The organism is Lysinibacillus sp. G1-3, from assembly GCF_056322905.1.
Map to the genome: position 1 here is coordinate 57,672 of NZ_JBWHYQ010000002.1, position 57,671 is coordinate 115,342.

General features: G+C 35.5%; 53 protein-coding genes, 2 pseudogenes and 1 riboswitch (1 of these 56 only partly in view). Of the genes and pseudogenes, 39 read left to right on the plus strand and 16 right to left on the minus strand.

The window, feature by feature from the left end; genetic code table 11:
- Positions 1-495 carry the 3' portion of a GNAT family N-acetyltransferase gene (locus tag ACVYAD_RS02310; RefSeq protein ID WP_476424322.1) on the plus strand. It extends 48 nt beyond the left edge of the window, so 495 of the gene's 543 nt are visible here — the last part of the coding sequence; the start codon falls outside the window, past its left edge; it ends in the stop codon at positions 493-495.
- A 250-nt stretch (positions 496-745) separates the two neighbouring features.
- Positions 746-1,282 (plus strand): CcdC family protein, encoded by a 537-nt coding sequence (locus tag ACVYAD_RS02315; RefSeq protein ID WP_476424323.1) that lies wholly within the window; start codon positions 746-748, stop codon positions 1,280-1,282.
- A 71-nt stretch (positions 1,283-1,353) separates the two neighbouring features.
- Here the strand turns inward: ACVYAD_RS02315 and ACVYAD_RS02320 are convergent, their stop codons facing one another.
- Positions 1,354-1,974, minus strand: a complete 621-nt coding sequence (locus ACVYAD_RS02320; RefSeq protein ID WP_079562237.1) for a LysE family translocator — start codon at positions 1,972-1,974, stop codon at positions 1,354-1,356.
- Positions 1,975-2,711: 737 nt separating this feature from the next.
- On the opposite strand from ACVYAD_RS02320, the gene fabZ reads away from it, so the two are divergent.
- The 9 genes from fabZ (at position 2,712) to ACVYAD_RS02365 (ending at position 9,909) form a co-directional block, all read left to right on the plus strand.
- Complete coding sequence (gene fabZ / locus ACVYAD_RS02325) at positions 2,712-3,137, plus strand: 3-hydroxyacyl-ACP dehydratase FabZ (protein WP_386828335.1); 426 nt, start codon at positions 2,712-2,714, stop codon at positions 3,135-3,137.
- A 533-nt stretch (positions 3,138-3,670) separates the two neighbouring features.
- Positions 3,671-4,432: a glycosyltransferase gene (locus ACVYAD_RS02330; protein ID WP_476424325.1), complete on the plus strand. Its 762-nt coding sequence runs from the start codon at positions 3,671-3,673 to the stop codon at positions 4,430-4,432.
- Positions 4,433-4,641: 209 nt separating this feature from the next.
- A complete protein-coding gene (gene vanR / locus ACVYAD_RS02335) occupies positions 4,642-5,337 on the plus strand; it encodes a VanR-ABDEGLN family response regulator transcription factor (protein WP_476424327.1) in 696 nt (231 codons plus the stop codon).
- A 25-nt stretch (positions 5,338-5,362) separates the two neighbouring features.
- Positions 5,363-6,454 carry a vancomycin resistance histidine kinase VanS gene (gene vanS, locus ACVYAD_RS02340; protein ID WP_432760113.1) on the plus strand — a complete coding sequence of 364 codons (1,092 nt, stop codon included), beginning with the start codon at positions 5,363-5,365 and terminating at the stop codon, positions 6,452-6,454.
- Positions 6,455-6,542: 88 nt separating this feature from the next.
- On the plus strand, positions 6,543-7,463 hold the full coding sequence (locus ACVYAD_RS02345) for a D-alanyl-D-alanine carboxypeptidase family protein (RefSeq protein WP_476424329.1): 921 nt from the start codon (positions 6,543-6,545) through the stop codon (positions 7,461-7,463).
- Positions 7,464-7,638: 175 nt separating this feature from the next.
- Positions 7,639-8,112 carry a hydroxymyristoyl-ACP dehydratase gene (locus ACVYAD_RS02350; RefSeq protein ID WP_386828339.1) on the plus strand — a complete coding sequence of 158 codons (474 nt, stop codon included), beginning with the start codon at positions 7,639-7,641 and terminating at the stop codon, positions 8,110-8,112.
- An 11-nt stretch (positions 8,113-8,123) separates the two neighbouring features.
- Positions 8,124-8,597: a DinB family protein gene (locus tag ACVYAD_RS02355; RefSeq protein ID WP_476424330.1), complete on the plus strand. Its 474-nt coding sequence runs from the start codon at positions 8,124-8,126 to the stop codon at positions 8,595-8,597.
- A 32-nt stretch (positions 8,598-8,629) separates the two neighbouring features.
- Entirely contained in the window at positions 8,630-9,100 is a 471-nt protein-coding gene (locus ACVYAD_RS02360; RefSeq protein ID WP_476424332.1) for a hypothetical protein, read from the plus strand.
- Positions 9,101-9,177: 77 nt separating this feature from the next.
- Positions 9,178-9,909 carry a polysaccharide deacetylase family protein gene (locus ACVYAD_RS02365; protein ID WP_476424584.1) on the plus strand — a complete coding sequence of 244 codons (732 nt, stop codon included), beginning with the start codon at positions 9,178-9,180 and terminating at the stop codon, positions 9,907-9,909.
- A 26-nt stretch (positions 9,910-9,935) separates the two neighbouring features.
- Here the strand turns inward: ACVYAD_RS02365 and ACVYAD_RS02370 are convergent, their stop codons facing one another.
- Entirely contained in the window at positions 9,936-10,190 is a 255-nt protein-coding gene (locus tag ACVYAD_RS02370) for a translation initiation factor 2 (protein WP_349657827.1), read from the minus strand.
- Positions 10,191-10,395: 205 nt separating this feature from the next.
- Between ACVYAD_RS02370 and ACVYAD_RS02375 the strand changes: the two genes are divergently transcribed.
- The 4 genes from ACVYAD_RS02375 (at position 10,396) to ACVYAD_RS02390 (ending at position 15,047) form a co-directional block, all read left to right on the plus strand.
- Complete coding sequence (locus ACVYAD_RS02375; RefSeq protein WP_476424334.1) at positions 10,396-11,157, plus strand: GNAT family N-acetyltransferase; 762 nt, start codon at positions 10,396-10,398, stop codon at positions 11,155-11,157.
- Between the two features lie 364 nt (positions 11,158-11,521).
- Entirely contained in the window at positions 11,522-13,024 is a 1,503-nt protein-coding gene (locus ACVYAD_RS02380) for a lmo1851 family serine protease (RefSeq protein WP_476424336.1), read from the plus strand.
- A gap of 82 nt (positions 13,025-13,106) precedes the next feature.
- Positions 13,107-14,009 (plus strand): CobW family GTP-binding protein, encoded by a 903-nt coding sequence (locus ACVYAD_RS02385; protein ID WP_476424586.1) that lies wholly within the window; start codon positions 13,107-13,109, stop codon positions 14,007-14,009.
- A gap of 348 nt (positions 14,010-14,357) precedes the next feature.
- On the plus strand, positions 14,358-15,047 hold the full coding sequence (locus ACVYAD_RS02390) for a CAP domain-containing protein (protein ID WP_349657831.1): 690 nt from the start codon (positions 14,358-14,360) through the stop codon (positions 15,045-15,047).
- Between the two features lie 301 nt (positions 15,048-15,348).
- On the opposite strand, the gene ACVYAD_RS02395 is transcribed toward ACVYAD_RS02390, so the two are convergent.
- Positions 15,349-16,719 (minus strand): MATE family efflux transporter, encoded by a 1,371-nt coding sequence (locus ACVYAD_RS02395; protein ID WP_476424339.1) that lies wholly within the window; start codon positions 16,717-16,719, stop codon positions 15,349-15,351.
- Positions 16,720-17,324: 605 nt separating this feature from the next.
- Between ACVYAD_RS02395 and ACVYAD_RS02400 the strand changes: the two genes are divergently transcribed.
- Entirely contained in the window at positions 17,325-18,401 is a 1,077-nt protein-coding gene (locus ACVYAD_RS02400; protein ID WP_476424340.1) for an undecaprenyldiphospho-muramoylpentapeptide beta-N-acetylglucosaminyltransferase, read from the plus strand.
- Between the two features lie 224 nt (positions 18,402-18,625).
- Here the strand turns inward: ACVYAD_RS02400 and ACVYAD_RS02405 are convergent, their stop codons facing one another.
- The gene (locus tag ACVYAD_RS02405) at positions 18,626-19,174 is read right to left on the minus strand and encodes a GNAT family N-acetyltransferase (protein ID WP_386828348.1); all 549 of its coding nucleotides are present in this window, start codon (positions 19,172-19,174) and stop codon (positions 18,626-18,628) included.
- A 542-nt stretch (positions 19,175-19,716) separates the two neighbouring features.
- On the opposite strand from ACVYAD_RS02405, the gene ACVYAD_RS02410 reads away from it, so the two are divergent.
- The 10 genes from ACVYAD_RS02410 (at position 19,717) to ACVYAD_RS02455 (ending at position 33,566) form a co-directional block, all read left to right on the plus strand.
- A complete protein-coding gene (locus ACVYAD_RS02410) occupies positions 19,717-21,732 on the plus strand; it encodes a diguanylate cyclase domain-containing protein (RefSeq protein WP_476424342.1) in 2,016 nt (671 codons plus the stop codon).
- 296 nt (positions 21,733-22,028) lie between these two features.
- Positions 22,029-22,703 (plus strand): response regulator transcription factor, encoded by a 675-nt coding sequence (locus tag ACVYAD_RS02415; RefSeq protein ID WP_386828350.1) that lies wholly within the window; start codon positions 22,029-22,031, stop codon positions 22,701-22,703.
- Entirely contained in the window at positions 22,700-24,085 is a 1,386-nt protein-coding gene (locus tag ACVYAD_RS02420) for a HAMP domain-containing sensor histidine kinase (RefSeq protein WP_476424344.1), read from the plus strand. The genes ACVYAD_RS02415 and ACVYAD_RS02420 overlap by 4 nt, the downstream gene beginning before the upstream one ends.
- A 232-nt stretch (positions 24,086-24,317) precedes the next feature.
- Positions 24,318-27,140, plus strand: a complete 2,823-nt coding sequence (locus ACVYAD_RS02425; protein WP_476424346.1) for a 2-oxoglutarate dehydrogenase E1 component — start codon at positions 24,318-24,320, stop codon at positions 27,138-27,140.
- A gap of 94 nt (positions 27,141-27,234) precedes the next feature.
- Positions 27,235-28,476 (plus strand): 2-oxoglutarate dehydrogenase complex dihydrolipoyllysine-residue succinyltransferase, encoded by a 1,242-nt coding sequence (gene odhB / locus ACVYAD_RS02430; protein ID WP_386828353.1) that lies wholly within the window; start codon positions 27,235-27,237, stop codon positions 28,474-28,476.
- 670 nt (positions 28,477-29,146) lie between these two features.
- A riboswitch (Lysine riboswitch) is annotated at positions 29,147-29,331 on the plus strand.
- Positions 29,332-29,447: 116 nt separating this feature from the next.
- Entirely contained in the window at positions 29,448-30,314 is an 867-nt protein-coding gene (locus tag ACVYAD_RS02435) for a transporter substrate-binding domain-containing protein (protein WP_476424348.1), read from the plus strand.
- A 180-nt stretch (positions 30,315-30,494) separates the two neighbouring features.
- Positions 30,495-31,220: an amino acid ABC transporter permease gene (locus ACVYAD_RS02440; RefSeq protein ID WP_476424350.1), complete on the plus strand. Its 726-nt coding sequence runs from the start codon at positions 30,495-30,497 to the stop codon at positions 31,218-31,220.
- Positions 31,221-31,231: 11 nt separating this feature from the next.
- On the plus strand, positions 31,232-31,963 hold the full coding sequence (locus tag ACVYAD_RS02445) for an amino acid ABC transporter ATP-binding protein (RefSeq protein WP_476424352.1): 732 nt from the start codon (positions 31,232-31,234) through the stop codon (positions 31,961-31,963).
- Positions 31,964-32,473: 510 nt separating this feature from the next.
- The gene (locus ACVYAD_RS02450) at positions 32,474-32,665 is read left to right on the plus strand and encodes a hypothetical protein (protein ID WP_476424353.1); all 192 of its coding nucleotides are present in this window, start codon (positions 32,474-32,476) and stop codon (positions 32,663-32,665) included.
- A 703-nt stretch (positions 32,666-33,368) separates the two neighbouring features.
- The gene (locus tag ACVYAD_RS02455) at positions 33,369-33,566 is read left to right on the plus strand and encodes a DUF6501 family protein (RefSeq protein WP_079562258.1); all 198 of its coding nucleotides are present in this window, start codon (positions 33,369-33,371) and stop codon (positions 33,564-33,566) included.
- 118 nt (positions 33,567-33,684) lie between these two features.
- Here the strand turns inward: ACVYAD_RS02455 and ACVYAD_RS02460 are convergent, their stop codons facing one another.
- Positions 33,685-34,749 (minus strand): toxic anion resistance protein, encoded by a 1,065-nt coding sequence (locus tag ACVYAD_RS02460; RefSeq protein ID WP_476424355.1) that lies wholly within the window; start codon positions 34,747-34,749, stop codon positions 33,685-33,687.
- Positions 34,746-35,396: a 5-bromo-4-chloroindolyl phosphate hydrolysis family protein gene (locus ACVYAD_RS02465; protein WP_349657846.1), complete on the minus strand. Its 651-nt coding sequence runs from the start codon at positions 35,394-35,396 to the stop codon at positions 34,746-34,748. The genes ACVYAD_RS02460 and ACVYAD_RS02465 overlap by 4 nt, the downstream gene beginning before the upstream one ends.
- Before the next feature lie 620 nt (positions 35,397-36,016).
- Between ACVYAD_RS02465 and ACVYAD_RS02470 the strand changes: the two genes are divergently transcribed.
- From ACVYAD_RS02470 to ACVYAD_RS02485, 4 genes are all read left to right on the plus strand, one after another.
- Positions 36,017-36,919 carry an ABC transporter substrate-binding protein gene (locus ACVYAD_RS02470; protein ID WP_476424587.1) on the plus strand — a complete coding sequence of 301 codons (903 nt, stop codon included), beginning with the start codon at positions 36,017-36,019 and terminating at the stop codon, positions 36,917-36,919.
- Between the two features lie 82 nt (positions 36,920-37,001).
- Positions 37,002-38,009 (plus strand): FecCD family ABC transporter permease, encoded by a 1,008-nt coding sequence (locus ACVYAD_RS02475; protein WP_476424589.1) that lies wholly within the window; start codon positions 37,002-37,004, stop codon positions 38,007-38,009.
- Positions 38,006-38,989, plus strand: coding sequence for a FecCD family ABC transporter permease (locus ACVYAD_RS02480; protein ID WP_476424358.1), 984 nt, complete (start codon positions 38,006-38,008; stop codon positions 38,987-38,989). The genes ACVYAD_RS02475 and ACVYAD_RS02480 overlap by 4 nt, the downstream gene beginning before the upstream one ends.
- Before the next feature lie 17 nt (positions 38,990-39,006).
- A complete protein-coding gene (locus tag ACVYAD_RS02485; RefSeq protein WP_476424360.1) occupies positions 39,007-39,789 on the plus strand; it encodes an ABC transporter ATP-binding protein in 783 nt (260 codons plus the stop codon).
- Between the two features lie 109 nt (positions 39,790-39,898).
- Here the strand turns inward: ACVYAD_RS02485 and ACVYAD_RS02490 are convergent, their stop codons facing one another.
- Complete coding sequence (locus ACVYAD_RS02490; protein WP_476424362.1) at positions 39,899-40,231, minus strand: DUF3139 domain-containing protein; 333 nt, start codon at positions 40,229-40,231, stop codon at positions 39,899-39,901.
- A 231-nt stretch (positions 40,232-40,462) separates the two neighbouring features.
- On the opposite strand from ACVYAD_RS02490, the gene ACVYAD_RS02495 reads away from it, so the two are divergent.
- Positions 40,463-40,726 (plus strand): hypothetical protein, encoded by a 264-nt coding sequence (locus ACVYAD_RS02495; protein WP_476424364.1) that lies wholly within the window; start codon positions 40,463-40,465, stop codon positions 40,724-40,726.
- A gap of 420 nt (positions 40,727-41,146) precedes the next feature.
- Here the strand turns inward: ACVYAD_RS02495 and ACVYAD_RS02500 are convergent, their stop codons facing one another.
- Positions 41,147-41,263 carry a YjcZ family sporulation protein gene (locus ACVYAD_RS02500; protein ID WP_349657852.1) on the minus strand — a complete coding sequence of 39 codons (117 nt, stop codon included), beginning with the start codon at positions 41,261-41,263 and terminating at the stop codon, positions 41,147-41,149.
- Positions 41,264-41,983: 720 nt separating this feature from the next.
- On the opposite strand from ACVYAD_RS02500, the pseudogene ACVYAD_RS02505 reads away from it, so the two are divergent.
- Positions 41,984-42,649 (plus strand): annotated as a pseudogene (locus ACVYAD_RS02505) (MBL fold metallo-hydrolase).
- Positions 42,650-42,721: 72 nt separating this feature from the next.
- Entirely contained in the window at positions 42,722-43,429 is a 708-nt protein-coding gene (locus tag ACVYAD_RS02510; RefSeq protein ID WP_476424366.1) for a DNA alkylation repair protein, read from the plus strand.
- Between the two features lie 637 nt (positions 43,430-44,066).
- On the opposite strand, the gene ACVYAD_RS02515 is transcribed toward ACVYAD_RS02510, so the two are convergent.
- The 3 genes from ACVYAD_RS02515 to ACVYAD_RS02525 all read right to left on the minus strand — a co-directional run bounded on the left by ACVYAD_RS02515 (position 44,067) and on the right by ACVYAD_RS02525 (position 47,295).
- The gene (locus tag ACVYAD_RS02515) at positions 44,067-44,774 is read right to left on the minus strand and encodes a hypothetical protein (protein WP_476424368.1); all 708 of its coding nucleotides are present in this window, start codon (positions 44,772-44,774) and stop codon (positions 44,067-44,069) included.
- 470 nt (positions 44,775-45,244) lie between these two features.
- The gene (locus ACVYAD_RS02520; protein ID WP_197140733.1) at positions 45,245-45,526 is read right to left on the minus strand and encodes an acylphosphatase; all 282 of its coding nucleotides are present in this window, start codon (positions 45,524-45,526) and stop codon (positions 45,245-45,247) included.
- A 41-nt stretch (positions 45,527-45,567) separates the two neighbouring features.
- On the minus strand, positions 45,568-47,295 hold the full coding sequence (locus ACVYAD_RS02525) for a methyl-accepting chemotaxis protein (RefSeq protein WP_476424370.1): 1,728 nt from the start codon (positions 47,293-47,295) through the stop codon (positions 45,568-45,570).
- 127 nt (positions 47,296-47,422) lie between these two features.
- On the opposite strand from ACVYAD_RS02525, the gene ACVYAD_RS02530 reads away from it, so the two are divergent.
- Both ACVYAD_RS02530 and ACVYAD_RS02535 read left to right on the plus strand, forming a co-directional pair.
- Complete coding sequence (locus ACVYAD_RS02530; RefSeq protein WP_349657857.1) at positions 47,423-47,704, plus strand: DUF1033 family protein; 282 nt, start codon at positions 47,423-47,425, stop codon at positions 47,702-47,704.
- A gap of 224 nt (positions 47,705-47,928) precedes the next feature.
- Complete coding sequence (locus ACVYAD_RS02535; RefSeq protein ID WP_049665398.1) at positions 47,929-48,129, plus strand: cold-shock protein; 201 nt, start codon at positions 47,929-47,931, stop codon at positions 48,127-48,129.
- 423 nt (positions 48,130-48,552) lie between these two features.
- Here ACVYAD_RS02535 and ACVYAD_RS02540 read toward each other — a convergent pair whose 3' ends face one another.
- The gene (locus ACVYAD_RS02540; protein ID WP_476424373.1) at positions 48,553-48,918 is read right to left on the minus strand and encodes a winged helix-turn-helix transcriptional regulator; all 366 of its coding nucleotides are present in this window, start codon (positions 48,916-48,918) and stop codon (positions 48,553-48,555) included.
- A gap of 143 nt (positions 48,919-49,061) precedes the next feature.
- On the opposite strand from ACVYAD_RS02540, the gene ACVYAD_RS02545 reads away from it, so the two are divergent.
- Positions 49,062-49,937 carry an SDR family oxidoreductase gene (locus ACVYAD_RS02545; RefSeq protein ID WP_476424374.1) on the plus strand — a complete coding sequence of 292 codons (876 nt, stop codon included), beginning with the start codon at positions 49,062-49,064 and terminating at the stop codon, positions 49,935-49,937.
- 169 nt (positions 49,938-50,106) lie between these two features.
- Here the strand turns inward: ACVYAD_RS02545 and ACVYAD_RS02550 are convergent, their stop codons facing one another.
- Positions 50,107-50,916, minus strand: a complete 810-nt coding sequence (locus ACVYAD_RS02550; RefSeq protein ID WP_476424375.1) for a S1C family serine protease — start codon at positions 50,914-50,916, stop codon at positions 50,107-50,109.
- A 462-nt stretch (positions 50,917-51,378) separates the two neighbouring features.
- Between ACVYAD_RS02550 and ACVYAD_RS02555 the strand changes: the two genes are divergently transcribed.
- Positions 51,379-51,852, plus strand: a complete 474-nt coding sequence (locus ACVYAD_RS02555) for a DinB family protein (RefSeq protein ID WP_476424377.1) — start codon at positions 51,379-51,381, stop codon at positions 51,850-51,852.
- 144 nt (positions 51,853-51,996) lie between these two features.
- On the opposite strand, the gene ACVYAD_RS02560 is transcribed toward ACVYAD_RS02555, so the two are convergent.
- A complete protein-coding gene (locus ACVYAD_RS02560) occupies positions 51,997-52,602 on the minus strand; it encodes a TetR/AcrR family transcriptional regulator (protein ID WP_476424379.1) in 606 nt (201 codons plus the stop codon).
- Between the two features lie 364 nt (positions 52,603-52,966).
- On the opposite strand from ACVYAD_RS02560, the pseudogene ACVYAD_RS02565 reads away from it, so the two are divergent.
- Positions 52,967-53,092: pseudogene (locus tag ACVYAD_RS02565) on the plus strand (hypothetical protein); the annotation flags it as partial.
- Between the two features lie 92 nt (positions 53,093-53,184).
- Entirely contained in the window at positions 53,185-54,477 is a 1,293-nt protein-coding gene (locus ACVYAD_RS02570; protein WP_476424380.1) for an MFS transporter, read from the plus strand.
- Positions 54,478-54,571: 94 nt separating this feature from the next.
- Here ACVYAD_RS02570 and ACVYAD_RS02575 read toward each other — a convergent pair whose 3' ends face one another.
- Together ACVYAD_RS02575 and ACVYAD_RS02580 are read right to left on the minus strand one after the other, a co-directional pair.
- Entirely contained in the window at positions 54,572-56,176 is a 1,605-nt protein-coding gene (locus ACVYAD_RS02575) for an ABC-F family ATP-binding cassette domain-containing protein (RefSeq protein ID WP_197140750.1), read from the minus strand.
- A 272-nt stretch (positions 56,177-56,448) separates the two neighbouring features.
- A complete protein-coding gene (locus tag ACVYAD_RS02580; RefSeq protein ID WP_476424381.1) occupies positions 56,449-57,531 on the minus strand; it encodes a serine hydrolase domain-containing protein in 1,083 nt (360 codons plus the stop codon).
- Between the last annotated feature and the right edge of the window lie 140 nt (positions 57,532-57,671).

The following is a 57,671-nucleotide window of genomic DNA, read 5'->3' on the forward strand; positions in this document are numbered from 1 at the left end:
AAAATTATTTATCAATACAGCTCCAATAATTATTATGATGTTTCCTTTAAAGAACGAGAAAATGGCTGGACAGTTGATTTTACGTTAAAACATTTCGACATGCCATTTCACAAGTATTTGGAAGGAGAAATTTTTGAGGATCATATAGAGGATATTGAATGCTATATTGTTGAGTTTAATGGAGAAGAAGCGGGAATTGTTAGTTTTAATCATGAGAAGTGGCATCATGTGTTAAGAATTAATGATATTCATATTGATCATGCCTATCAACAGCAAGGCATTGGTAGTAAGCTCATGGCTTTGGTCAAAAAGCGTGCAGCAGAAGTTGGGGTGAGGGCAATCGTTTTAGAAACACAAACGTCTAATTTTCCTGCTATACAGTTTTACAGAAAACATGGATTTCATCTAATTGGATGTGACTTAATAAGTTACTCCAATAAAGATATTGATAAAAGGGAAGTAAGAATTGAAATGGGACTTGTACTTGAATCGTAATTATCGAAAAAAGGAATGTAAAGTGTGGTACATCCACCATTAGCCATCGTGAAATGAAATACTAAAAACTGTTTGTACCCGTGTTTACATCGTTCATGTCATGCAATTTCCACTTTAAAGAAGGCTGTTTTTGAAAAGATTGTTGCTATTCAAGAACGGGCAGTTTAATTGCATAAGGAAAAATGTGGTTTTTGTTTGAATTTATGCAATAATAAATAAATCAATCAAAACATAATTCAGGGAGGTTTTTATGCAAACTGCACTACCAGCTACTTCTATGTTTCTAATTATTGGATTGTTCATTTTAGTTCGTAGAATCCGTTCTATGTACAAACCAACCAAAGGGAGAGGAACGCGAATAATTCTCCCTCTTCTATTTTTAACACCAGGATTTTCATTTTTTCTAAACGCGTCTGGGAACGTCACATACCTTCAATTATCTATAGCAATATTTTTAGGGGTAGGTTTTTCTATTCCTCTTATTTTATGGTCAGATTATGAATTACGAAATGATGGTTTAATTTATGCTAAGAAAAGTCCTGCTTTTATAATCACTTTCTCCATTATGATTGCTTTACGTTATTTTTTTCGACAACATATTTCAACTATCGAACCAGCTACACTCAATATGCTAATTTTCTTGCTTGTTATTTGTTATTTAATTCCTTGGAGAATAGCTTGCTATATAAAGTATAAAAATGTTCTTAAATTAAAAATACAGTCAGTTTGTAGAACGTCGTATATCTCTAACCCTCCAAACAAAAAGTATAAGTTTAACAATCTTTGAGAAAACAGCCTTAAAGAAATAAAAAAAAGAGAACACGTTTATAATCGTGTTCCCCCTAAGAAACCATATTATTATCTACTTTGAGTTTGCAGTGCTAATTTAACGCCTAGTCCTATATAAACGAAACCAACAGCCTTTTCAAGCCAACGCGAACCATTGTTTGTTGTTTTCGTAAAGATTTTTTCACCAATAAAGCTTGTAATAATAGCTAACAAAATAGTATACAAAGCGCTCATCACAACAAAAGTAATGCCTAAAATCAATAATTGTACAGTGATGGACTGGCCATTATGTTGAACAAACTGTGGTAAAAACGCTAAGAAAAATAGTGCAGTTTTTGGATTTAAAATCTCCGCTAAAAAACCTTGTCGGAACGAAGTACTTGCCGGACTTTGTTCAACAGTTGGTTTTTCTATTTTTTGTGGTTTTGTTAGTAGCATTTGAATACCTAAATAAACAAGGTATGCAACACCAATATATTTCACTACTTCAAACGCAGTGGCAGATTTCATTAAAATGGCAGATAACCCTAAGACAGCTGCTAACGTATGGACTAAGTCACCTAATCCAATGCCTAATGCAGTGAAAATACCGTTCTTTTTACCACCTTTCAGCGTTTGCGTAATGGTAATGATAACAGCAGGTCCAGGAATTAAAAATAAGAGAAGAACTATTGCAATAAAAGATAACATGTCAACCCATCCTATTCTAATAAACTAAACATTCAAGTAAGACAATAATAAGATTAACTTAATGAATGCAAAAAATATTATATGCTATCTTCTATATAACTGTCGATAATGAAATACTAAAATAGGAGTGAACTAACTATTTATAAAAATCAGAAAATATTATAGTGAAATATATTTTGAATTATAGTGAAGTGATTGTATGTTTTGAGGCAAGTAATACTTAAATTTCTAAACGAGATCCGTTGTTAGTGCCAAAAAGATAACTACCATTATTTTGATTGACAAATCTAATTAGCATCAGTCTTTGCATATTATATGAATGAAATTTTTTAACTGAAGGCTCTATTCCAATATGGCGGAACATCTGTGGGTCATTCGCAGACATCGACACACGTAGGGGCAAGGTTAATCCTCAATACGGATTGCTGATTGAAGTAATAGCAGATGTTATAGCTATTTCAGATGGTGTATTTTATAATTCTGGTCCATTCCAGAAAAACTATCGGATGGATTTAAAGAGTGCCGTGCATATTAAAGGTAAATATTGGTAAAACTTCCCATATCAAAATGTCCCAGCCCATATTTGGCCACTCAATAAGGAAAACTACTAATTTAAAATAGTACAGTCACATCTATATTAGGATGTGGCTTTTATTTTGAAATTCAAACAAAAAAATAGTACCAACTACTAATAATTAATGCTAGAATTAGGTGATAAAATTATTGGAGGTTTTTTGATGCTAGATATTCAACAAATACAAGAGGTTTTACTACATCGTTATCCTTTTTTGTTAGTGGATAGAGTATTAGAATTAGAAGAGGGGAAGAGAGCAGTAGCCATTAAAAACGTCACGATAAATGAAGAGTTCTTTAATGGACATTTTCCTAATTACCCAGTAATGCCAGGTGTATTAATTGTTGAAGCATTAGCGCAAGTGAGCGCAATTATTATGCTTACAAAAGAAGGGAACCAAGGAAGACTTGGATTACTGGCAGGTATTGATAACTGTCGCTTTAAAAAACAAGTGAAACCTGGTGATCAACTGCGTCTTGAAGTGGAAATTACACGCTTAAAGGGTGCCATTGGTAAAGGACGCGGAGTTGCAACAGTAGACGGTGAAATAGCTTGTGAAACAGAGCTTATTTTCGCATTCGGAAACTAAGTCAATTCGATTAAAAAGTGCTGCAATAATCATTGCAGTGCTTTTTTTGTGTGCTATGTCAAAAGGGTATTTAAAATTATATTGAATAATATAGTAAATGAATGACTTTTAAATGCAGGTGATTACATGAACTATCCATTAGCTCTTTTTATAGCATTTGTAGCATGCAATTGATCATCCTCACAAATATACCTGTAATTAATCTCAAGCAGATCAAAAAAGAGAAGCTCTAGTAGCTAGCACAACAACCAACTATCCAACAATTAGTTTTTTAATACTAACAAGCCAAAGTCACTGACCGAGGTAGTCCGCCTTTCTTTAGAAATAAGCCTAAGCGGCGCGATTTAACAATGTCAGAAACAAGGTCTGCAAAGTTCTTTTGAGTTGATCATCACATGTAGTATCTAAAAAGGAATTTAATTCATCCAGCTACAAAAAGACATAAAAATCCAAAAATAAAATATTTAAGGGGAAAGGATAATTGTATACTTAAATTAAAATAATGAGAACTAATTATGAAGGAGAGATTTTATATGTCGGTAAGTACACGATTTATTAAAGATGTTCCTGATGAAAATGTGAAATTTTCTGTTATCATACCTGCTCATAATGAAGAAAAATATATCGGTGCGTGTTTAGAGTCTATTGCAAAGTCTGCACAACCTTATAAAGATCAAATTGAAGTTATCGTAGTGCTAAATCGTTGTACGGATAAAACGAAAGAAATTGCACAGTCCTACAATTGCGTGACATTGGAAAATAACGATAAAAACTTATCCAAAATTAGAAATGCTGGGGCTACGTTAGCAAAAGGTGAAATTCTGATTACAATTGATGCTGATACTCGGATGACAGAACACTTATTATCTGAAGTTGAAAAGCATTTAGCATCTAATCAATACATTGGAGGAGGCGTGAATGGTAATTTTGAAAGAATGTCCTTAGGTATCGTTGTTTCTAGCATGGTGCTAATTGTTCCTTTACTTTTCAAGTACGGAGTTATCTCTGTGGGAATCTTTTGGTGCTATAAAAAAGACTTTCAGGAAGTAAACGGTTTTAATGAGAATATGCTAATGGCAGAGGATGCTGATTTTGCTAAGCGTTTAAAAGTATGGGGCAAGAAGAACGGGAAAAAATACGGAACAATTAAAAATGGGATGATAACTTCTTGTAGACGATTTGACTATCATGGCGACTGGATGTTACTGAAACGTCCAGATATAGTTTTTGCTTATCTCAAAGGTACGAATAAAAAGGCTGCAAATGAAGCCTATTATGATGATCAAGCAAGATAATGATACCTCCTTAATGTGTAATTTCGGCATGAAAATTTTTTAGATCACTTCGTTGTAAACGAGTGGTCTTTTTATGTGTAATTCTTTAGATTTTCTTAAATATTAAGACTTTGCATGACAGAAAGTTTAACGGAATGATATGATGTTGGATGATTTAAATCATTGTTTTAAACAAAGATGAAGTTATTTGAATAAAGGTGGTTATGAGCATGGATATAAATATTCTTGTAGTTGATGATGAAAAGGAAATTGCTGATTTAATTGAGCTTTATTTAAAAAATGAAAATTTTAATGTTTATAAATTTTACGATGCTCATGAAGCGTTAGCGTGTATACACTCGATCAAATTGGATCTTGCTATTCTTGATGTAATGATGCCTGAAATCGATGGTTTTGAAATTTGCCGAAGAATTCGGGAACAATTTCATTTTCCGGTGATTATGTTAACAGCGAAGGAAGAAGAAATAGATAAAATAACGGGGCTTACATTAGGGGCTGATGACTACATAACTAAACCATTTCGTCCATTGGAGGTTATTGCAAGGGTTAAGGCTCAAATTCGCAGATTTACAAAGTACAATCATCAGGAATCATTACAAAATGACTCGACTATTGATTTTTCAGGCTTAATTTTAGAGCAAAAGACTCGAAAATGTATGTTAAATGAAAAACAACTATCTCTTACTCCTACAGAGTTCTCCATATTGTGGTTTTTATGTGTAAATCGAGGACGAGTCATTTCATCAGAAGAATTATTTCAAGAAGTATGGGGGGAGAAATATTATAGTAGTAACAATACGGTAATGGTTCACATTAGGCATTTACGAGAAAAGATGAATGATTCCGCAGAGAACCCTAAATTCATAAAAACTGTCTGGGGAGTGGGGTATACCATTGAAAAATGACTTTGGAAAACTAAAAAGAACTATCATGCTTCAAATTTTGTTGATTTTAGTAATCACATTGTTGGTAGGCTATTTCATAAGCTATGTATTTATTGATGGTGTCTTACAAGCTCCTTTCGCTGATTGGTTTATTCGATTTTGTGAAAACGTGCTGCAGCTTGACTATTTTTCGGCACAGAGAGCCTATGGGATATTATTTCGACAAAATAAATCTCTTTGGTTAGCGATAGGCTTAATTATTTTGCTATTAGTAATTTTTTATTTTGCACTTTCTCGGTTTACGAAGTATTTTAACCAAATTGCCATAGGTGTTAATATGCTTTCGGAGGAATCAAATCAGGAAATAAGTCTTCCTTCTGAGTTAGATTTTATGGAGAAAAAATTAAATGATGCTAAAAATAAATTAGAAAAACGGGCAAAGGATGCACAGGAGGCTGAGCAGCGCAAAAATGATCTTGTAGTTTACTTAGCACATGATATTAAAACACCGCTGACATCTATGATTGGATACTTAAGTCTGTTGGATGAGGCAAAGGACATGCCTGTAGACCAAAAAGAAAAGTATGTGAAGATTTCATTAGAAAAATCATATAGGCTAGAGCAGTTGATTAATGAATTTTTTGAAATCACTAGATTTAACTTACAGTCCATTATTTTAGATAAAGAATCCATTAATTTAAATTACATGTTAATGCAATTGGCAGATGAATTTTATCCCTTATTGGCCCCTAAAGGACAGCAAGCAATTGTGAATATCGAGGGAGAAATGAAGGTTTTTGCGGATGCTAATAAATTAGCTAGGGTATTTAATAATATTTTAAAAAATGCCATAGCATATAGCGATGACAACAGTATAATTCATATTAGCGCACACCATCAAAATGACCAAACATTTATTTCATTTACAAATAAGGGGAAAACAATTCCACCAGAAAAATTAATGATGATTTTTGAAAAATTTTATCGTTTAGATTCTTCCAGATCGACTCAATCAGGTGGGGCGGGGCTTGGTCTTGCAATTGCTAATGAAATAGTCCATGCTCATGGAGGAACGATATCAGCTTCAAGTAATGATGAAAAAACAGTTTTCACCGTAATGCTTCCAACACTTTCTTAAGAAATCTTAAGAATTCTATAATAGATTATTAAAAAAGAGCTCCTTCTTTTATGTTTCAATAGAGGCATAGAGAGAAGGAGTTGTTTTTATGTTTAAAAGAAACAGATTTTATAGCCTAATATTAATGATTTTTGTTATTCTGGTGTACATGTTTGTAAACGAATTCCAAGATTCAAAGCCAGAAATAATTGATAATCTTCAGCTGGAAATACCAAAGAAAAGTGAAATAAATCTTGATGTAAATTTACATAGCTCAAATGCTATTTTAGTGAACTTAGACACAAATAAGATATTATTGGACAAAGGTAGTGATGAAATTATTTACCCTGCTTCTTTGACGAAGATCATGACAGTTCTAGTTGCAATTGAAAATATCTCGAATTTACAGGAAAAGATTTTGCTTCCTAGAAAAATATTTAAGGGTTTGTATGAAGAAAATGCTTCGATGGCTGGCTTTCTTCCTAATGAGGAGGTAACAGCAGAGGATTTACTTTATGGTTCAATGCTATCTTCTGGTGCAGATGCTTCTAATGGTTTAGCCAATTACATTGCTGGGTCGGAGAGTAAATTTGTAAAGTTAATGAACGAAAAAGCTAAACAGCTAGGGATGATAAACACACATTTTATGAATGCAACAGGACTCCATCATCCCGATCATTATACGAGTGTGAAGGATATTTCGATACTTTTACAATATGCTTTAACCAATAACACCTTTCGGGATATCTATACCGCAGAAAGATACTCCATAAAGTCAACGAATCTTCATCCAGAGGGAATGACGGTATCGAGTCGGATGTTTAAAAATATGGATGCTAATGAAAAGATGAGAGGTGAAATAATTGGCGGCAAAACTGGCTATACAGAACAAGCAGGCTTATGTTTAGCAAGTCTAGCGACAATTAATGGCGAAGAGTATATTCTAGTAACTGTAGGTGCGGAGGGTGACTCACGAACAGAGCAGTTCAATATTACAGATGCATTAGCTGTCTATCGACAACTAAACTAATTAAGACTGTATAAATGTTAATCAGAATACTATAAAATTTTGTCGAAAATAACATACAACCTTTCCGTCCTTTCATATACTTTAATTATCTGAAAGATTTGGGTGACTATAAACATGTTTTCTATTTTAAATAAGGTCATTAAATCTGGTAAACCAGTATGAGAGGATGAGGGGTTTGAAGCATCCCGGCACAAATGTTTTTGAAAATAAAGAGGAACTATTCATACCTAAAAAAGCATTAGATAAAGATTTTTGTGATCGATTAGTGAAAAAAATCCATAAAAATATTCTAAATGAAAATATAGCAAACGATGTTTATATGTCATATTTCGTGATTTTTGATCAAAAGTATACATTGAAAGAAATTCAATATTTACTAGATGTTTTGAAATTGCAAGCAAATGAAATTATTAGATCAAAGCCGATTTTTATTACATTATGTGGTGTGCTATTATCGTTAATTACAATCATTGCCTCTGCCATAAATACAAAGTTGATGATTGGAATCTCATTTGTCCAAATAGTTGCTCTCGCAGTATTAAGCTTTAACGTAGCAGTATTGTTTATTTCTTATAAAATAGAAAAAGAATATAAAAGGATATACGAAGTCATTAAATTAATCGATTATTATTTAAGCTTTTATAAGTAGGAGTGGGAATTATGCAAAATTTTATTGATCCATTAACTTGTTGGATAAATAATGTGCCGATAGAGTTCCGGCAAATGTCTGAATTAGAGATTTCACAGCGACCAGCGCCTCAAAAATGGTCGAAAAAAGAGGTGTTAGGCCATTTATGTGACTCTGCTATCAATAATCTGCAAAGGTTCATTAAAATACAATACGAAGAGGAACCATTTGTACTAACTCCATATAATCAAGTTGAATGGGTAAAAATCCAAGGGTATCAAGAGTTACCGATTGATGAAATATTGGATTTATGGGTGAGCTTAAATAAAAAAATAATAAATGTAATTAAAAATATCCCTAATGAAAAGCTTGGCCTTCAATGTAATATTGGAAGTAATGAACTCATGACCTTACAGTGGCTTATCCAAGACTACTTAGAACATATGGAACATCATATAAAAAAACAGATTTTAACTTCTTTTAGCGCGTTTCCAAACACTCACTGAAAAAGAGGGACTCAGTCTAAGAACGCCACACCTTGTGGCAATTTACCTGTGCGAAAGCGAAGCGACAGCAACATAGTTTTACTTGTGCGAAAGCGAAGCGACAGCAACATAGTTTTACTTGTGCGAAAGCGAAGCGACAGCAACACGGTTTTACCTGTGCGAAAGCGAAGCGACAGCAACATAGTTTTACTTGTGCGAAAGCGAAGCGACAGCAACATAGTTTTACTTGTGCGAAAGCGAAGCGACAGCAACATAGTTTTACTTGTGCGAAAGCGAAGCGACAGCAACATAGTTTTACCTGTGCGAAAGCGAAGCGACAGCAACAACAACGGTTTCGCACTGAGACAAAAACACATTGCTGGCTACGTTACCACTACACTTTCGCACAAAGCTTTTTAACAATTTGCCGTAATCGATTGGCGAAAAATGTATTTAACAATCCTAAAAATGAACTTCTAACTTCAATCAGTTTTAGCTTCAAATATACACCAACAAAAAATTAAAAAAGAGCATTTTTTTTATCATTCCTCAAATAATAAGTCTAAATATTTTTAGTTGAGGAAGTGAAGATTTGAAAAAAATGTGGTTTTTAATACCTGTTTGTCTTTTAACGGTCTCCTTTTTTTATCTAAAAGTTGGCGCAGCAACATATGAAAACAAAGGAAGAAAGTATTATGAAGAAGCAGGACAAATTGTTTGGGAGATCAAAACAGACGAAAAAATTGTTGCTCTAACCTTTGATGATGGGCCACATCGAAAGTACACATCTGAGATTTTAGACTTATTATCAAAATACAATGCGAAAGCAACTTTTTTTATTGTTGGCCAAAATGCACAAAAAAATCCTGAGGTGATAGCAAGAATGTATAAGGAAGGCCATGAACTAGCTAACCATACATTTACGCATCCCTTAAGGACGAATGTCCCGAATTTACTTAAGGAGATAAAACAAACAGATGACACTATTCAGAACATCACTGGAACTAAACCTACTTTGTTCCGACCTGTTGAAGGCCAGTATTCAGATGCAATGATTGAAGCGATTGCAAAAGAAGGATATAAAGTGGTGATGTGGTCATGGCATTTAGATACATTAGATTGGAAAAGTCCAGGAACGAATAGAATTGTGAATACTGTGTTAAATGGTGTTAAAGAAGGTAATATCATTCTTTTTCATGATGGAGGCGGCAATCGCCATCAAACTGTAAAAGCGATGGAAAAAATATTAGCTGAACTTGAAAATCAAGGATATCGATTTGTCACAGTTTCTGAATTACTCGATGAGCAAAGTAAAAAAAGCACAAACAAATAAGTATCCGTAATGATTGAAGCATTATGTTATTTTAAAATTTTTTTAATTTGCTGTAACTCAGAAATTAAATAATCGATTTGTTCTTTCATGTTTGCACTTTGTTTTGCCTGATCATTTGAATTGTCATTTTTGGAATTTTGTAATGCTTCTAAGGCAAGACCTGCTGCAACTGCCTGTATGCCATCACCTAATGTAGAAATAGAGGCTCCGATATAGGTGAGCTTAGCAGCAAAAATATCCAGTGAATCAGTAGATTGATTTTTAAATGTATTCTTATTCAATATTAAACCCTCCTTAAATAGTTCAAATCATTTCTCATTTATCATTTGTATGAAATATCGACAATGAGTAGTCCTATGACATATTAAAATTCTTCCTTTTGTCGAAATCAGGCTAAAAAATAAATTAGCCTGATTTTATGTTCCTATGCGTACTTTAAACACTTTAATAGGGTATAATTACCATAATTGTTAGGGGTGATTGGCATTGGGCAAGGTTGAATTGGTGGAAATTAATGCTGAGCTTTTAGAAGGAATTGGGAGCTATTGTCTTAGAAGCAAGAAAAAATCAAATGGCTATATAAATAAGAATAAATGGCTGAATAATCGATTTGAAGAAGGCTTGAAATATGTTCAAGTAACCGCCAATAAAAAACAAGTAGGGTTTATTGAATATACAGAAGCAGAAAATTCATCTAGAGTGGTTCATGCTGATGGTTATTTAGTCATCCATTGTTTATGGGTAAGTGAAGTTGGAAAAGGATACGGTGCTCGATTAATTAATAAATGTTTAGAAGATGCAAAAAAACTTGCAAAAAAAGGTGTTGTTGTTATTACGAATTCAACAACGTCTTGGGCGCCAAGTAAAGAAATTTTTTTGAAAAACAATTTTCAACTTATTGATACGGCACCATATGATTTTGAATTACTTGTTTACCCTTTGAGCAGTGAAGGTGAACAACCATATTTTCCGAATGATTGGGAGGAACGATTAAAAAAATTTAACAATTTGACGATTTTACGTTCATTCCAATGTCCATATGTCGAAATTGCAACAGAAAATATTATAGCTGGTGCAAATACATTGAATATACCAGTGGAACTAATTGATCTCAAAGGTAGAGCAGCGCTGATGGAACTGGCGCCAACCCCGTATGGTATTTTTTCAGTCATTTATAAAGGCCAGCTTCTTACTTTTCATAGGTTAACAATACATTCGGTGATAAAAAGATTAAGAGAACTTACGTAATAACAACAACGCAAATGATAGGAACATGTATAAGTGGACATGTATTTTCTAATATTCTATGAGGATTTTAGTTGACTGCTTCGAAGAAATGAGTAAAATAGAAAATCAGTACCATTATATACCTACAACTTAGCAGATAACTGGAGACATCTTTACTTTTACAAAGGCTACAAACAATATGACCTACATAGAATAAAGAGCTTATAATAAAGTGATTAGAAATGATGGATTTTAGGAAGATTGTTGTGGGACAAGATTTGTCATGAAATTTTGACAGTCTTTTTCTTTTCGTCTTCTCTATAACCTGTTAAGATGGTAATAGTGTGACAACAAGTTAGTGTATATGAGAGTGGTGACAATCAAGATGGATGAACAGAAAAAAGATAGTGTAGAACAGCAGCCAGAACAAACATCCCCTGCTGAAATAAAGCCAGCAGTACGTTTTGTACAAATGAAACCGTTTAAATTTATCATGTTGATGTTCTTTACAATCCTTATTACTGCAGGCTTAACGATCTTTGCGTTAACATTCGGTGAAAAGAAAGTAGTTGAAGTGAAAGTACCGAGTGGGCGTGCAGAATTCACAAAATTATATGAAGCCTATGATTTACTTAAAAATAAGTATTACAAAGATATCGATGATGTAAAAGTGGTCGACGGCGCTATTAACGGTATGTTCGACGCATTAGATGATCCGTATTCTGATTTTATGGTGAAGGACGAAGCAGAACAATTTCAGTCTGGACTGTCTTCTAGTTTCCAAGGAATTGGGGCGGAAATTCAAGAACGTAACGGTTATATTACTGTTGTGTCACCTATTAAAAACTCACCAGCTGAAAAAGCGGGGTTATTACCACAAGATATTATCTTAACTGTGGATGGAAAAAGTGTGCAAGGATTTACTGCTTCTGAAGCGGTAGCGCGTATTCGCGGCGAAAAGGGAACGCCTGTAAAATTAACCGTGAAACGTGGAACAAATGCTGAGCCTATTAATATGACGATTGTCCGTGACGAAATTCCGGTTGAAACGGTTTACGGTGAAATGCTTGAAGGGGACATTGCCCATATTCAAATCACGTCATTTAGTGAAAATACTGCAAAAGAATTTGAGAAGATTCTTGCGGATTACGAAGGTAAAGCAAAAGGCATCGTATTAGATTTACGTCAAAATCCTGGCGGCTACCTAGATGCTGCGGTAGAGATATCGAATTTATTCGTTCCAGAAGGTAAAGCGATCGTACAAGTGCAACAAAAAGATGAGGAGCCGAAAATTACAACAGCTGTTTCTGGTAAAAAATACGATATTCCAGTGACAGTACTTGTCGATAGCGGCAGTGCTTCTGCTTCTGAAATTTTAGCTGGTGCATTAAAAGAATCTGTTGGTGCTAAAATTGTTGGAGAAACATCGTTTGGTAAAGGTACAGTGCAAAATGTCGCACCATTAAAAGATGGCTCTAACCTTAAATTCACAACAGGAAAATGGTTAACACCAAATGGTAACTGGATTAACGAAAAAGGCATAGCTCCAGATGTAAAAGTGTCATACCCACCTTATGCATCATTACCATACTTAGATCCAACTATGGAAATGAAAATGGGTGTGCAATCTAACTCTGTAAAAGCGGCACAAGAGATGCTAGAAGTTCTAGGATATGAGCCTGGAAATGCAGACGGTATTTTTGAACAAAATACAGAAAGTGCAGTGAAAAAACTGCAAGCTGCAAATGGTTTTGAAGAAACTGGTGTTTTAACTGGCGATACAACGTATGCTTTAATGGATGCGTTACGCGCTAAAATAAAAGCAGAAGATCCTCAATTGTTAAAAGCAAAAGAACTTCTAACTGGTACACCAGCAAAAACTGAGTAAACTACAAACTAACAAAGTAGCTGTCGCAGTAGGCGTCTCTAATGGCCTCTAGCGACAGCTTTTTTAATAGGAGGAAAAAATGGTGAAGGACGTATATTTATTTAGTGGTTTTTTAGGTAGTGGAAAAACATCCATGTTAACTGATGTTATTCGACAACTTAAGGAAAAGAATTTAAAGCCAGCTGTCATTATGAATGAGCTTGGAAAGCTACCATTTGACTCACAGGCTGTGGAAAAGGATATTCCGTTAAAGGAAATGCTAGAGGGTTGTATTTGCTGCTCTGGTGCCGAAAAAACAGAGGCTCAAATTCAATCTCTTCTATTAGATAGTGACTTTGATGTCCTGATCATTGAAACAACAGGTGCAGCACATCCTGTGGAAGCATTAGACGCTGTTTACTCACCATTATTTGCAGAAAAGCTAAATGTCAAAGGCATTGTCACAGTTGCTGATTCAAAGCTGTGGTTGAACCGAGAAACATTAACTCCACAAGTGCGCTCTTTATTTATGGAACAAATCCGTCACGCACATTTATTACTGGCCAATAAAACGGATCTACTAACAGAAGCTGAGCAGGCACAAGTTGTTTATGAGCTACAAGGCTTTAATCCACATGCCTTTATTTTGCAAACTACAAACGGACGCGTGCCATTACGTTTATTAGAAGATTTAAAGGCAACAGTACAGGTGGATAAAGAAGATATTGTGAAAGCTCCTATAGCATCGATGCATCTAGGCTCACGATTAGTTGAATTTAAAGACGTTAACTTTACACAAGAACAATTTGAGGATTGGGTACGTACATTGCCTGAAACTGTGTATCGAATGAAAGGATACGTACCAATTGAAGGTGTAAAAAATCCTATGCTGTTTCAATATGCATATGGAATGGTCCAATGGCTTCCAGAGTATGTAAAAATGCCTGCAAAACTCGTGATCATTGGTGAAGATGTAAGTAGATTAAACGTCATTGGTATTGAGTAAACGCTAAAGCTAGTTAAAATAGACATCCTAAAGCTGCCAAATTCTACTTGTCAGATGAAAGTTTTGTTCGTTTCGTCTTTCTCAAAGTAGATATTTTGGCAGTTTTTTTGTGTGAATGCGCACAAAAATATATTTGAATATTGAAAATACTTAATAGTTTTTAAGAAGTGTCAACCCTATTTAAAACGTAAGTATTTCATAGGCTGGTGAAAGCTGCTAAAAATTAAAGCCAATAACCCTCTATTTAACGCGAATCTATTTCTTGGATGGTGTTGCTAGAAGATGCTGGTAAGAAATTTATTAAAATCGTACTTTACGATTGTTTGCATAGAAGGAGGAATTGCAAAAATGAAAAAAACACTAACTGCAATTTGTGCAACATTTTTATTAGCAGCTCCAATTCAAATGGCTTCCGCTGCAGAAAATACTACAGAGGGGAACACAACTACAGACTGTAATAAAGTTGTTTATTCTTATAAATGGTCAAATCAGTGGTCAAATCAAAAATGGGTAGTTAAACAACCACAAACACAAGCACCATCAAAAGAAGTACAAGTACCAGAAAATAATCAAACAACAAATAACAATACACAAACGACTCAAAAAGATAATACAACTACTACACCATCTCAAACAAAACCATCAACATCTACTTCAGATGTGAATGCTTTTGAACAAGAGGTTGTAAAATTAACGAATGCTGAACGTACAAAAGCTGGTTTAGCACCATTTAAAACAGATGATAAATTGATGGCAGCTGCTCGTGAAAAATCACAAGATATGCAATCTAAAAAATATTTTTCACATACAAGCCCAACATTTGGTTCACCTTTTGATCGTATGAAAGCTTTAGGTATTACGTATAAGAGTGCAGGAGAAAATATTGCACAAGGTCAACGTACACCTCAAGAAGTAGTACAAGCTTGGATGGATTCTCCGGGTCACCGTGCGAATATTTTAAATGAGAAATTTACGCATATTGGTGTTGGCTATGTGAAATCAGGTAACTACTGGACTCAACAATTTATCCAAAAATAATCGTATAAATTGAATAGCTACATTGAATAATAGGATGTCCACTAAGTTGTAAAAAGCTTAGTGGACATTTTTTTAATGCGAAAATGCAAGGTTCTTTGGCAAAACGAGGGTTGATTTCCTTTCCGGCTGGGCGCTTTTCTGGAAGCTTCGGGGTAACAGATGATTTTTCCGCGAAAGGGAAGCGTGAGGAATTGTATTAGGAGATAGAGAATTATTAATAATACATACATAGAATAGGGAATATGGGTGGCTCTCATAGGTTTGTTACTTCTAAAAGAAAAAAAGCAAACTAGAGCGAAGTCTAGTTTGCTATTGTTGTTTTGGTCGTATTTGAAAATTTTTTTTGAACAAGTAATAAACGTATTAATAAAGTAATCGCACCAGTAGTCAGACCTGCTACTAGTCCAATCCAGTAACCAAACGGCCCGAAGTCTGTATGAGTGGCCAGTACATAACCGACAGGTAAGCCGATCACCCAATACGAAATGATGGCCATAATAAAGGTTACTGTAACATCCTTGTACCCTCTTAAAGCTCCTTGTACAGGCGCTTGGATAGCATCAGATAGCTGGAAAATAGCTGCGAATATTAAAAAATGAACGGCGTACTCTAGCACTTTTCCATCAGTTGTATACATATTTGCAACGGGTTCGCGAAGGATAAAAAGAATACAAGCTGAAACAAAGCTAAATAAAATCGCGGTCCCGACACACAAATAGCTATAGAGTCTAGCATCGCGCATACGTCCAGCACCAATTTCAAACCCTACAAATATCGTTACACCCATCGAAATGCTGAGCGGTACCATATACAACAAACTAGTGAAATTTAATGCTATTTGATGAGCTGCAATGATTTCTGTACTGAAGCTACTCATCATCATAGTAACAGCAGAAAAAATACTCGTTTCTGCAAACAAGGATATTCCAATTGGTACGCCAATGATTAAAATTTCCTTCCAACGAAGCCATTCTAATTTGGGCCAGTCATTAAATAGGTGGAAACGTTCAAAAGGCTTGCGTTTAGCAATAATCCAAACTGTAATCAAGAAAACAAGCCAGTATGTAATCGCTGTTGCAACACCGGCGCCAACTCCGCCAAGCTCAGGTGCACCAAATTTGCCGAAAATGAAAATATAATTCAACGCAATATTAATAGGTGTTGTAAGTAATGTAATAATCATTGTAACGCGAGTTTGTCCAAGCGCATCGATAAAACAGCGCATGACAAAAAATAAAAATAGTGGTATAAGTCCAGCACACATCGATTGAATATAAGATTTAGCAATAGAATGTACAGAGGCTTCTAAATCCATCTTGCCAAGAATCCAATCTATACCGACTATTAATAAAATAAAAATAAGTGCTGCAAGAACGATGGCTACATAGATACCTTGTTGAACAGCTCTTTTAGCTACAAACACATTTTTAGCTCCAACAAGCTGTGAGACAATAGGTGTGATCGCAAGGAGAATTCCAGATAGCCCTATGTAAATAGGCATCCAAATAGAGGAGCCGATTGACACTCCAGCTAGATCGGTGGTACCGTACCGACTTGACATTAAAATATCGAAGAAAGAAATAAGATAAATAGCTACTTGCGATACTAAAATAGGTACGATAATTTTTAAGATTAATGCATATTTTTCTTTTAACGTAGTTGTTTGATTCATAGTGAATAATCTTCCTTTATTATCATAATTAAATTAGTATAGCATACTAAAATAGAGGAAAGATGAAAAAATCAATTAAGCCTCGGCATAATTGCATCAGACTGAGTTCCGTTCTTTCAGCAAGTGATTGGACACCAGCTGAAAGAAGTTTAAAGCTTCATCTGTATCTTTTCGTTCGCATATAGTAAAATAAAAGACTGTATACAAAAGTATTATGGTTACAATGGCTTTTACCTTCTTTCAGCGAAAGTCACCACCTATATAGGTGACGAGATGAATACGAGTTTAAGTTACGTTTTAGTGCGTGTCCAAACATCCACTGAAAGAAGGAACTCAGTCTAAAAACGCCACGTCCTGTGGCAACGACTGAGTGACCAACATCGTGTTGGCCCAAAGCCTCCGGCGGATGTCTCGGAATCGGAAAGGAGTTCTTTGTCAACACAAAGCCGATTTCGGACGCATTGTTTATCTGTGCGAAAGCGAAGCGACAGCAACAAATGTTTTCTGTGCGAAAGCGAAGCGACAGCAACAAATGTTTTCTGTGCGAAAGCAAAGCGACAGCAACAATTATGCCGGCGCATAATTGATGGAATAGGAGAATTAATGTGAATCAACAATCAATCATTTTAACCGGTGGAGGGACAGCTGGTCACGTATCGCTCAATCAAGCGATACTCCCATCTTTACAAGAACTAGGTTATGATGTCCATTATATTGGCTCAGACCAAGGTATTGAGAAAGAATTAATAGGCGAGGCGTTTCCTAATGTTCCGTTTTACGGTATTTCAAGTGGGAAATTGCGCCGTTATTTCTCGATGAAAAATTTTACTGATCCATTTAAAGTGCTTGCTGGAATGATGCAGGCTTTTCGTATAATTAAAAAAGTGAAACCACAAGTCATTTTTTCTAAGGGCGGATTTGTTTCTGTACCTGTTGTCATGGCTGCGAAATTTGCTGGTGTTCCAGTAGTCATTCATGAATCAGATGTTACACCTGGCTTAGCCAATAAAATTGCGCTACCATTTGCATCACACATCTTTACTATTTTTGAGGAAACATTACAGCATCTGCCGAAAGAAAAGGCAACGTGCACAGGCTCCATTATTCGCGAAGAGTTATTTATGGGAGATCGAGCGAAAGGGTTATCTCTTTGTGGCTTTACGACATTAAAACCTGTTCTTCTTGTGATGGGAGGCAGTCTAGGGTCAGTTGTCTTGAATGATGCACTTCGTCAAAATTTACCAGAGCTTGTGAAGCAGTTTCAAATCATTCATTTGTGCGGTAAAGGGAATTACGATGAATCATTTGAATCAATGTCTGGGTACAAACAGTTTGAGTATGTGACAACGGAATTACCGAATCTATTACACGCTGCAGACTTTATCGTCTCACGTGCTGGCTCCAATTCGATTTTTGAATTTTTAGCACTGCACAAGCCGATGTTGCTAGTGCCGTTATCTGCACAAAAAAGTCGTGGTGACCAAATATTAAATGCAAACTTATTTAAAAGACAGGGCTATGCAGAAGTGTTACAAGAGGAAGAGTTAACAAAGGAATCATTTAAAAAATCAGTTCATGTGTTAACAGAGCGCAAAGCAGAAATGGTTTCAACGATGGAAAAAACACAAAGACCGAAAACCCCTGAAGAAATGGCAAAATTGATTTTACAATATAAAAAGTAGTTTTTCGTTATCACAGTGTTTAACTAAAACACAATTACAGTAATAAAATGAAACAAAGCTAAAAAATAAGCTATGTGTCTGTCATGAAGACGGAGCACATAGCTTATTTTTATCCGGGATGAACGGGGAGTAATTAATCTTTATCGAAAGGAAAGACTGGTAAAGACAAATAATCAGCGAGGGCTGAAGTAAACCCACGCTGATTATAGTTTCGCATTATGAAATTACATCGCTTGTTCTTCGCCTTCTGCCATTTGATTGGCAGTTGTAAGATAGAACAAGTCTTTTGGAATTTTAAATAAATCAAATTGCGCCTCGCCTCTGTTAACTTGTGCTAATAATGTTGGGTGACTTTCATTTGCGCTCACAACATAAGGTAGCTTTAAGGCTGCACGCTGAGATTTTATATTTTCAACTCGAATACGGAGAAATACCGTATGGAAATTATAATCAAAAAATAGTTCATTCAAAAAAAGCATTTTTGCTTTTTGGTTATAACCTAAACCTTGATAAGGGAGTCCAATCCACGTTCCTAAAAAGCCTGCACCATCCTCCACATCATGAATGCTAATGGTGCCGATCGGTTGACCCCAATCATCAGTAATTGTCCTTGAAATAGCGAGTCCCTTCACTTCTTCTTCAATCAGTTGTTTTGTCATAAACCAATATTCATCAGCGGATGTGGCTTTTTGACGGACAAAAGGGAATACAGAAGGGTGTGATAATAGCTCATAAAGCTCTGTACATTCATGTAGGTCTCGATGTTTAAGCATACGAAACGCCTCCTTTACTAGGGTAGTTAAAACAATTCCTTTAAAACATAAAGAAGAAAACTAAAATTCGTACTGGAATTAAAACCCAAAGAACTAGACGTTCAAACTATGATAACCATAATCTCCCGCTGTCTTACTGATTTTTCGACCATACCGAAAAAAGGCTAGTTTTTTTAATATAATATAACAATCACACTGCTTTATGCAATCATTTTCCTCGCTAAAACAAAAAATAAGTTTCTGTGTCAGAATATTCCGAAAAATAGGCAATCGGGTAGATAGTTAAAAACTGTTAATGTATAATTTTGTATAGTATTAAGTCTATAATATCAATTTTTGAATAAAATAGTGTTTCTTTAGGATTATATTATTTCTTCAAAAGAGGTAAAATATCAAAAATTACCCTATAAAGGATATAAATTTTCCAATTCGAGAAGGGTAGTTCTTTTAAATTATGTTATAATAGTAGTATTGATTTTTTTGTATGAACAAAAACTATATGAAAATTCTATATTACTATTAACGACTTATGGGGTGACAGCATGAAATATCTTTTAAGCGAAGTCTTATTTAATGAATTATTTATTGGCAAAGATTTTGTCTTTTTAATGAAAAAAGTGGGAGACGATTATCAATATATTCGCTTAAATCAAGCAGCTAGAGCTTTCTTTCCACAAGAGGCGATTGGGAAAATGCTTTCTTCCCTTACCCAAAGTCGTAATTTCACTACAATTCAAGAAAATTACAATCGAGCGATTGCAATGCATAGTCAAGTGGATTATGTGGATTATGCCTATTATAAATCAGAGGTTCGTAAATATGAGACATCTGTTCGTCCGCTTAAACATAATAAAGAAGACTATATTTTAGCTATAACTAAAGAGATTCTCTATGATCGTAGCATCGAAGATAAGTTTTTATTTCTGCGCTCTATGTTTGATCACGCCTTCTTTTCAACGGTCATCTTATCAGCTGAAGGGACTATTTATGAAGTGAATTCCAGCTTTACAGAAGACTTTGAATTAGATACTGAAACAGTTAAACAGCAGTTATTCATTGATTTACCAATTGTTCCTAAAGATGAAGTGGAAAATATACAGAACTATTTACAAAAAGCAGCTATGGGCAAAAATATTGGCGAAAAACTCATTAAGCTTCATACACTAGATAAAAAAGAGCGCAAGTATTTAGTATCACTATCCCCAGTTATGCAGGGGGATAACTCTTTTGCTATTTTTCTTATCATGCAGGATTTCACACAATTCACCGAACAAAAGGCAGAGTTACGCACAAAATCTCATGGTTTTGAGGTGTTTAAGGCCGCTCTCAATTCTGCAGCTTCCATTGCTGTTCTAGATAAAAATGCAAAAATATTAGAAGTAAATGATTTGTTTTTAAATGCAACAGGCTACATTGCAGAAGAGCTAATAGGTCAATCTTCTTTAGAATTAATCGAGCCTCGTAACGATACTAAAGAGTTAGTACAATTACTTAGGAAGGGGAGTGTTTGGAGAGGGGAGCTATGCTATCGTACAAAATTCCATGCTGATTGTTGGGTAGAGACAACTGTAGTTCCATTGAAAAATGAATTTGGCGAGACAGAACAATATTTATCCATTAACTATAATATTACGGACAAGAAAAGAATGTTAACGGAATTGAAAAATATTGAACGCACATTCCGTCTAATTACAGAAAATACAAATGATTTAATTGTCATTACAAACGAAGACGGTATCATTATTTATGCCTCGCCCTCTTATGAGTTGTATTTAGGCTACGAAAATGCAGAATTACAAGGTCAGTTTTACAATGATATTGTAGATGAACAAAGTAAGAAGGCTTGGCAAACGTTTCTAAATAATTTTTCGGGTCAAACGGAAAAACAATTTGAGCTTCTACTAAAGGCGAAGGACGGTACGCCTGTTTGGACTGAAGGAAACGTAACTGTTGTTCATGATCCAAAGCGCGAAAAAGTTTCGCAAATTATGATGGTATCTCGTGAGATTACTCATCGTAAGGAACGAGAGAATGATCTATTATATTTAGCCTATCATGATACATTAACACAATTACCAAATCGCCGTTTTTTAAGCAAGGAGTTCCCAAAAATATTGGCAGAAGCAAAAGAACATAATGAGTGTTTAGCTATGCTCTATATCGATGGGGATGATTTTAAGACTGTAAATGATCAGCATGGCCATGACACGGGAGATGATTTTATCCGAAAGTTTGGTCAAGTTTTAATTACTGCGGTACGTAACCACGATTTAGTGATTCGAATGGGTGGCGATGAATTCGTTGTCGTCTTAACAGGCTTAACTCGGGATGGTGAGACGAGGGATACTCAAATGATGGATATTATTAATCGAATCCGTAATGAACTAAAAAAAGGTTGGACGATTGAAAAACATTACTTTTCTCCAACAGCCTCCATTGGTATCGCTTATTATCCGGATCACGGTCAAACATTAAATGGATTGCTAGAATTAGCAGATCAAGCTTTATATAAAGCGAAGGAAATCGGAAAAAATAATCACTATATTACTGACATTTAATCTACTATGCCTCGGCATAATTGTAGCTGCCGCTTTGCTTTCGCTACAGAAAACATCTGTAGCTGCCGCTTTGCTTTCGCTAAAGATAAAAAATGTATCCGAAATCTGTTTTGTGCTTGCGCAAAAAAACTCCTTTCCGCATTTGTGACATCGCGAAGGGCTTTAAATTTATTTAGAAATTAAAAAAAGTCTGTATTACAAGTAGTTGCTTGTGGTACAGGCTTTTTGTTTGATGGTATGCTATAACCGTATTAAGGAAAAAACCTTATCGTTAATTTGGAATAGAAGGTGATGAAATGCCTAAAAAAATACTTTTGGTGGAAGATGAGAAGCATATCGCTCGTTTTGTAGAGCTAGAATTAAAGCATGAAGGCTATGATGTAATGGTAGCTTTTGATGGACGTGAAGGACTTGCGCTAGCTGCATCTGAAAATTTTGATGTGCTGTTATTAGATGTGATGCTTCCAGGGATCAATGGAATTGAAATTTGTCGTCGGATACGTTCGCAATCACAGGTACCCATTATATTGCTAACGGCACGAGATGCTGTGATGGATCGTGTAGCTGGCTTGGATGCTGGAGCAGATGACTACATAGTAAAACCATTTGCTATTGAAGAACTATTAGCTAGAATTCGTACTATTTTACGTCGAGTGACACCGGATGAAAAAATGGGGGAATCTTTACATTTTCGAGATATCGAAATGGATATCGCGGCCTATGAAGTTTTTGTACAAGGGAATAAGCTTGATTTAACGAAAACAGAATATGATCTACTAAAACTATTAATAGAACATAAAAACAAAGTATGTACACGAGAGCTAATTTTAACCTCTGTTTGGGGGTATGATACGGATATAGAGACAAATGTCGTAGATGTATATATTCGGCATTTGCGAACAAAACTACCGGGTGATACGAATGCTTATATTGAAACCGTTCGTGGGGTTGGATATGTGATGCGCGAATGAAAAAATGGAAAGATTATTTAGTCAAGCAGTCATTACAAAGAAAATGGATGCTAACTTCTAGTGCTGTTATATTTTTTAGCTATACTATTATATGTATTGTCGTATATATTTCACTTCATACATGGCTATCAAATGACGAGGTAAGTAAAATCAAACGAACAAGCGATGATTTGGTGTATTTTTTAGAGTCACAAGGACCCAATCTTACCATTCAGGAAATTCAGCAAAATAAAGGTCTTATAGATTCTATTGCTGATCGTAATCAAACGATTAGAATATTTAATTCATATGGTGTTCCGATTTTTGGTATTAATGATACTTTTGAGGCTGCACCTCTTACCTTAATGGGGGAAATAATTGAAATGACAATTGATAAAAAAGATGTCATTGTCATTAATGAACCGATTCAACTTGGTTTCTTTCAAGGATATATTCAGGTGATCCATCCTTTATCAAAGTTCCAGTCTTTGATGCATTATTTATTGACGACAATGTTAATAGCGGGCATAGGAGCATTGTTGTTATCAGCTTCTATTGGTTTTTATCTTGCCAATTATTTGATGAAACCATTACGGGCGTTACGATCATCGATGAAAACCGTTATGGATAAAGGATTTAATGAACCGATTCAATTAACTTACACGTCTCATGATGAGATAGGTGATTTATTGAAAATGTACAATGCGATGATGAATGAATTGCAAATATCATTTGCGCAGCAGCAACAATTTGTTGCAGATGCCTCTCACGAATTGCGAACGCCTATTCAGGCAATTGAAGGGCATCTATCCCTTTTGAAAAGATGGGGAAAGGATGATCCGGAAATTTTAGAGGAATCTATTGATACTTCGCTAACGGAAATTGCACGAATGCGAAAAATGATCGAAGAATTACTAGAACTTGCTCGTCGTGAGGAAAAAGATAGCGATAGTGAGGCTGATGCAGTAGCTGTTATAGAAGCGGTTATAGAAGAGACGAGACTCCTTCATCCAGAAGCTCGAATAACGCTGTCGAAAGAAGAAGAAATAGGTCGGATATTTATAACAGAAAATGCACTTAGCCAAATTGTTCGCAATATAATAGAGAATGCTATTCGTTATTGTGAAATAGTTCCTGACATTCAAATTTCACTTGCTGTTTCCGAGAAGGAAGTATTGTTTAGGGTGGAAGATAATGGGATTGGTATAGCGGAAGAAAATATTCCATTTATTTTTGATCGCTTTTATCGGGTCGACGAGGCAAGAAATCGTCGAATCGGAGGAACAGGCTTAGGGCTTAGTATTACAAAAATGTTACTTGAAAAATACAATGGCTCTATAGAAGTCAAGAGTAGAAAAAATGTTGGAACCGTTTTCTTGATGAAATTCCCGCTAAAATATTGAGAAAAATAGACGCTTTATTTAATTATTCTAGCCTTTGGGAAAAAAATTGCTTAATTTGCTAAAAAGAGTTGTATTTTTTGTGAAGAGTAGTAAGATTGAGATGGAAAAAACGTTCTTTAAATTATGGGTATGTTGTGTTAAACATCCTTTTAAAGAGCGGAAAAATATTATATAATTAATTGTAATTTAATTAATGGAACTGCCGAAAGGCAAAATTTGGAGGTCATTTTTCATGTCGAACAACGTTACAACTGTAAGTTCTCCATGGTCAGCTTTCTCTGGTCCTAACCTAGGATATGTGATGGAGCAATACGACTTATTCTTACAGTCTCCTGAAGAAGTAGAACCGGAGTTAGTATTATTATTCCAACAATTTGGTGCACCAGTAGTAGTAGAAGGTGAAGTAGCTGTAGCTAGTAATGCAGCAGCTCCTGCTGGCGATTACAAGAAAGTGTTAGCAGCTGTGAAATTAGCAGATGCAATCCGTACAAACGGTCATTTAGCGGCAGATATTTATCCTTTGAAAAACCGTGAACTACAAACAGCTCAAATTGAAGAAAGCGCGTTCAACTTAAGCGCTGCAGATTTAGCTGAAATTCCTGCAGCTGTCTTCTTCAAAGATGTGCCAGCAAACGTGAAAAATGGTAAGGATGCAATCGATTACTTAAAATCTGTTTATACAGATAAAGTGGCATTTGAATATAATCACGTAGTAGCAACAGAAGAACGTGATTGGATTCAAGCACAAATTGAAACAGGTTCATTTAAACAACCATTAGCTTCTGATGAGAAAAAAGCTTTATTAGACCGTTTAACTCGTGTTGAAAACTTCGAGAAGTTTATTCATAAAACTTTTGTAGGTCAAAAGCGTTTCTCTGGTGAAGGTTTAGATACTCAAATCATCCTATTCGATGAAATTTTGAAAACAGCTGAAACAAATAGTGTTGAAAATGTACGTATTGGTATGGCCCACCGTGGTCGTTTAAATGTGTTAACACACATTTTAAATAAACCATACGACATGATGTTCTCTGATTTTGCACATGTTTCTAATGAATTATTTATGCCAAAAGACGGTAACCTTGAAATTACTAAAGGCTGGACTGGTGATGTAAAATACCACATGGGTGCTTCTTACAACCGTGAATCTGGTATGAATGTTAAACTTGCTTACAACCCTTCTCACTTAGAAGTAGGAAATCCGGTTGTTTTAGGTACTGCACGTGCTGCACAAGATGACACTTCTAAACCAGGGCAAGCTATTCATAACCGCACAAAAGGATTAGGAATTCTTGTGCATGGTGATGCTGCGTTCCCAGGTCAAGGGATCGTAACAGAAGTATTAAACTTTGCAAAAACTGAAGGGTTCACTACTGGTGGTACAATCCACATCATTGCTAACAACATGATTGGATTTACAACTGAATTACATGACTCTCGTTCATCTGTTTACTCTTCTGACCCTGCAAAAGGTTACGAAGTACCGGTTGTGCATGTAAATGCAGATAGCCCTGAATCTGTAGTTCTAGTTGGTCGTTTCGCAGCTAGCTACCGTCAAAAATTCGGTAAAGATATTATCGTTGACCTTATGGGTTACCGCCGTCATGGTCACAATGAAACGGATGACCCAACTGTAACAAACCCTGAAACGTATAAATTAGTTTCTAAACATGAACCAGTTCGTGCTTTATACGGTGCTCAATTAACAGCTGAAGGTGTAGTTTCTGCTGATGAAGTAGCTGCATTAGATAAAGCTATTTATGCAGAAATGCAAGCGGCTTATGATCATGTAAAAGAAATGGCAGATAAAGATGAACATAAACATTTAGAAATGCCAGAAGAATTAAAAGTAGAATTCCCACAAATTGATACAGCAGTTGGTGCGGAACGTCTAGGGAAAATTAATGAAGAGCTTTTAGTGTTTGAAGAAAACTTTGAACCACAGAAAAAACTTGGCAAAATTTTAGAAAAACGCCGTGATGCATTTGCTTCTGCAAAAATCGACTGGGGTCATGCAGAAACTTTAGCTTATGCAACAATTATTCAAGATGGCACACCAGTACGTTTTACAGGTCAAGATGCTCAACGTGGTACGTTCTCTCAACGTCACTTAGTGTTACATGACAAAAACAATGGTAATTTATTTACGCCACTTCACCATATTTCAGGTGCAAATGCATCATTTACAGTACACAACTCTCCACTTACAGAAGCTGGGGTAGTGGGCTTTGAATATGGTTACAATTTAGAAAACGACCATGTATTATCAGTATGGGAAGCTCAATTTGGTGACTTTGCTAACATGGCACAAGTTATGTTCGATAACTTTATTTCAGGTGCACGTGCTAAATGGGGTCAAAAATCTGGTTTAGTAATCCTGTTACCACATGGTTATGAAGGTCAAGGTCCAGAACACTCTTCAAGCCGTATGGAACGTTACTTACAAATGTCAGCTGAAAATAACTGGTTCGTAGCAAACTGTTCAAACGCAGGTAACTACTACCACTTATTACGTCGTCAAGCAGCATTATTAGGTACAGAAGGCGTTCGTCCACTTGTGGTTGTATCACCTAAGTACTTACTTCGTCACCCATTAGCTGCAGCAAATGCTGATCAATTAGCAAATGGTTCATTCCAAGAAGTAATTGAACAACCAGGCCTAGGTTCAAAACCAGAAGCTGTAGAACGCATTGTTTTAGGTTCAGGTAAAGTCATGATCGACATCGCAGACCGTATTAAAGACGGTGAAGGATTCGATCACCTACACATTGCTCGTGTAGAACAACTTTACCCATTCCCAAAAGAGCAAGTTGCTGGTATTATTGCTAAGTATCCTAATGTAAAAGAAATCGTTTGGGTACAAGAAGAGCCTAAAAACCAAGGTTCTTGGAATTATGCATTAGAAACATTACACGACCTTTCAGAAGGTAAAAAGCTACGTTATGTAGGCCGTCCTGCAATGAGCTCAACTTCTGAAGGTGATGCAGATTCTCATAAAGCAGCTCAAGCCGCACTTGTAGAAGAAGCAGTTGCTGAGCCTGTAAAGGTTAAATAATCACATATTAAATATTTTTGAGAGCCGGGCTACTTGCTTAGGCAGTAGCCCATTGATGTGCACCAATGCACGTTAATTAAAGGAGGAAATGAAAGTGGCTGAAATTAAAGTCCCTGAATTAGCAGAATCGATTACAGAAGGTAGTATCGCACAGTGGGTAAAAAAAGTGGGCGATCGCGTTGAAAAGGGTGAATTCATCGTTGAACTTGAAACAGACAAAGTAAACGCTGAAATCATTTCTGAAGAAGCAGGAGTTTTAACTCAAATTTTAGCTGAAGAAGGCGATACTGTACTTGTAGGTCAAGTAATCGCAGTTGTAGAAGCTGGCGAAGGTGCAGCACCTGCTCCAGTTGCAGCAGCTCCAGTTGAGGCAGCTCCAGCTCCAGCAGCACCACAAGCAGCACCTGCTCCAGTCGCAGCAGCTCCAGTTGTAGTAGAAACTTCTGGTGAGCGTGTAATCGCGTCTCCAGCAGCACGTAAACTTGCTCGTGAAAAAGGTATTGACCTTGCTGCTGTATCTCCAGTAGATCCACAAGGCCGCGTACGTGTACAAGACGTTGCAGCTCATGGTACAGCTCCAGTTGCAGCACCACAAGCAGCTCCAGCAGCACCTAAAGCAGTAGCAGCTGTTGATGATTCACGTGTGACAATTGAAAAAATGAGCCGTCGTCGCCAAACAATTGCAAAACGCTTACTTGAAGTAAAACAATCTACAGCAATGTTAACAACATTTAACGAAGTAGATATGACAAACGTTATGGCTTTACGTTCTCGTAAAAAAGACCAATTCTTCGAGTCAACTGGCTCTAAACTTGGTTTCATGTCATTCTTCACAAAAGCTGTAGTTGCAGCACTTAAAAAATACCCATATGTGAATGCACAAATCGTTGGTGATGAAATTCACTTAAACAACTTCTTCGATATCGGTGTAGCTGTATCGACAGAAGAAGGATTAGTAGTACCAGTTGTACGTGACGCTGACCGCAAAAACTTTGCAGAAATTGAAGATTCAATTGCAGATCTAGCGAAAAAAGCACGCGACAAAAAATTAGGTTTAGGTGATCTTCAAGGTGGCTCATTCACAATTACAAATGGTGGAGTATTCGGTTCATTAATGTCTACACCTATCATGAATGGTACACAAGCTGGTATCCTTGGTATGCATACTATCAAAAAACGTCCAGTTGAAGTGAATGGTGAAGTTGAAATTCGCCCAATGATGTACTTAGCACTTTCTTACGACCACCGTATTATCGATGGTAAAGATTCTGTAGGCTTCCTTAAAACTGTTAAAGAACTACTTGAAAACCCAGAAGATTTATTATTAAATTCTTAATTCCTGAGTTTCTTAAAACCTTGCGAACTTTGTTTCGCAAGGTTTTTTTCTTGTGTGGAATATTTGAGGAAGAGAAGGTTAAAGTAATCGGAGCGACGGAATGAGGATCCAGAATGACGGATAAAAGGGCTGAAGTGACGGAAAGGAAGTAGAGCGACGGAAAGAAGAGCCGAAGCGACGGATAAAGCAATCGATACGACGGAATGAGGATCCAGAATGACGGATAAAAGGGTCAAAGTGACGGAAAGGAAGTCATGCGACGGAAAGTAGAACCGAAGCGACGGAAAGAAAAGCCGGACCGACGGATAAAAGAGCCGAAGTGACGGTAAGAAAACGAAGCGACAGATAAAGCAATTGATACGACGGAAAGAGGAGCCGGACCGAGACCGATGGATAAGAATCGAATCAATGGGCAGGTTATCCCACCGCTTTCGAAAGCTTCACCAAGTTGCATATAGTATAAAGGCTATTATTTTTACTGATTAACAATTTCTTTTGAATTAATAGAAAGTATGTTAAGTATTAATTATTTGCGGATTTTCTTTAAAAAGGATAAAAAAACCTAATATTGTAATTAGTCAGAAAAGTAACGAAATTATCTTGACGAATAAGTTAGTTTTATAGTAGTATCTTAATAATCAATTAAATATTCAAACCTCACGTTTTTCTATTGTGAGGTAGAGGCGCGGTATTTATTAGTTCATTGTTGAGTACAAGCAAGCGAAGACGCAATGAAGAAGGAACTATCGCCGAAGTGTAAAAGGAGCTCGTACTTTTATGCTGGGCCTGCAGTGAATAAGTGCAGGACTGTCCTAGTGGATTTTTCCAGGTTTACTAGGTTGTGCTATCTCGGAATGATGGAATTATAGTGAGGATTTGGGCAACTGTTGAAAAAGTAAGACCTAAGTTCAGAGCTTAGGCTTTTTTAGTACAGTTGTCTTATTTTTTTACAGAAAAAGGGGGAGTTTTACATGAAAAGAAATTGGTTAGTAGTAATGTTGACCGTAGTGACTGCAATTTTGCTAGCTGCATGTGGTACAAGTGACAAGAAGGAGCCGTCGTCATCTAGTAATGAGGGGGCCAATACGAACAACGAGGAAGCTGGCGGCGAATTCCGTATCGGAATGGAAGCAAGTTATGCTCCATTTAACTGGACGCAGCAAGGTGATGCAAATGGTGCAGTAAAAATTGCCGATAATGCAGAATATGCAGGCGGTTATGATGTACAAATGGCGAAAAAGATAGCTGAAGGCTTAGGAAAAGAATTGGTTATCGTAAAATTGGAATGGGATGGCTTAGTACCAGCTCTACAATCAAATAAAATCGATGCTATCATTGCAGGTATGTCACCTACTGAGGAACGTAAGCAAACGATCGACTTCACAGAAAACTACTATACGTCTGATTTTGTAATGGTAATTAAAAAAGGTAGTAAATATGAAAAAGCAACATCTATCCAAGATTTCTCTGGTGCAAAAATTACATCACAGTTAAATACATCTAACTACACTGTTATTGATCAAATCAAAGATGTAAAAAAACAAACAGCAATGGATAGCTTCCCAGCAATGCGAGTAGCATTAGAAGCTGGAAAAATTGATGGCTATGTAGCAGAACGTCCAGAAGGTATTTCCGCTGCAGCTGCAAACGATAAATTAACATATGTAAAATTTGAAAAAGGCTTCGATACAGACATTTCAAATACATCGATCGCAGTTGGTTTACGTAAAGGTGATGCAAACCTTGAGAAGATAAATGAAATCTTAAAAGGTATTTCTGAAGATGATCGCCAAAAAATTATGGAAGAAGCCATTCACCAACAACCAGCAGCACAATAATATAATTGCGCGGGCTAGTTACTAGTCCGTGCAATATCATTATATTAGAATCTTACTAAATTATAATAATGTCTTAGCTAATTGATTCATAAGATAAAAGAAACAGGGGCCTTATGAAAATGGTAGATAGCAAAGACGATTGTAACGAATAAGCAACACGACGTTGTTAGGAGGAACATCATGAGTCTTGAATGGATTATTTCTATTGTTGAGAACAACTGGCAAATGTTTTTACGAGGTGCGTATTATACATTACTTATTTCGGTTATTAGTACAATTATTGGTGCACTTATCGGATTTTTTATTGGAATTATGCATACCATCAAAGTTCGTAAAAAGGGAGTAAAATTTTATAGCTTGAAATTCATTAATTTTATACTAACTTGCTATGTCGAATTCTTCCGTGGTACACCAATGATTGTACAAGCAATGGTTGTATTTTTCGGCTTAGATATAGCATTTGGTATTAGTATGCACTTTATTACGGCAGGTATAGTAGTTGTTTCACTAAATACAGGTGCTTATATGGCAGAAATCGTACGAGGTGGAATTGTTTCCATTGATCAAGGGCAGTACGAGGCTGCATCTGCTATAGGTATGAATCATGTTCAAATCATGCTACATGTTGTATTACCACAAGTTGCCCGAAATATATTGCCGGCAACAGGTAACCAATTAATTATGAATATTAAAGATACAGCAGTTTTAAACGTTATTGGAGTTACGGAATTATTTTTCCAAACAAAGTCGATTGCAGGTAATAACTTCCGCTACTTCGAATCCTTCTTTGTAGCATGTGTCCTTTATTTCATCATGACATTCACAGCATCAAGAATTTTACTGTATATAGAAAAACGGCTGGATGGACCAGATGCCTACCAAAAAGAACAGAAAGAAGCAGTATAGGGGGCTAATAAATGACAGTAATTAATATAGAGCATTTAAGTAAATCATTTGGGCGTAACGAAGTGTTAAAGGATGTAAATTTTCAAGTAGAAAAGGGCGAGGTTGTCTGCTTAATCGGTTCTTCAGGTTCAGGTAAATCAACATTACTACGCTGCATTAATTTACTGGAAACACCAAGTGGTGGTCAAATTATATATAAAGGTGAAAATATTTTAGATGAAAAGCATAATATCCAAGAATACCGTACACATTTAGGCATGGTATTCCAGCAATTTAACTTATTCAATAACCATAATGTCCTAAAAAATTGCACAGTTGGTCAAATGAAAGTATTAAAGCGTTCGAAGGCAGAAGCCGAGGAAGTTGCGCTAAAATATTTACAAATTGTTGGTATGGATCAATACGTTAATGCGAAGCCTCGACAGCTATCTGGCGGTCAAAAGCAGCGTGTAGCGATTGCGCGAGCATTGTCAATGAGCCCAGAAGTAATGCTTTTTGATGAACCGACGTCAGCTCTTGATCCAGAAATGGTAGGGGAAGTATTAAAGGTAATGCGTCAGCTAGCGGATTCGGGAAATACGATGTTAATCGTTACACATGAAATGGAATTTGCCAAAGAAGTAGCCGATCGCGTTGTCTTTATGGATAAAGGTGTTATTGTAGAGGAAGGCCCACCAGCTCAGGTTTTAGTAAACCCTCAGCATGAACGGACAAAAGCGTTTTTAAAACGGACATTAAAATAACAAAAAAAATAAGTACAAACGAATTTTATTACTAGTCAATATATAATGTGTAACAATGAAGCTGAACTAAATTTGTTCAGCTTTTATTTGTGATTAAGATATAATCTGGGCCACTCCGATTAACGATCATTCTTCCACTGGTAGCGTCAATTTTATGCAGTTAAGGAGATAGTATTTTGAAAAAATTATGGATTCTATTTACCGTAACTAGTGTTCTATTACTTGGATGTTCGCAAGAAAAAAGCTATAACGTATGGGTTGATTCATAAACACAAAGTCAAGAAATGATTGATTCAGCGATAGAAAGGCTTACTGATGCCGAGGTTGATTTCATTATTGATGAAAATGGTAGTGTTTTAGTAAATGAAAAAGATATGAATAAGGTTTTAATGTGCTGTACTTAAGCTAATGGGATTATTCTTCAAGAGGGATAATGCTTTTTTTTATATAATTATTTTCACTTTATTGAAACGAAAATCACGAAATTCATTCTAATAAGGAGTGATGATAATGAAAAAATTTAGCTTAATTTTATCTCTCATATTTTTATCAATCGGGTTATTAGGCTGTCAAAAAAGTGGTAATGAAGAAGAACTCGATAAAGAGATTTCAAAGTCAAACGAGGACATAACAAATAAACCTATAATCATAGGCGAAATTGTTCGAATTGAAGGTGGAAGATGTTTGGACAAATGCAATTGAGGAAAGTTATCCCGCACAAGCAGATGCGAAAAAAATTGAGATTAATGAGAAATATGAGAGATTTAAACAAGTAAGGAAACTTCCATGAAAAAATTTTTTATTGTAACTTAAACTTTCAAGTCTCTAAACAGAATATCAAAGTAAAATGGCATGAGCGACTGATGAGCCTGTTCTCTTTTAGCCTTTCGAGCTGCAGTCCGTAATACTTCTTATAATAATTGAATGACTTTTAAAAATAAAAACGTACACTACTAAAATTGAATTTAGTAATGTACATTTTATTTTTTTACAATAGTATAGGATCCTTTATTTTCTAGAATTCCATTCTGCGTATAAAATAAAGCAAATTGCAAATGCAACGGCCAGGATAAAAAACCATTGCGGTACACCACCAAAGCTCATGTTAACACCTCGAAATAAATTTTTTTATTAGTAATCTCCATTCATTTAGACTCCCATCTCTGCATGTATTGGGATGAGAGCTACAGTGAAATTTCTACTGAATGAAGACATGTCCTCAGACGCATTGTTTATCTGTGCGACAGCACCTTTTACGCCAATGAGAAATGGATATGGGTAAAAAAATGGATAGTTACGGAGAAAATATGGTCATCTATGGTTTTTTTCTCCACAAGCGGACAAAAATATTATAAAATAAGCTGTATACATTAGCTTCGTGCTAGTAAAGAGAGGTAGAGAGATTATGTTACATTTAAAATGGAAAGATGCTCCAACAGTACGTACAGTTACTTGTAAGCATACAAATGCATCAAAATATTTAGTGTCAAACGTATTAACAGTAGGGCAACAATATGATGTGAAAAATGAAACAGAAGAGTTCGTTTTTATTATCGATAACACTGGTAATATCGGTGGCTACTATAAAGATTATTTTGAATAAGCAATTCAATTTCACGTTTGCGTAATTGAGTACGGTTTTTCATTCAATAGGTTTGAGTGAAAACCAAAGGGTGGTTCAGATGATTTCTGAGCCACCCTTTTTTGTTGATTAAACGGAATCATCCCTGCTTAAAGGTTTTTAATTCAGCAACTTCTTGTAGATGCTCTTTTTCCTGCTCGGTAGCTGTATGAAGGGCGAAAACATCTTGGATAGCTGATTTCAGCTCATGCTGTGTTTCTTTGAATTTTGATACTTGCTGTGCAAAGGAAGGGCTCGTAAAACGATCATTTGCACGAGATAATTTTTCCTCTAGCTGTGCGTAGCGATGATCCATATGCATAGACAACATCATAGCTAACTGATTTTTCCAAAGTGGAATAAGGGTAACGATTGAAAATTCTATTTTTTCCGCTAGTGTTTGATTGGACTGTTGGATCATGCGTATTTGTGGCGCAGTTTGTAAGGCAACTTGCTGCGATACTTGTAAGTCATAAATACGTTGATCTAGACGTTCGATTTGAGCGGCAAAATCATTTAACTGTTGGACAGCTAGTGGTTGTTTTGATGCCTGTACACTTGTCACTTTTTCTGGAAGTTCTACTTCAATGGCCTGCTGCTTCTTCATTTGTCCAGCTGCAATAGCTGTCGCTAATTCTTCAAAGTATCCTCTATTATGAGCATACAGTTCTTCTAGCATTTCTACATCTTTAATCATTTGAAGCTGTGCACGTTCAAGTTGAACACCAATTCGCTCTACTTGGATACTAGTACGTTCAAACTCCGTTAATGTTTGCTTAACAGTAGGCTCAATTTTACCAAACATTTTTTTAAAAAAGGACTGTTTTTTTGGTTCTAATGCGTTAGGGTCCACTCGGTCTAATGTATGCATTAACGAGTCTAGCATTTGGCCAATTTTTGTGACGTCTTTTTGTTTTACTTGTGCAAGCATTCGATCAGCAAATTGAGAAAGTGATCGTTGCGAATCTTGCCCTAAGGACAGGACTGATTCGAAGTTTGTAAGGTCAAGCTGACTAGCAAATAAAAGTGCACGACTTTGTGCAAAAGGCGAAAGCGTGTCATACGTCGCCATCGCCTCATTATTTGTAGTCTCTAAATAAGATTGCACAAGAGGGGAAATACCTTGTATTGTATTTAGTTGAAATGCGTGATCATTTGCCGTCACTTATCATCGCCTCGCCACTCCAATTGTTCTTTTCGTCGTATATTGGAACGATTCGCAAATTCGATTTCCATTTGAAGATGGTCGATGTCGTTAGAAAGTGCATCTTTTAAATCAATTTGAATCGTATCATTTAATTCTGTAAGTGTTTCTCTTGTTTTAGATAATGTAATTTGGATTTCCTTATCTTTCACAGGCTGCCTTGATAACATCGTATATTTATCCGTTAATTCAACAGCGGATGGGAGATGTGCATAAAAAAACTGTTCAACATTATAAAATTTTCGTGGATCTGTTTTAACAATTTTCACGATATTTTTTGAAATACGTGTCATTTCGAGTAATTGCTTAAATGCAGAAACAGAACGTACACGTAAGTAGTTTTGGCTTAATGTTTGGATGTTTTTATTGGCTGCTTTAAGTTGTGTTTCAATATGTTTGTATTCTTCTTTTGTTATACCGGCTAATTGCATGAATTTCTTTTTCTGTCTATGTTTCAACAACGTCGTACTTGACGCGTATGTTCCAGCGAACAATAAACTACCAAGTAAGTATCCTGGTGTTGCCGCAAATGCTGCGATAGAAACAGTTGTGATAGAAAATAAGAGGCTAGCGGTATGTCTAGAGAAAAACTGTCCGACACTGAGCATGTTTCTTCCTCCTAGCATTTAAATATGTCTATCTTCTTATACGAAATAATCGACATAAAGTTTCAATGAAAAATAAAGCTTACATAAATTTTACTGCTATTTGTAAAGTTTCTCAATGATATTACTTTAGAAGAGGGAATTTCCTTATCTTTTTAATAGGCACAGCGGAAAGAAGTCGGACAAATCAAAAATCGACATCGCTAGTTCCAGATACTCATTAAGTGGTTGAAAACTTTAACTATCAAAGATTTTTTATTATTGCATAATCAAATCGTAGCTATTCATATAATTCGCAAATTGTTTGCCTTTCTTCACTTTCGTACAAATTTTAACGTAATGAATTCTCAGTCGTTTGAATGTCATTTTGTGTTAGTGAAACGTTTAATATTTGATTTTTTGTGAGTGATGAGAATCGAACATATAAAATAAAGTAGAAATAATAAAAATTTGTTAAAATTTGAGAATATGAGGATTGTTAAGTAAAAAAATATTTTTTATATAAAACTATTTACACATAGTGAATATGGTGATATAAAAGGAGAATGATAATTGTTATCAAATGAATTGATGGAGGCTTTCAAGTGTTTTTTAAGTGTAACAAAAAGACGATTGGCTTACTAATGGTTGTTTCAATGCTTTTCTTATTAGTAGGTTGCAATTCAAAAGAGGCGTCAAATAAAGATGCAAAAGATGTAACAGAATCAATCAGTATCAAACATGAAATGGGGACGACAGAAGTTCCGACAAATGCTAAAAAGATAGTTGTTTTAGAACTTTCTTTTGTGGATGCTTTACAAGGTGTTGGTATTACACCAATTGGTATTGCAGATGATAATAAAACGGATATGATTGAGAAGCTTGTAGGCGAAAAAGTAAACTACACTTCTGTTGGTACTCGTGAACAGCCAAACTTGGAAGTTATTAGCTCACTTCAACCTGATTTAATCATTGCGGATGTACAACGTCATAAAAACATTTATGAGGACTTACAAAAAATAGCGCCAACGATTGAATTGAATAGTCGTGAGTCAACATATACAGAAAATATCGATTCATTCAAAATAATTGCGAAAGCTGTAAATAAAGAGGCTGAAGCTGAGAAACGCCTCAAAGAACACGATAAGAAATTGGCTTCTTTAAAAGCTGAATTAGCTGATGAAAAAGGAAAAAGTATTTTAACAGCAGTTGTTCGTGATACTTCTTTCCAAGGACATGCTGCTTCTTCTTATGATGGTGAACTTTTAGAGACTTTAGGCTTTGAAATCGCTGCAAAAAGTAATGAAGCTTATGTGGAAATCAACTTAGAGCAACTTTCAACAATCGACCCTGATATTTTAGTGTTAGCGCAGAATGAAGGCAAATTGGTGATTGATGATTGGAAGTCAAATCCTCTTTGGAAAAATTTAAAAGCTGTAAAAGAAAACAAAGTTTTTGTAGTAGATCGCGATTTATGGACTCGTTATCGAGGGGTTATTTCATCTGAAGCAATTGGTGATGACCTTGTTAAACAATTAAAAGATTAATTTCTTTACTAAAAGCGAGAATGTTGATAATCCAACATTCTCGCATTACTTATTTTTAGATATGTTTTCAGTTAAAGGTGTGATACAAACAATGGGTTCTAAACGAACATTGAATATATGGGTCGTTACAATTTTAAGTCTATCTTTTCTTTTAATTGGTTTATTTTTACACCTCAGTGTTGGTTCGACTATTATGAACATCCATACTATTTTTAATGCAATCTTTCAAATAGATCAATCAAGAGAAACAACGATTATTCAAACACTACGTTTACCTCGAACAATACTTACGGTGATGGTAGGGGCTGCATTAGCAGTAGCTGGCGCATTGATGCAAGCTATTACACGAAATGCACTTGCTTCTCCAGAAATCTTTGGTGTCAACGCGGGTGCCTCATTAGCAGTAGCATCTGCTACACTACTATTTGCAACACTGAGTCCATCCATGACCGTGTATGCAGCGTTTATTGGTGCATTGCTAGGAGGGCTAACAGTATATGTATTCGCCTCTGGAAGGAAGATGACACATGTCAAACTAGCACTTGCTGGAACAGCGATTCATCTTTTCTTTTCTTCTATTACACAAGCTATCGTTATTTTAAATGAACGCGCAACCGATGTGCTTTACTGGCTTGTTGGCTCTCTGAATGGGAAAGATTGGACACATGTACAAGTTGCATCGCCGTGGATCATTATAGGACTGGCAATAGCCTTTTTACTTTCGCGTTCATTTTCCATATTATCATTGGGAGAAAGTATGGCGTCCAGTTTAGGTGAAAGAGTCCAATTGATTCGCCTAATTGGAGGGTTACTAGTTATTATGTTGGCCGGTTCTTCGGTTGCAGTGGTAGGTCCAATTAGTTTTATTGGTTTAATTGTACCTCATATTACACGGAAACTTGTCGGTCCAGATTATAGCCGGGTCATTCCAATTTCGGCACTTTTAGGGGCAACTTTATTATTATATGCAGATATTTTGTCTCACTTTATCGTATTTCCTTATGAGTCACCGGTGGGAATTGTTACTGCTCTGATAGGCGCTTCATTTTTCTTGTATTTAGTAAGGAAGGAGCGACTTATAAAGCAATGATTAGAAAGAAAAAGCCTAATTTACTTATTAGCATCTGTGGAATAATTTTGCTCGCGTTTTCTTTTATTAGTTTAGGAATTGGATCAATATCAATATCACCTATCGATATTTTTTATATATTAATAGGACATTCTAGTGATAATTCTTTCATTTTGTTTAACTATCGTTTACCTCGTATGATTATTGCGATTATCGTGGGAGCATCTTTGGCAGTTGCAGGAGCAATTTTACAAATAATATTGAAGAATCCACTAGCTTCTCCGGATGTTGTTGGTGTCACAAAGGGAGCTAGCTTATTTGCAGTTGCCTCCATGATTTTACTACCTAATGCTTTGACAATCATGTTGCCTATATCAGCACTTTTAGGAGCGGTCACTGTAGCAACGATTCTTTTAGTTTTTGCTTATAAGCAAGGCGCAAAAACGCACTCCTTTGCTTTAATAGGGATAGCATTAAGCGCGATATGCCAAGCGGGTATTCAATTTTTCATCGTTAAATTCCCTGATAATGTTAATACGACATTGCTTTGGCTTACTGGGAGTTTATGGGGGCGTAGCTGGAACGAAATCATGTTCTTAATCCCTTGCCTTATTTTGGTACCGATCATGCTATTATTTGCTCGAAAATTAGAGATTTTAGGATTGGGAGATAAGGTGGCGTCAAGCCTAGGTGAAAATGTGCAATTATTACGTTATAGTTTCCTTTCTGTTAGCGTGATTTTAACAGGTGCTTCTGTAGCAGTTGTCGGATCAATAGGCTTCATAGGATTAGTAGTGCCACATCTTTCTAAAAGGCTTGTTGATACAAACGCTCGTAGATTTATAACAATGTCAGCTATTTTAGGAGCCTTATTTTTATTAGTGGCTGATACGTTAGGAAAAGGACTTATGCCACCAGTAGAAATCCCAGCAGGAATCGTTACAGCTCTCATTGGTGCGCCGTATTTTCTTTATTTACTTAGACGTGAAAAAAATAAGTGAAAGGATAATCGACTTTTATGACACAACTATCAGCAGAAGAATTAACACTGACTTATGAAACAAATACGATTATAAATGGAATCAATTTAAACATTCCAAAAGGGAAAATAACGATCATCATTGGGGCGAATGGTTGTGGGAAATCGACAATTCTTCATGCCTTAGGTCGTTTGATGAAACCTAAACAAGGTAGTGTCTATTTAAATGGGAAAAACATTCATCAATATTCTCCGAAAGAAGTAGCAAAGCAACTCGCTTTTTTAGCGCAGTCACCAGAAATACTGGAAGATTTAACAGTAGAGGAATTATGTCTATATGGACGTCACCCACATAAAAGCTTGTTTGGACGTCATTCAGATAAAGATAAGGCAGTAGTGGAAGAAGCATTAAAAGCTACAAAAATGGACTTATTAAAAGATCGCACATTAGATGCATTATCTGGTGGTCAGAGACAACGCGCATGGATTGCTATGGCATTAGCGCAAGAAACAGATGTATTACTACTTGATGAGCCAACAACATATTTAGATTTAGCACATCAAATAGAAGTACTTGAATTACTTCGTGCATTAAATCAGAAGCACAAAAACACAATAATAATGGTGCTTCATGACTTAAATCAAGCAGCGAGCTACGCAGATTATTTAATTAGTATAGCAGATGGGGAAATATATCAAGAGGGAACGCCTAATGATATTTTTACAGAAGAAATGATTCAACATGTATTTGGACTCAATTCAAAAATTATCGAAAGCCCTGTTAATCAAGCCCCCATTTGCATTCCAATAGGTGTTATTTAAATTAATAGTTTCATTTGAAATAAAAAGATTGAAGCAGTCGTTTTCAATCTTTTTATTTTTTTGCTTTTCGAAAAAGCGTCTTCGAATACACATCACGCCTTAGTTAAGTTTAATCGTAACGCTTAAAATGCTTTAATTGTTCTGGCGAAAGAGTTGTCCCATCTATTGTATAATACTCAAATTGCCCTATATGGTCTTTATCATGAGCAAAATAAATATAGACGATATTTGTTTCATCAGAAAAAATAACATTTACCCAATAACTAGGAAGACCTGAAAAGTGCCAATTACATTCAATAGATTGGATAGCTTCCTTCCGATACGACATATCTTCGATCAAATAGTTTTCGATTCTTTTTTCATAAAGACGCTTTTGGATATGTACTGTACAAAATGGTGCAAGCAATATAATGATTATCCCAACGATCAAAATTTTTTTCATTCGTCATCTCCCTAAACAGTTCTGCCTATTTTCGTTTCTAAAAATTATTATATTGTCTTGTCGTTTATAGATAGTCCTTTATATTTCATATAGTCACATCTAACTATATGTAGTTTTTTAATTTCATTTGAAAGAGATTAATATTGTTTAATAAGATAAACAACATTATAATAGTGTTAATTATATCCAATTCTTGGGATGCTTTCATGTAGAAGAAAGGGAGTCTGCCATATGCTAAAGAACACAAAGAATGTTGAGATATTGGAAACTAAAATTATTTTAGAGAAATATAAGGAAAATATAGAATCAATTCAAAAATCATTAAATCAACTAGAGTTTGAAGTTAGTCATTTGCAAAGTGAAGGTTTAGTTGAATTAGAAAAGCTAGCAAACGAATTAAATATGTTGCAGCTACTTTCAACGAGTATAAAATTTAAAGCTAATAATCTAAACTGTAATAACAATAAAACCATTGTGTTATCAATAACTGAATAAAATAGTGAGATCAAGTCACATCCAATTTGAATTAGGTTTATAATATGCTTCATACTTTCGATTGTTACATATTCTGAGGGAGATAGATTCAAGAAGTGTGTTATTACTAGCGTGCAATAATAAAGAAGCTAGACTACATAATGACTTAGACTAGTAACTACAGTTTCTAACTGGAAAGAGCATAGGATATATCTTATCTCATGAGAGGAAAATTTGGCCACTTTAGGACCGATAGCAAGGCGCCACACTCACAACGAGTAGTGGCTTTTTTTTGCATGTTATTGCATTATATAAAGGGCCACCGAAGGGTAGTGACCCATAGAAAGAAAAAAGATGTATTATTTTGTATAATTCATTAAAGGTATGAAGTTCATAATTGTCATGTTATGGATTAAATATCTATGAAATATGTCAGGTACGTTAATACGAATTATACAAAAACGCAGCACCGATAATAATTAGGAGAATAAAAAGAACAACAAGTAGCGCAAATGCTGAACCGTAGCCAGATCCTCCATTACCATAAGACTGAGACATAATAATTCCCTCCTTTCTGTAATTTATAATATGTATAGTTTTCTATGGGAGGTGAGATATCTATCATAGGTTGTCTTAGAAAAAGATGTAACATCCTTCCACGAGTATTCATATACCCACGGAGCAAAGCAATACCCGCGGAAGGAAGGTGAATACCCGCGGAAGCAGGGTAAATACCCGCGGAAGGAAGGTGAATACCCGCGGAAGGAGAGCAAATACCCGCGAAAGCAAGCAAGCCAATACGCGTGGGAGTTTACTTTCGAAATTCATTGATTGTAGATAGATAAATAATTTAAAATGACTAAACATTTATTGTTTGCAGGAGACAACACATAGCACAAGAACCTTATACTATTCTCCTTATGAGTGACATCCGCTAGAGGATTTGAAACAAACGTATGTTGGTCACTTAGTCGTGTGTTGTCAACATCGCTGACGCCCCGCTTTCGCTTCGCTTTCGTTTTCGCCCCGCCCCGCTTTCTCTTTCGCTACGTAACTCACTTACTGAAGGAAGTTAAACAATTTTGTTCGGTATTAGTCCATATTGGCAGGAACTTTTGGGCATATAGCAGAAGATAATATTATTGTATGTAATAGTAGGTTTTGTGATCATGAATAGTATAAGCAGTATACATACAAAAGTGGTTCATTTCTTTAACTTATTTTGTAATTAAATCCAACTGTAATATCAAAAAGTCTAATTGGAAGGAGACCAAAGTTATGAAAATATCGAAGGGCGGAGAAATGCTCCATATTGAATTTCATGGACATATTATTCATCCAACTCTTTTATGGGATCAAGAAATGGCTTTTTTAATAGATACTGGATTCCCTGGACAAATGGAAGATTTACGCGTGGCTATGGAAAAGGTAGGAGTGCCGTTTGACAAATTAAAAGTTGTCATTTTGACGCATCAAGATTTAGATCATATAGGTAGTCTTCCTGATATATTACAGAAGTATGGAAATACTATTAAAGTATATGCTCATGAACTGGATAAGCCATATATTCAAGGGGATTTAACTCTGTTGAAGGATGGGCACCTAAAGGAACTACCAAAGGGCAAGGTGGATGATATTTTGAAAGATGGTCAAGTATTACCGTATTGCGGAGGGATTCGCATTATTCATACTCCAGGGCATACACCTGGCCATATCAGCTTGTATTTGAAAGAAAGTAAAACACTAATTGCTGGAGATTCGATATACAGTGTAAACGGAATAATTGGGGGAATTCATATACCGACAGCACTTGATATAGATGAAGCTTGAAACTCTTTGAAGAAATACCTAGAACTCGACATTGAATCTGTGATTTGTTACCATGGAGGACTGAGTAAGGATAAAAGTAATGAGCAGATTCAAAAAGTAATTTCAGAACCTTAGTTAATTAAATTGTAAAAAGGCCACTATGTATACTTGAGAAGTATAGAGTAATAAGAAGGGAAGTATAAAACTATGGATTTCGAAACTGTTATGCAGGAGCTTGAAGCCCTCGGTAAGGAACGATCTAAAAAAATGTATATATCCAATGGTGCGCATGAGCCTCTTTTTGGTGTTGCTACAGGTGCTATGAAACCCATTGCAAAGAAAATAAAAAAAAATCAACAATTAGCTGAAGAGCTTTATGCTACAGGTAACTATGATGCAATGTATTTTGCAGGCATTATTGCAGACCCAAAAGCAATGACTGAATCGGATTTTGATCGTTGGATAGATGGAGCGTATTTTTATATGCTATCTGATTATGTAGTGGCAGTAACATTATCAGAGTCAGATATTGCCCAAGAGGTTTCTGATAAATGGATTGCAAGTGGGGACGAGCTAAAAATGTCAGCGGGTTGGAGTTGCTACTGCTGGCTTTTAGGGAATCGCAAAGACAAAGATTTTTCTGAAAGCAAGATTTCCAATATGCTTGATATGGTGAAAAGTTCAATTCACGATTCACCAGGGAGAACAAAATCTGCTATGAATAATTTTCTATCCACAGTTGGGATTTCGTATTTGCCACTACATGAAAAGGCGATCGAGACCGCAAAGGAAACAGGTGTAGTAGAACTTAAAAGGGACAACAAAAAAACAAGTTTTTTAAATGCTTACGAAAATATTCAAAAAGAAATGGATAGAGGAAGAATCGGTTTCAAACGTAAGTATGTAAGATGTTAACATTAGCTTTGCTTTGATCCGAACTAATAACATCCTAAGTCACATCTAACAAGGTGTGGCTTTTAATTTTGCTAGCAAAGTCAGATAGAGACTTCCGCAATCAAGAAGTGTTAGACCTCATTTTTATATAAAGATTGAAATAGCGCCATATAAATTACCACAGATTATAAATCAATGACGAAGTGTCCTATATGCGCCTACAATGGCATACAGTGTTTGGAAGCAAACATTTGAAAGGATGTGGAGGCAAATGAAAGTAACGGTTAAAGAATGGCGTGTTATGTCTGATCACAACAAACAATTACTTTTAAATGCGGTAGCGACTAAATAAAACATAGAAAAAAAGAAGAATGAGAACATGCAGCAACAAATACAACACATAATAGAAAAAGCAAGAGGTTTTATAGTTTATCTGCACAAATAATCAATTAAGAGTAAGAGTTGTCCAATAGGCAACATCTCATTTAATGGATAAAATTAATGAAATCACTCTTAAAGGTGATATCCCTTCATATAGCTGAGAGAATTAAAGACTCAAGGGTTTTAATGCGAGTGCGAGAGAGATTCAAAATACAATCATTTAAATGACGTATTAATTTCTCCATAAAACGAATACGGTCAAATAAAAAAACAAAGCTCATGCTTTGTTTTTTTGTCTATTGCTTATGATAAGAGGAATAATACATAACGATCCAAGGAGAATGAACAGTATTAAAGTGTTGATTGGATTATCTTTTACAATTGTATCTTCTTTATGTTTTTTTTCAAATGCTCTTACCTCTTCTATAGTATTTACTTTATCATTTGAAAGCAGTTCGTTTTTATCTACATCGTAGTAATAAAATCTGTGTTTGTTAAAGGTGAAAAAGTCATCATTTATCGTTTTATATGAACTTGAAATCATCGCTAAGTTCACTTTTTCCGTATCAGTCACTTTTTTTACATAGTTTTTACTTTCTTCTTTAAACAATTCTTTTTCTTTTTTTAATAAGTTAGCTGCTTCACTTTTTACCTTTTCTACATCTTGCAGCGTTGTTGCTTTTTTCAATCCCTCTTCTATTAAGGCTATTTGTTCCATTTTCATTTTTTCTTCAAATTCTTTTGTTTTTTTCTCTAATAATGACTTATCTTCTCTTGTTGTTTTGATGAGCACCGTTTTTGTTTCTTGTGCTAATATTTTGGCGGAGTTGTTTTTGTAATTATGAATTTCATTTTTATTTTTTTCGTTTACTGAATTCTGGTGCTCATCTGTAACGATTTTTGTTGCCATGCTGGCTGAAGAAAAGACGATACTCAATATACATACTGACAGTCCGATCACACTTAATTTTTTTATAAATTTCATGTAAATCACCCCGTTCTTTCTGTTATTATCCATGAAATCCGTTATTGCATTTACTCTCTTTTGTTCAAATATTTTCTATTTTATGATGAATCAAGAAAATTTATGAAAAATCATCAAGAACAGCTAAAAACGAGTTCCAATACATTAGGGCAGCAGAATAGGGAAGTGGCATATGCAACCACTTTAGAAATTAATGCTTGTTAGTGCAAGTTTTCCGTTATTAAAAGATATATCAAAAGAAGTCAAAACTATGATTTGAAATTAGGTGTTAAAAAAGTAAGAGGAATCGAAATAGGGGGGAATCAATGAATCATCAGCGGTTTTTATGGAAGGGGAAAATAAAAAGGACTGGGGTATTATTCCCAATCCTAATTAATAAAATTAAAATTTGGCGCCTGCAACGTCACTGAATTCATTCATTGGCCACAATAGCTAGCTATAATGACGCTACAAAAAAAGGAGTAGCCAGATTAAACAATGTCTGAGTCCATACGTGCATAGCCTTTTAAATCATCAAAAAGCTCTAATGCAAACGAATTGGAATCTGCTTGTGGGCTAACACCCTTTTGAACAAAGACTAAAAATTCATCTATCGCTTTTTTGGATCCTTCTACTTCAACCTCAATTTGTTCTTGATCATTAAGTTTACAGTAACCTTTTAATCCTAGCTCAATTGCTTTTTGTTTAATGAAAAAGCGGTAGCCAGTCCCATAAACGTCACCGAAAAATTTAATTAGCGCTCGCTTATTCAAGCTTACACCTCCTAGTGAAGGGGGAAGTACCCCCTTTGTGCTTAGTGCATAACACGTTCTTGTTCTAAATAGGCAATTAAGTTATTGATATAATAAAGAACCTGCTTAGAAGCTTGATCTACTTCTTTTAAATGAACTTCAGCTTGTTCGATATTCCCAGCCTTATAAGCTGCCGCTGCTAACTTCGCTGATTCGTGGACATGTAAATGATATGCATCTAAATCACGATAATCCTGTAGGTGCCCAAAACGTTCTACTGAGCGAGCAGATGTATACCATTTACCGAGTCGACAATCTGTATGCGATGAAACATCACTTGGTTGGACGTTTTCAAGACCGAGGAACATATTGTAAATTCGCCATTTCCATAAAATATGGTCGGCTTTTGATAATTGTAATAGTGCTATAGATGATAGCTGAACATTATTATTCGCAATAATGTCATTTCGGAATCGATTAATTTCTTTCCCTAATGCGTGAATATCACTAGATGTGTTATGGCTATAATCGCGAATATCATCTTGAAGACTAGAAATCTCAATCATTCTTGCGGATACTTCATCAATAGCTGCAGCTTGCTCCTCTGATATCGCCGCTGTATTTGTAACATCCAGATTAATACCTTCAATAGCACTAACAATCGCATTTAATAATGGTAACGATTCTTTAGCTTCAACGGTTGCTTCTTTTATAATCTCTGTCGTTTCCGTAATCGAGATTGACACATCATTTGAATAGCTCTTTAAATGATGTACATTTGTAGAGACTTCACTAAGCGCTGATACTGTGCCTTCAGCGAGCTTTCGAACTTCTTGTGCAACTACGGCGAAGCCTTTTCCATGTTCACCTGCTCGTGCTGCCTCAATAGAAGCGTTCAAAGCAAGTAAATTCGTCTGATCGGCAATTTGGTTGATTAACGTTACAACATTTTCAATATCATTTACCCGCTTTTGCAATTCTGAAAAGGACTCAACAATCGTTGTAAATGTCTCTTCAGTTTTAAAGATTTCAGAAAGGGCATGCTCTATGGCATTTTTTCCTTGTACGGCGTGATCAACAGATTCAGTTGTTTTTTCTGAAATACGTGAAGACATTCGTGCAACCTCATTAATAGAAGCGGCAATTTCTTCAGTTGCTGCGGTAGAGGATTGAATTTCCTCATTTTGCTTATCTAAGCTAAATACTAAATCTTTCATATACATGATTTTTGCGTTAACATCCATTAAAGAAGAAATTTCAGCAACTACATTTTCAATTGTACGTTCTGTTAATACTTCAACGAGCAATTCCTGATCAACATTGACTGCAGATTGGAAGGATTTCATGTATTCAAATGCCTTATTAGGTTTCAAACCAAAATTATGTAGTATGTATGTAGTAATATAAAATGCAAATTGATTGAAGACGACGATTAACTTACCTGGCTCATATTGATTTTTTCTGAATAAATTGAAAAATTTAACGGTTTCATCTACATATTCATCATCACGAGTAGCTAAGAAAAATTGAGTTAAGTATCGATTAATATATTCTTCACTAATCGTTAGCTCAGTGGAGAGAGAGATTTCACTTAAATAGTTATTAAAAATAGCGTTCATTGAAGGCGTGATATCGTTTAATTTATTATAAAGAGTTTTTAAATTCTCTTCATCTTGAGAGTTGAAATGGTTAAATGCTAGTGTTTTATTAAAACGGCCTGTAGCATTTAAATTTGTACCACGCTTTAATAATTCATCGAGTTCGGCCTTAGGTCGAATACTTGAAAACATAAAAAAAATACCTCCAAAAATTATGAATAATAAGGTAATAATAGCATATTAAAGTGTGTATTAATAGACATTTCAAATGTCTTTGCTAAAATGAAAGTATCTTATTACAGCAGGGAATGTGGCAAATATGTATACAATCATTTACATGAAAGCTGATTATGAGCCTTGGTGGAAGTTTGAAGGCTGGGAGGCTTTTATACAAACAAATGAAACCTTTGAAACAGAAGAGCAATTTGAATCAGCTTTACAAAGAAAACTGCAACACTTCCGATCAACATATGACAATGAAGTAACGAAGGAAGGGGGATTTTGGGCTTTTTGGTCAGAGGATGAAAGTGCTTTTTGCGAAGCTTGTGATGATGATGTACAAATTTATCACGGTATTATCACTTTGAAATCTGAGTCATAGAAATAAAATTTTGACATTTTAAAAAAAACATTTTTCTTTATTTGACAAAATTATGAATGATGGTTATACTTAGGTTAACAATTTAATTGCTTCACCGGAAACATGAATTCACATATTACAAAAAGTGATCGCGTTAGTACGGTACTCTTTGTAATATGTGAATTTTTTCATTCGCTGAAGAAATTACATATTGTTCACTTTTATTTTTTTGGAGGTTTTCTTAAATGAAACAAGGTACAGTAAAATGGTTTAACTCAGAAAAAGGTTTTGGATTCATCGAAGTAGAAGGCGAAAACGACGTATTCGTACACTTCTCAGCTATCGGAGGAGAAGGATTCAAAACTCTTGACGAAGGTCAAAAAGTGGAATTCGAAGTTGTAGATGGCAACCGCGGACCACAAGCTGCTAACGTAACTAAACTTTAATTCTCAGTAATTAAAATTACTTTCGTTAAACTTAAGACATCCTATTTCAATAGGATGTCTTTTTTTGTATTCAAATAGATTTAGTCGATGAGAAATGAACAATACATTTATTGATAATAATTTTATTATGTAAATTAAAAAGTCATTTAAAGAGTGTTTTTTTGGACCAATTAGATCTATTTATAAATTTTTTTTACAAATGAGAGAAAAGAGGTGGGCTGTCTAAATATGTGATTGTCAAAGAATATCTGTAATAAATAGAGCATAGATCCTGCGAGATGCTAGGACACGAGACCTGGCAATGAGCGTAAGGAGCACATGTCTTACCCACGAAAAGTGAAGTGGATTTTTACCATTGATAATTATGCTAGAATTCTTATAGAACTTTTCAGACATGCCCTTTTTAAAATAATTTAGTTTGGACTAATTATTTTCCTGTTGTTTTTTCTCCATATATTTTTTACCCCATTCACCCATAGTGTGCAATACGGGTATAAAGCTTTTCCCTTGTGCTGTTAGCGAGTATTCCACTTTAGGAGGAACTTGTTTATACACTTCCCTATGAACCATTCCATCCTCTTCCAACTCTCTCAGTTGTCTTGTTAATATCCCTTTTGAAATGCCTGGTAACAACCTTTGAAGTTCATTAAATCTTCTTGTTCGTCGACTTAGATACCATAAAATAGTGATTTTCCATCTTCCAGCGATTACATTTTGAGTAAGTGTCAAAGAACATACTTCTTCTTGTTCTTCGCTAGGTGGTTCTCCTTGAAAATTAAATCGAGCCATTGATTGATATTCCTTTCTCTCATTAGGTACTTTTTTTGTGACTATGTCATAAAAAAATGCCTACTTTTATTTTTGAGACTGTGGAGTATAGTATATACCTAGATTTCATTTTTCAAAATGAAAATTTAATTGGAGGGGAAAAAATGAAAATATTAGTTACAGGTGCAACCGGAAAATTAGGGTCAAAGATTGTAGAAGCATTATTAAAAGCTGTACCGGCAAGTGAGTTGGCCGTTAGTGTTCGAAATCCTGAGAAAGCAGAAGGATTTCGAGCTCTTGGAGTAGAAGTTCGACACGGAGATTTTGATCGACCAGAAACATTAGATGCTGCCTTTTCGGGAATTGATCGACTATTAATGATATCTACGTTTGGGGATGATGAAACAATAATGAGACAGCATACGAATGCCGTAACCGCTGCTCAACATGCTCAAGTAAAATTTATTGCTTATACTAGTGTAACAAATGCATGTGAAAGTAAGTTTTTCCTCGCTTCATCTCATAGAGCCAGAGAAGAAGCTATTTTGAAAACAGTTATTCCTTACTCATTTTTACGAAACAATTGGTATTTTGAAAATGAAATTGGGAGCATACAGGGCGCGATGGTAGGAGCACATTGGGTTACATCAGCAGGAAAAGGAAAAGTAGGCTGGGTACTTCGACAAGATTTAGCGGAGGCAACAGCAAATGTATTGATTGGGAAAGGACACGAGAATACAATTTACGAGCTTTCTGGAAAGCTAAAGACGCAAGAGGAATTAGTATCTGTCCTTGGAGATGTATTAGCGAAAGAAATCCATCTACAACAAGTCGATGATGTTACTTATGCGGACATTTTGAAAGGTGCAGGAGTACCAGAAGCATACCTTCCTATGCTCGTAAACACGCAAAAAGGTATTCGAGAAGGTGGTTTAGAAATTGAAAGTAACGATTTAGAAAAATTACTTGGTCGCCCGGTTACACCAATAAACGAAGCTCTTAGCCATATTATTAGTGAAATTTCTCAAACAGGAAATTAAGTTTAATCAAAAAAATGACCTTCCTATCTGTAATGGAGGTCATTTTTATATAAAGGACTGACGGCTTTACTTGTTAAATAATGTATAAAATAAACTAATTAGCATTGTGTAGTGTAGTTAACTATCAAAAATTGAACAACTATATTTTCAACCGTATTTAGCCATTGGTCTATTTATTTAATATACGTTGTAGCACCTGAACCGGTATAAATAAACCGACACGGCCATATGGATCTTTTTTCGCAGTTGCAAAGACAATCCCGATAACCTCACCATCAGCATTTATGACAGGACTCCCACTATTTCCTCGATAAACAGGTGCATCCATCATCATAACAGGTTCCTGCCAATCCTCTAGGTATGTTGATTCCAGTAATGTTCCTTCATTTGCGATGCCCGTAAAGGCTAGTGGATTACCAATGAAATAGACAGGCTCATTTTTGCTATAGCTCGGATTATTAGCAAGTGAAAGGGAGGGTAAATCATTCCCGGATACTTGCAATAATGCTAAATCTACGTCGGGGTAACTTTCCACTATCTTGGCACCCATTAATCCTTCCTCAGGGAAAACAACGAGTAATGATTGTGCATCTTCTACAACGTGTGCATTGGTTACGATAAGTCCATCTGAAGAAATAACAAAACCAGTACCTTTACTAGAACCTGTAGAGATCTCTACAACAGCCTTTTTATATGTTTTTATATCTTCTTGCGTTGATAACCGAGCAGACACTTTCAAAAATTCAATCGCTGGAATGGAGTAAATTTGAAAGATAAGTGCAAATGTATTCAAAAATAACACAAATGCCATACTCCAGACAATCCATTTGACAATCGGTCTTTGTTTTTTGGGCTTTTTACCTTTGAGGCGTTCTTCTTGTTCTTGTGCTAACGCTTTTTCCTGTTCAGCGAGGACAAGCTCAATCAATTCTTCTTCTGACAAATCTTCATCTGTTGTTGATCTATGTATGTCACTCATAAAAGTCCTCCTTACTCAAAATGAAAAGCGCCCAAGCAGGACGCCTGTGAAGTAATTCTTATGCAATTTTTGTAGGGTAGGTTTAATGCCAAACGGTTCCATATTAGTGTCAATATCATGTCTTCTATACGGAATATGTCATTGTGGTCATTGTACCCTTTATAGCGTGTAATCTAAAAGAAGTCAGGGGTGATTGAATAGTTCAAGTTATTTGCTATTTTACAGTGAGACTTTTTAGTTCTTTACTTTCATTATACGTGAAGTCTATAGGTTATACGAATATTATGAAAACCAGTTTACAAGAGTAATCTATTTGCTAGGTATACTGGACAAAAGGATGTGTTAGCTAGAAAAGCAATTGTAATTAAAATAATTATATTATGTAAACTGAGCTAGAAACTTGTAAGAGAGTCTCTAATTTAATATGATAGAGATGAATTTACGAAAATGGGGGGCGTATAGATGTATCGACAAGTAGATGATTTTTTAAATGAGTGGTCAGCATCAGCACAAGGCACAATTCAAGTATTAAAGGCTGTAACAGATGAAAAGCTAGAGCAAAGCATCGTAGAAGGTCACAGCACATTAGGCTGGTTAGGGTGGCATTTAGTTGGTGCTGCTGGTTATTTCAGTTATTTAGCAGGTTTGCAGGTGCCGATGATTCGTCAAGAAGATCCAATTCCATCTACAGCGGCTGAGATTGTAGCTGCTTACGAAAAACTAGCAAATGGTGTGAAAAAGGAAGCTGCAAAGCTATCAGATGAAGACTTGCTGGAAGAAGTAAAAGGCTTCACGGGACCAATTGCTAGAGGTGCATTATTACGTGTACTAATCGATCATCAAACACATCACCGTGGACAAATGACAGTGCTACTTCGTCAAGCAGGCTTACCAGTACCAGGCGTAATGGGACCAACGAAAGACATGCAAAAGTAGACGTATTAGGCAGATACTCAATGTATCTGTCTTTTTTATTTTTTGTGAAAATGAAAAACAATTACATATAACGAGAAAATAGGCAATCCAAATAGGAAGTGCCTATTTTTGTTTAAAGTAGAATTGGATATAGGCTACAAATTTTTAACGATCCTTATTTAATAGCAAACCATCTAAAAATATTGCAATAAAGCCTTTACTTTCGTGTAACAAATCAAATTTTTTTCCAAAAACTAACCAGTCATATAAAGAACCTCGCATACAACGAGTAATGTAAATGACGGTTTCTTGCACATTTATTTGTACAGATAATTCACCATCCTTAATTGCCTTTTGTATAAATGAATGCAAGATTTTATACAATTTGCGTTCAGAATTAGAAAAGAAATTTCTTTCGTTTTCAATTAAGCCACTTTTGTAAACAGACCGCATTAAATCCATTCCTAAATCATCTTTTAAATATGTCATTTGTGCATCAATTAATGAGATTACCTTTTCCTTGAAGGTAAGATTTACGGGCAAAGTAGTCGTAAATTCTTCATAAAAATGATCAATTTCTTTAAATTTTTCTAGGAAAATATCGTACTTTGAAGAGAAATGACCATAAAATGCTCCTTTTGAACTGTTGCTTTGCTGAACAATTTCATCAACCGTTACTTGATCAAAGCCTTTCGTTTGAAACAATGTAAGCGCTGTTAAATATATATGTTTCTTCGTTTCTTGAGCCTGTTGTTTTCTTGTCATTTTCATTTCTACATCACCTTATTTCCACTATATTTGCTACTTAACTTTAGCATAATACTCGTTTGTGTAATTAATTTGTTTTCTGAATATTAAGAAATAATATTGACAACTATTTGTCTTGACGATTAATATACAGGCTATAGTCTATGAAACTATTTCAAAAGGGGTGTAGATCATGGATCTCTTTTAGGGAGAGAGTTGCGCAACAGCCTGAAAAAAGTTTTATGCGGTTTGAGGATCGTAACGGAATGTATGTCGAAAAAATAATGGGGATTTTTATCAGGAAGTTATGCTTTAGTAATGCACTTCTTAAGCTGGGCATTAAAAAAGGGGATCATGTTTACTCGCTCTGCAATTAGTGAAGAGGCTTGCACATTGTCGGGAACGTCTCGCAAAATTTAAAGTGCCGGATCGTATTGAATTTGTGATAGATTTTCCTCGCACACCAGTCGGCAAAATTCAAAAGCATGTTTTACGTAACGCTATTTTTAGGTAAAGCGAATGAAATAAAAATTTGAATGTAGAGAGAAGGGGCTATATGAAAAATGTGAAAGTATTATTAGCAAGTTTAGCAGGCTCAATCATTGAATGGTACGATTTTTATTTGTATGGTACGGCAACAGGATAGTTTTTACAACGCTATTTTTCCCTTCGACTAATCCAGCAATTTCGATTTTAATTGCATTTGCTACGTTTGGAGCTGGCTATGCGGCACGACCAATTGGAAGTTTAATCTTTGGACATATGGGTGATCGTGTCGGAAGGAAAGCCTCGCTTATGCTCACGTTAATTGGAATGGGCGGTAGTTCTTTTTTGATCGGTTTATTACCTACCTATGCGCAAGCAGGGTTACTCGCGCCAACGCTATTAGTCATTTTGCGACTTATTCAAGGGATTGCACTTGGGGGTGAATGGGGAGGTGCTGTGTTACTAGCTACCGAATCGGCTACGAAAGGTGTGCGTGGCTTTTTTGGTTCTATTCCGCAGCTTGGTGTTCCAATCGGTTTAGTTTTAGGGACATTTAGTTTTACACTTATTTCTTCATTAACGACCGAAGCACAATTTATGGCCTGGGGATGGCGTTTACCATTTCTATTTAGTGCAGTTTTAATCGTATTAGCGATATGGATTCGAAGTGGGATTGAAGAAACACCTGAATTTAAACGCAAAAAAGACAATGGTGAACTAGCAAAGATACCAATTGTCCAAGTATTTAAATATAACAAAAAAGACATTTTCCGCATTATTGGATTAAAAATAGGGGACGGATTCTTTAATGTATTTTTAATGTCATTTATTTTAGTGTATGTGACGACGTATATTGGCTACACAAGGGATGTTGCATTATTTGCTTTAACAATAAGCTGTGCAACAATGATAGTAACAATTCCACTAGTTGGTTATTTTTCAGACTTTATAGGACGTAAGAAAATTTATATTGGTGGCCTTATTACAATGTTACTGCTTGCAATTCCTTATTTCGTGATGATTCCGATTAGTTCAACGTATTTCTTTATGTTACAAGTCGTATTACTTGGTGTCGTATGGGCAGCCATTTTCGCGACGCAAGGTACGTTCTTTTCTGAATTATTCCCAGCGAATGTTCGCTATACGGGGCTATCCTTTGGCTATCAAATCGCTGCAGCAATCGTCGGTTTTGGACCAATGCTATGGACTTCTTTAGCAACAGAGTATGGGGCTTCACCGTACTTATTTGGTGGATTGATGATAGCCGGGCTTCTAATATCACTGCTACTTGCAGTATTTTCGCCTGATACACGGATAATCACTCAATATGAAGAAACTGTCGAGAAAGTACAAGAAAATGAACGACTGTCAGATACTCAAGTGGAAGTGGCAATGACAACATCGACAAAGTAATCGTGGACATTATTTTTACAAGGAAAGCAAAAGTGTGTTTTATAGCTATAAAAAAACAGGGTTCTCCTTTTTGAATAGGAGAACCCTTCTAATATTAGCTTAAGCCTTGGCTATCTTTCCACTCAAGGAATTCATCATAAGTTAATAGTTTATCTAAAATTGTGCCGTCTTCACGGATTTCGATGACACGGTTCGCAATTGTTTGAATGAACTGATGGTCATGAGATGTGAACAGCATCGCACCTTTGAAGCGCATAAGTCCTTCATTTAGTGCTTGAATAGATTCAAGGTCAAGGTGGTTCGTTGGTTCATCTAGTAAAACAACGTTTGCTGTAGCAAGCATCATTTTAGATAGCATACAACGTACTTTTTCTCCCCCTGAAAGTACAGAAGGTGATTTTTTTACTTCCTCACCAGAGAATAACATACGACCTAAGAAGCCGCGTAAGAAGCTTTCTGTTTCATCATCAGGAGAATATTGGCGTAACCATTCAACTAATGATTTTTCTGAACCTTCGAAGTATTTATCGTGATCATTTTCGAAGTAACTTTGAGAAGTTGTTACGCCCCATTTGAACGTACCAGCATCTGCTTTTCTTTCATCCATTAGAATATCAAGAAGAGCTGTTTTGGCCATTGGATTACCAAGTAAAATGATTTTATCTTCTTTGTTCATTGAAAAGCGAATATCTTTAAATAGTGTTTCGCCTTCATTGCTTGCTGTAAGACCTTCCACTGTTAACACATCGTTACCGATTTCACGTCCAGTTTGGAAGTTGATGAATGGATATTTACGGCTAGAAGGTTTAATGTCGTCAAGCTCGATTTTATCCAACATTTTCTTACGAGAAGTCGCTTGGCTTGATTTCGAAGCGTTCGCAGAGAAACGAGCAACGAATGCTTGTAGCTCTTTAATCTTTTCTTCTTTCTTCTTGTTTTGGTCTGCCATCATTTTTTGTGCTAATTGGCTAGACTCATACCAGAAGTCATAGTTACCAACATATAATTGGATTTTAGAGAAGTCTAAATCCGCGATATGCGTACACACTTTATTTAAGAAGTGACGGTCATGGGATACGACAATAACAGTATTTTCAAAGTTAATTAAGAATTCTTCTAACCATTGAATTGCTTTTAAGTCAAGGTGGTTGGTAGGCTCATCTAGTAATAGAACGTCTGGTTTACCAAATAGAGCTTGTGCTAATAATACTTTGACTTTGTCAGAACCTTCAAGATCAGCCATTAGCATATAGTGAAGCTCGTCGCCAATTCCTAACCCGTTTAATAATGTTGCTGCTTCTGAGTCAGCTTCCCAACCATTTAGGTCAGCGAATTCACCTTCTAATTCAGCAGCACGCATGCCATCCTCATCAGAAAAGTCTTCTTTAGCGTAGATAGCGTCTTTTTCAGATTTTACTTCCCAAAGACGTTTGTTCCCCATAACAACTGTATCTAATACATTGAATTCATCGTATTCAAAGTGGTTTTGTTTAAGAACTGATAAACGTTCGTCCTTACCCATTGATACGTGTCCTTCTTGCGCTTCAATTTCACCAGAAAGAATTTTTAAAAATGTTGATTTACCAGCACCGTTTGCACCGATTAAACCGTAGCAGTTCCCTGGTGTGAATTTTATATTTACGTCTTCAAATAGTTTACGATCGCCATAGCGAAGACCTACATTACTTACTTGAATCATGCAAGTTCCTCCTTTTTTCACAATGGCACTAGTATATCATGAAATATGTACCATAGTCTATAAACATTATTAAATCAACGTTTGGTTATGTATTGTCAAATATTTGAGTGGGATAAGAGTGGGGATAATGTTAATAAAAAGTGAATACATATACTTTTTTTATGTATTTAATCGTCTCAATTGTAAAGAACAGGTTTTATGAAATAAAGCCCTCTCTAGTGAGAATGGCTTCTAAATTATTTTAAATCAAACTGGAGAAAAGGCTTTTATCATTAAAGTTTCTCTTCCCATATCCAAATTGGCTGCTGAAGAACGATGGATGTAAGGTGACGGTTGATTTTTTTTGAATTCACCGTCATCTCATTGCTAAGAACAATCACTGTTAATTCTTCGTCATTTAGCCGTGTAACATAATGATGAAAACCACTCGGATATCCTCCTGGATGCCCAACAGCATTTTTCCCCATGACATCTTGAGTATACCAACCATACCCGTATTGATACGGAAACTTTTTAGCATGGGTCATACTCATCAGCTGAGAAGATTTTTTGCTTATCAATACATGATTACGCAAGGCTCGGTCAAACAGTTCTAAATCTACAGCTGTAGAAATGATGTCCCCAGCTGCATACGCTGCAGAATTATGCATTAATGGTCCGATTTTCCCCTCTATATGTCCTTCCGCTTTCGGTAAATCATCCGGAACTGTAAACATAGAATTAATCATCTTACTCGGCTCAAAAATATGCTCTTCTATATAATTTGAATAGGGCTGTCCGCTGACTTTTTCAATAATAAGTCCTAACATCACATAACCAGTATTACTATAACTAAAGCTTCTACCTGGGGTAAATTCTAATTCAGAATCACTAACGGTATTTACAATATCAATTGGATTCCATTCTTTACTGTAATCAAAATTTTCCTTTAGATAATCCGGAATTCCCGAGGTATGACTTAGTAGATGACTTATTGTAATAGTTTCTCCATTCGGAAAGTCAGGAAGGTATTGCGAAATTGGATGGTCTAAGTTTAGAAGTTCCTTTTCTACTAGTTGCATGACTGCTACTGCCGTGAATGTTTTAGATAATGAAGCAATCTGATAGAGCGTGCTTGGGCTATTAGGTAAATCAGTGGCAGACAGTCCGTAACCCTTTGAAAATAAAACTTCATCTTCCTTAGCGATTAGGACAGTACCCTGAAATTTTTCATTTATCAAATATTGATCGATTTTTTCAGGAACGCTTCCAGATAAATTACTATGGTTACTACGCCCAAATAATAGCAAAGCTACTATAGACACGACTACAATAACAAGAATAATAATTGAAGAAATTTTTAATGATTTTTTCATATAGACCTCGCAATCTATTTCTCTAAAGCTTTTTAAACACATTCTACTTATTAGACAATATTTGACACGCAAAAAAATAACAATTAATTATGATCTTGAATCAGTGAAGAAATTTTTTGAAATATGTAAGCTTTGGGGTA

What these genes read in the sequence shown, in the direction of transcription:
- ACVYAD_RS02330 (WP_476424325.1), top strand. Translation starts at nt 3,671, where the DNA reads ATGTCGGTAAGTACACGATTTATTAAAGATGTTCCTGATGAAAATGTG.
- ACVYAD_RS02345 (WP_476424329.1), top strand. Translation starts at nt 6,543, where the DNA reads ATGTTTAAAAGAAACAGATTTTATAGCCTAATATTAATGATTTTTGTT.
- ACVYAD_RS02320 (WP_079562237.1), bottom strand. Translation starts at nt 1,974, where the DNA reads ATGTTATCTTTTATTGCAATAGTTCTTCTCTTATTTTTAATTCCTGGA.
- ACVYAD_RS02415 (WP_386828350.1), top strand. Translation starts at nt 22,029, where the DNA reads ATGCCTAAAAAAATACTTTTGGTGGAAGATGAGAAGCATATCGCTCGT.
- ACVYAD_RS02355 (WP_476424330.1), top strand. Translation starts at nt 8,124, where the DNA reads ATGCAAAATTTTATTGATCCATTAACTTGTTGGATAAATAATGTGCCG.
- ACVYAD_RS02510 (WP_476424366.1), top strand. Translation starts at nt 42,722, where the DNA reads ATGGATTTCGAAACTGTTATGCAGGAGCTTGAAGCCCTCGGTAAGGAA.
- ACVYAD_RS02465 (WP_349657846.1), bottom strand. Translation starts at nt 35,396, where the DNA reads ATGCTCAGTGTCGGACAGTTTTTCTCTAGACATACCGCTAGCCTCTTA.
- ACVYAD_RS02555 (WP_476424377.1), top strand. Translation starts at nt 51,379, where the DNA reads ATGTATCGACAAGTAGATGATTTTTTAAATGAGTGGTCAGCATCAGCA.
- ACVYAD_RS02545 (WP_476424374.1), top strand. Translation starts at nt 49,062, where the DNA reads ATGAAAATATTAGTTACAGGTGCAACCGGAAAATTAGGGTCAAAGATT.
- ACVYAD_RS02500 (WP_349657852.1), bottom strand. Translation starts at nt 41,263, where the DNA reads ATGTCTCAGTCTTATGGTAATGGAGGATCTGGCTACGGTTCAGCATTT.
- ACVYAD_RS02390 (WP_349657831.1), top strand. Translation starts at nt 14,358, where the DNA reads ATGAAAAAAACACTAACTGCAATTTGTGCAACATTTTTATTAGCAGCT.
- ACVYAD_RS02420 (WP_476424344.1), top strand. Translation starts at nt 22,700, where the DNA reads ATGAAAAAATGGAAAGATTATTTAGTCAAGCAGTCATTACAAAGAAAA.
- ACVYAD_RS02550 (WP_476424375.1), bottom strand. Translation starts at nt 50,916, where the DNA reads ATGAGTGACATACATAGATCAACAACAGATGAAGATTTGTCAGAAGAA.
- ACVYAD_RS02455 (WP_079562258.1), top strand. Translation starts at nt 33,369, where the DNA reads ATGTTACATTTAAAATGGAAAGATGCTCCAACAGTACGTACAGTTACT.
- ACVYAD_RS02530 (WP_349657857.1), top strand. Translation starts at nt 47,423, where the DNA reads ATGTATACAATCATTTACATGAAAGCTGATTATGAGCCTTGGTGGAAG.
- ACVYAD_RS02365 (WP_476424584.1), top strand. Translation starts at nt 9,178, where the DNA reads ATGTGGTTTTTAATACCTGTTTGTCTTTTAACGGTCTCCTTTTTTTAT.
- ACVYAD_RS02495 (WP_476424364.1), top strand. Translation starts at nt 40,463, where the DNA reads ATGCTAAAGAACACAAAGAATGTTGAGATATTGGAAACTAAAATTATT.
- ACVYAD_RS02570 (WP_476424380.1), top strand. Translation starts at nt 53,185, where the DNA reads ATGGTACGATTTTTATTTGTATGGTACGGCAACAGGATAGTTTTTACA.
- ACVYAD_RS02560 (WP_476424379.1), bottom strand. Translation starts at nt 52,602, where the DNA reads ATGAAAATGACAAGAAAACAACAGGCTCAAGAAACGAAGAAACATATA.
- ACVYAD_RS02490 (WP_476424362.1), bottom strand. Translation starts at nt 40,231, where the DNA reads ATGAAAAAAATTTTGATCGTTGGGATAATCATTATATTGCTTGCACCA.
- ACVYAD_RS02470 (WP_476424587.1), top strand. Translation starts at nt 36,017, where the DNA reads ATGGTTGTTTCAATGCTTTTCTTATTAGTAGGTTGCAATTCAAAAGAG.
- fabZ (WP_386828335.1), top strand. Translation starts at nt 2,712, where the DNA reads ATGCTAGATATTCAACAAATACAAGAGGTTTTACTACATCGTTATCCT.
- ACVYAD_RS02440 (WP_476424350.1), top strand. Translation starts at nt 30,495, where the DNA reads ATGAGTCTTGAATGGATTATTTCTATTGTTGAGAACAACTGGCAAATG.
- ACVYAD_RS02410 (WP_476424342.1), top strand. Translation starts at nt 19,717, where the DNA reads ATGAAATATCTTTTAAGCGAAGTCTTATTTAATGAATTATTTATTGGC.
- ACVYAD_RS02450 (WP_476424353.1), top strand. Translation starts at nt 32,474, where the DNA reads ATGAAAAAATTTAGCTTAATTTTATCTCTCATATTTTTATCAATCGGG.
- ACVYAD_RS02315 (WP_476424323.1), top strand. Translation starts at nt 746, where the DNA reads ATGCAAACTGCACTACCAGCTACTTCTATGTTTCTAATTATTGGATTG.
- ACVYAD_RS02540 (WP_476424373.1), bottom strand. Translation starts at nt 48,918, where the DNA reads ATGGCTCGATTTAATTTTCAAGGAGAACCACCTAGCGAAGAACAAGAA.
- ACVYAD_RS02535 (WP_049665398.1), top strand. Translation starts at nt 47,929, where the DNA reads ATGAAACAAGGTACAGTAAAATGGTTTAACTCAGAAAAAGGTTTTGGA.
- ACVYAD_RS02435 (WP_476424348.1), top strand. Translation starts at nt 29,448, where the DNA reads ATGAAAAGAAATTGGTTAGTAGTAATGTTGACCGTAGTGACTGCAATT.
- ACVYAD_RS02515 (WP_476424368.1), bottom strand. Translation starts at nt 44,774, where the DNA reads ATGAAATTTATAAAAAAATTAAGTGTGATCGGACTGTCAGTATGTATA.
- ACVYAD_RS02425 (WP_476424346.1), top strand. Translation starts at nt 24,318, where the DNA reads ATGTCGAACAACGTTACAACTGTAAGTTCTCCATGGTCAGCTTTCTCT.
- ACVYAD_RS02445 (WP_476424352.1), top strand. Translation starts at nt 31,232, where the DNA reads ATGACAGTAATTAATATAGAGCATTTAAGTAAATCATTTGGGCGTAAC.
- ACVYAD_RS02480 (WP_476424358.1), top strand. Translation starts at nt 38,006, where the DNA reads ATGATTAGAAAGAAAAAGCCTAATTTACTTATTAGCATCTGTGGAATA.
- vanS (WP_432760113.1), top strand. Translation starts at nt 5,363, where the DNA reads ATGCTTCAAATTTTGTTGATTTTAGTAATCACATTGTTGGTAGGCTAT.
- ACVYAD_RS02380 (WP_476424336.1), top strand. Translation starts at nt 11,522, where the DNA reads ATGGATGAACAGAAAAAAGATAGTGTAGAACAGCAGCCAGAACAAACA.
- vanR (WP_476424327.1), top strand. Translation starts at nt 4,642, where the DNA reads ATGGATATAAATATTCTTGTAGTTGATGATGAAAAGGAAATTGCTGAT.
- ACVYAD_RS02525 (WP_476424370.1), bottom strand. Translation starts at nt 47,295, where the DNA reads ATGTTTTCAAGTATTCGACCTAAGGCCGAACTCGATGAATTATTAAAG.
- ACVYAD_RS02575 (WP_197140750.1), bottom strand. Translation starts at nt 56,176, where the DNA reads ATGATTCAAGTAAGTAATGTAGGTCTTCGCTATGGCGATCGTAAACTA.
- ACVYAD_RS02405 (WP_386828348.1), bottom strand. Translation starts at nt 19,174, where the DNA reads ATGCTTAAACATCGAGACCTACATGAATGTACAGAGCTTTATGAGCTA.
- ACVYAD_RS02395 (WP_476424339.1), bottom strand. Translation starts at nt 16,719, where the DNA reads ATGAATCAAACAACTACGTTAAAAGAAAAATATGCATTAATCTTAAAA.
- ACVYAD_RS02580 (WP_476424381.1), bottom strand. Translation starts at nt 57,531, where the DNA reads ATGAAAAAATCATTAAAAATTTCTTCAATTATTATTCTTGTTATTGTA.
- ACVYAD_RS02485 (WP_476424360.1), top strand. Translation starts at nt 39,007, where the DNA reads ATGACACAACTATCAGCAGAAGAATTAACACTGACTTATGAAACAAAT.